This window comes from Moritella sp. JT01 (genome assembly GCF_001574435.1).
GTDB lineage: Bacteria > Pseudomonadota > Gammaproteobacteria > Enterobacterales > Moritellaceae > Moritella.
The window spans coordinates 1-57,671 of sequence record NZ_LOCN01000011.1 but is presented as its reverse complement, the minus strand read 5'-3'; the positions used below and the strand labels follow the sequence as shown (position 1 = coordinate 57,671).

General features: G+C 41.3%; 53 protein-coding genes and 8 tRNA genes (1 of these 61 running past the window's edge). 27 read left to right on the top strand and 34 right to left on the bottom strand.

The genetic code is table 11. The annotated features are described in order from the left end of the window. The 10 genes from AKG98_RS11280 to trpS all read left to right on the top strand — a co-directional run. Positions 1-421 carry the 3' portion of a type 4a pilus biogenesis protein PilO gene (locus AKG98_RS11280; RefSeq protein ID WP_067045749.1) on the top strand. The gene continues 158 nt to the left of window position 1, outside the view, so 421 of the gene's 579 nt are visible here — the last part of the coding sequence; the start codon falls outside the window, past its left edge; it ends in the stop codon at positions 419-421. Continuing rightward, positions 418-945, top strand: a complete 528-nt coding sequence (locus AKG98_RS11275; RefSeq protein WP_067045747.1) for a pilus assembly protein PilP — start codon at positions 418-420, stop codon at positions 943-945. The genes AKG98_RS11280 and AKG98_RS11275 overlap by 4 nt, the downstream gene beginning before the upstream one ends. A 21-nt stretch (positions 946-966) precedes the next feature. Next, positions 967-3,243: a type IV pilus secretin PilQ gene (locus AKG98_RS11270; protein WP_067045745.1), complete on the top strand. Its 2,277-nt coding sequence runs from the start codon at positions 967-969 to the stop codon at positions 3,241-3,243. 210 nt (positions 3,244-3,453) lie between these two features. After that, entirely contained in the window at positions 3,454-3,969 is a 516-nt protein-coding gene (gene aroK / locus AKG98_RS11265) for a shikimate kinase AroK (protein ID WP_045112070.1), read from the top strand. Between the two features lie 10 nt (positions 3,970-3,979). After that, on the top strand, positions 3,980-5,089 hold the full coding sequence (gene aroB / locus AKG98_RS11260) for a 3-dehydroquinate synthase (RefSeq protein ID WP_067045743.1): 1,110 nt from the start codon (positions 3,980-3,982) through the stop codon (positions 5,087-5,089). After that, positions 5,067-6,554, top strand: coding sequence for an AAA family ATPase (locus tag AKG98_RS11255; RefSeq protein ID WP_067045741.1), 1,488 nt, complete (start codon positions 5,067-5,069; stop codon positions 6,552-6,554). Before aroB ends, AKG98_RS11255 begins: the two co-directional genes overlap by 23 nt. Before the next feature lie 69 nt (positions 6,555-6,623). Beyond that, on the top strand, positions 6,624-7,436 hold the full coding sequence (locus AKG98_RS11250; protein ID WP_067045739.1) for a Dam family site-specific DNA-(adenine-N6)-methyltransferase: 813 nt from the start codon (positions 6,624-6,626) through the stop codon (positions 7,434-7,436). Between the two features lie 147 nt (positions 7,437-7,583). After that, a complete protein-coding gene (rpe, locus tag AKG98_RS11245; protein ID WP_067045737.1) occupies positions 7,584-8,258 on the top strand; it encodes a ribulose-phosphate 3-epimerase in 675 nt (224 codons plus the stop codon). Beyond that, positions 8,251-8,922 carry a phosphoglycolate phosphatase gene (locus AKG98_RS11240; RefSeq protein WP_067045735.1) on the top strand — a complete coding sequence of 224 codons (672 nt, stop codon included), beginning with the start codon at positions 8,251-8,253 and terminating at the stop codon, positions 8,920-8,922. The genes rpe and AKG98_RS11240 overlap by 8 nt, the downstream gene beginning before the upstream one ends. Before the next feature lie 82 nt (positions 8,923-9,004). Next, positions 9,005-10,006 (top strand): tryptophan--tRNA ligase, encoded by a 1,002-nt coding sequence (gene trpS, locus AKG98_RS11235; RefSeq protein ID WP_067045733.1) that lies wholly within the window; start codon positions 9,005-9,007, stop codon positions 10,004-10,006. Positions 10,007-10,104: 98 nt separating this feature from the next. On the opposite strand, the gene AKG98_RS11230 is transcribed toward trpS, so the two are convergent. From AKG98_RS11230 to cobA, 6 genes are all read right to left on the bottom strand, one after another. Beyond that, positions 10,105-10,740 (bottom strand): bifunctional 4-hydroxy-2-oxoglutarate aldolase/2-dehydro-3-deoxy-phosphogluconate aldolase, encoded by a 636-nt coding sequence (locus tag AKG98_RS11230; protein ID WP_067045731.1) that lies wholly within the window; start codon positions 10,738-10,740, stop codon positions 10,105-10,107. Positions 10,741-10,807: 67 nt separating this feature from the next. After that, positions 10,808-11,416 (bottom strand): MarC family protein, encoded by a 609-nt coding sequence (locus AKG98_RS11225; protein ID WP_067045729.1) that lies wholly within the window; start codon positions 11,414-11,416, stop codon positions 10,808-10,810. A gap of 272 nt (positions 11,417-11,688) precedes the next feature. Beyond that, a complete protein-coding gene (locus AKG98_RS11220) occupies positions 11,689-13,428 on the bottom strand; it encodes a bifunctional protein-serine/threonine kinase/phosphatase (protein WP_067045728.1) in 1,740 nt (579 codons plus the stop codon). A 25-nt stretch (positions 13,429-13,453) separates the two neighbouring features. Beyond that, a complete protein-coding gene (nirD, locus tag AKG98_RS11215; protein ID WP_067045726.1) occupies positions 13,454-13,780 on the bottom strand; it encodes a nitrite reductase small subunit NirD in 327 nt (108 codons plus the stop codon). A 130-nt stretch (positions 13,781-13,910) separates the two neighbouring features. Further along, positions 13,911-16,445 (bottom strand): nitrite reductase large subunit NirB, encoded by a 2,535-nt coding sequence (nirB, locus tag AKG98_RS11210; RefSeq protein ID WP_067045724.1) that lies wholly within the window; start codon positions 16,443-16,445, stop codon positions 13,911-13,913. 11 nt (positions 16,446-16,456) lie between these two features. Then, positions 16,457-17,275, bottom strand: coding sequence for a uroporphyrinogen-III C-methyltransferase (gene cobA / locus AKG98_RS11205; RefSeq protein WP_067045722.1), 819 nt, complete (start codon positions 17,273-17,275; stop codon positions 16,457-16,459). Between the two features lie 415 nt (positions 17,276-17,690). On the opposite strand from cobA, the gene AKG98_RS11200 reads away from it, so the two are divergent. From AKG98_RS11200 to AKG98_RS11185, 4 genes are all read left to right on the top strand, one after another. Beyond that, positions 17,691-19,880 carry a molybdopterin oxidoreductase family protein gene (locus AKG98_RS11200; RefSeq protein WP_067045720.1) on the top strand — a complete coding sequence of 730 codons (2,190 nt, stop codon included), beginning with the start codon at positions 17,691-17,693 and terminating at the stop codon, positions 19,878-19,880. Positions 19,881-19,948: 68 nt separating this feature from the next. Beyond that, complete coding sequence (locus tag AKG98_RS11195) at positions 19,949-21,850, top strand: DmsC/YnfH family molybdoenzyme membrane anchor subunit (protein ID WP_067045718.1); 1,902 nt, start codon at positions 19,949-19,951, stop codon at positions 21,848-21,850. A gap of 452 nt (positions 21,851-22,302) precedes the next feature. Beyond that, positions 22,303-23,166: an RNA polymerase sigma factor RpoH gene (gene rpoH / locus AKG98_RS11190; protein WP_067045715.1), complete on the top strand. Its 864-nt coding sequence runs from the start codon at positions 22,303-22,305 to the stop codon at positions 23,164-23,166. Between the two features lie 108 nt (positions 23,167-23,274). Then, the gene (locus tag AKG98_RS11185) at positions 23,275-23,613 is read left to right on the top strand and encodes a hypothetical protein (RefSeq protein WP_067045714.1); all 339 of its coding nucleotides are present in this window, start codon (positions 23,275-23,277) and stop codon (positions 23,611-23,613) included. A gap of 88 nt (positions 23,614-23,701) precedes the next feature. Here AKG98_RS11185 and AKG98_RS11180 read toward each other — a convergent pair whose 3' ends face one another. Further along, positions 23,702-24,493, bottom strand: a complete 792-nt coding sequence (locus tag AKG98_RS11180) for a RelA/SpoT domain-containing protein (protein WP_067045712.1) — start codon at positions 24,491-24,493, stop codon at positions 23,702-23,704. A 267-nt stretch (positions 24,494-24,760) separates the two neighbouring features. Between AKG98_RS11180 and AKG98_RS11175 the strand changes: the two genes are divergently transcribed. Further along, positions 24,761-25,405, top strand: a complete 645-nt coding sequence (locus AKG98_RS11175; RefSeq protein ID WP_067045710.1) for an OmpA family protein — start codon at positions 24,761-24,763, stop codon at positions 25,403-25,405. A 224-nt stretch (positions 25,406-25,629) separates the two neighbouring features. Here the strand turns inward: AKG98_RS11175 and AKG98_RS11170 are convergent. The 11 genes from AKG98_RS11170 to mutY form a co-directional block, all read right to left on the bottom strand. Beyond that, positions 25,630-25,705 (bottom strand) — tRNA-Asn (locus tag AKG98_RS11170). Positions 25,706-25,711: 6 nt separating this feature from the next. Then, positions 25,712-25,787 (bottom strand) — tRNA-Phe (locus tag AKG98_RS11165). Between the two features lie 3 nt (positions 25,788-25,790). Further along, a tRNA-Thr gene (locus AKG98_RS11160) sits at positions 25,791-25,866 on the bottom strand. 50 nt (positions 25,867-25,916) lie between these two features. After that, positions 25,917-25,992, bottom strand: a tRNA-Phe gene (locus AKG98_RS11155). A gap of 3 nt (positions 25,993-25,995) precedes the next feature. Then, positions 25,996-26,071, bottom strand: a tRNA-Thr gene (locus AKG98_RS11150). 57 nt (positions 26,072-26,128) lie between these two features. Further along, positions 26,129-26,204: transfer RNA gene (locus tag AKG98_RS11145), tRNA-Phe, on the bottom strand. Positions 26,205-26,207: 3 nt separating this feature from the next. Then, positions 26,208-26,283 (bottom strand) — tRNA-Thr (locus AKG98_RS11140). Between the two features lie 78 nt (positions 26,284-26,361). Beyond that, a tRNA-Phe gene (locus tag AKG98_RS11135) sits at positions 26,362-26,437 on the bottom strand. Positions 26,438-26,562: 125 nt separating this feature from the next. Next, on the bottom strand, positions 26,563-27,720 hold the full coding sequence (locus AKG98_RS11130; RefSeq protein ID WP_067045708.1) for a murein transglycosylase domain-containing protein: 1,158 nt from the start codon (positions 27,718-27,720) through the stop codon (positions 26,563-26,565). Between the two features lie 64 nt (positions 27,721-27,784). Then, positions 27,785-28,054, bottom strand: coding sequence for an oxidative damage protection protein (locus AKG98_RS11125; RefSeq protein WP_067045706.1), 270 nt, complete (start codon positions 28,052-28,054; stop codon positions 27,785-27,787). Between the two features lies 1 nt (position 28,055). After that, positions 28,056-29,129, bottom strand: a complete 1,074-nt coding sequence (mutY, locus tag AKG98_RS11120; RefSeq protein WP_067045704.1) for an A/G-specific adenine glycosylase — start codon at positions 29,127-29,129, stop codon at positions 28,056-28,058. Between the two features lie 151 nt (positions 29,130-29,280). On the opposite strand from mutY, the gene trmB reads away from it, so the two are divergent. The 3 genes from trmB (at position 29,281) to glsB (ending at position 31,438) form a co-directional block, all read left to right on the top strand. Next, positions 29,281-30,006: a tRNA (guanosine(46)-N7)-methyltransferase TrmB gene (trmB, locus tag AKG98_RS11115; RefSeq protein WP_067045702.1), complete on the top strand. Its 726-nt coding sequence runs from the start codon at positions 29,281-29,283 to the stop codon at positions 30,004-30,006. 12 nt (positions 30,007-30,018) lie between these two features. Continuing rightward, a complete protein-coding gene (locus tag AKG98_RS11110; protein ID WP_067045700.1) occupies positions 30,019-30,357 on the top strand; it encodes a YggL family protein in 339 nt (112 codons plus the stop codon). Positions 30,358-30,520: 163 nt separating this feature from the next. Then, positions 30,521-31,438 carry a glutaminase B gene (gene glsB / locus AKG98_RS11105; RefSeq protein WP_067045698.1) on the top strand — a complete coding sequence of 306 codons (918 nt, stop codon included), beginning with the start codon at positions 30,521-30,523 and terminating at the stop codon, positions 31,436-31,438. A gap of 177 nt (positions 31,439-31,615) precedes the next feature. Here glsB and hemW read toward each other — a convergent pair whose 3' ends face one another. The 6 genes from hemW to AKG98_RS11075 all read right to left on the bottom strand — a co-directional run bounded on the left by hemW (position 31,616) and on the right by AKG98_RS11075 (position 36,260). Then, a complete protein-coding gene (hemW, locus tag AKG98_RS11100) occupies positions 31,616-32,752 on the bottom strand; it encodes a radical SAM family heme chaperone HemW (protein ID WP_067045984.1) in 1,137 nt (378 codons plus the stop codon). Positions 32,753-32,802: 50 nt separating this feature from the next. Next, positions 32,803-33,417, bottom strand: coding sequence for an XTP/dITP diphosphatase (locus AKG98_RS11095; protein WP_067045696.1), 615 nt, complete (start codon positions 33,415-33,417; stop codon positions 32,803-32,805). Between the two features lie 119 nt (positions 33,418-33,536). Next, a complete protein-coding gene (locus AKG98_RS11090; RefSeq protein ID WP_067045694.1) occupies positions 33,537-33,965 on the bottom strand; it encodes a DUF4426 domain-containing protein in 429 nt (142 codons plus the stop codon). Positions 33,966-34,082: 117 nt separating this feature from the next. After that, on the bottom strand, positions 34,083-34,628 hold the full coding sequence (locus AKG98_RS11085) for a YggT family protein (protein ID WP_067045692.1): 546 nt from the start codon (positions 34,626-34,628) through the stop codon (positions 34,083-34,085). 52 nt (positions 34,629-34,680) lie between these two features. Beyond that, positions 34,681-35,508, bottom strand: a complete 828-nt coding sequence (gene proC, locus AKG98_RS11080; RefSeq protein ID WP_067045690.1) for a pyrroline-5-carboxylate reductase — start codon at positions 35,506-35,508, stop codon at positions 34,681-34,683. A 56-nt stretch (positions 35,509-35,564) separates the two neighbouring features. Then, positions 35,565-36,260, bottom strand: a complete 696-nt coding sequence (locus AKG98_RS11075; RefSeq protein WP_067045688.1) for a YggS family pyridoxal phosphate-dependent enzyme — start codon at positions 36,258-36,260, stop codon at positions 35,565-35,567. Between the two features lie 30 nt (positions 36,261-36,290). On the opposite strand from AKG98_RS11075, the gene AKG98_RS11070 reads away from it, so the two are divergent. The 3 genes from AKG98_RS11070 (at position 36,291) to yaaA (ending at position 39,295) form a co-directional block, all read left to right on the top strand. After that, positions 36,291-37,325, top strand: a complete 1,035-nt coding sequence (locus tag AKG98_RS11070; RefSeq protein WP_067045686.1) for a type IV pilus twitching motility protein PilT — start codon at positions 36,291-36,293, stop codon at positions 37,323-37,325. A gap of 11 nt (positions 37,326-37,336) precedes the next feature. Beyond that, a complete protein-coding gene (locus AKG98_RS11065) occupies positions 37,337-38,452 on the top strand; it encodes a PilT/PilU family type 4a pilus ATPase (RefSeq protein WP_067045684.1) in 1,116 nt (371 codons plus the stop codon). Between the two features lie 63 nt (positions 38,453-38,515). Then, positions 38,516-39,295, top strand: coding sequence for a peroxide stress protein YaaA (yaaA, locus tag AKG98_RS11060; protein WP_067045682.1), 780 nt, complete (start codon positions 38,516-38,518; stop codon positions 39,293-39,295). 155 nt (positions 39,296-39,450) lie between these two features. On the opposite strand, the gene AKG98_RS11055 is transcribed toward yaaA, so the two are convergent. From AKG98_RS11055 to AKG98_RS11045, 3 genes are all read right to left on the bottom strand, one after another. Beyond that, on the bottom strand, positions 39,451-40,098 hold the full coding sequence (locus AKG98_RS11055; protein WP_067045680.1) for a TIGR04211 family SH3 domain-containing protein: 648 nt from the start codon (positions 40,096-40,098) through the stop codon (positions 39,451-39,453). Positions 40,099-40,257: 159 nt separating this feature from the next. Continuing rightward, positions 40,258-41,532: an inorganic phosphate transporter gene (locus AKG98_RS11050; protein WP_067045678.1), complete on the bottom strand. Its 1,275-nt coding sequence runs from the start codon at positions 41,530-41,532 to the stop codon at positions 40,258-40,260. Between the two features lie 22 nt (positions 41,533-41,554). Next, positions 41,555-42,235: a TIGR00153 family protein gene (locus tag AKG98_RS11045; RefSeq protein WP_067045677.1), complete on the bottom strand. Its 681-nt coding sequence runs from the start codon at positions 42,233-42,235 to the stop codon at positions 41,555-41,557. A gap of 276 nt (positions 42,236-42,511) precedes the next feature. On the opposite strand from AKG98_RS11045, the gene AKG98_RS11040 reads away from it, so the two are divergent. Beyond that, complete coding sequence (locus AKG98_RS11040; protein WP_067045675.1) at positions 42,512-44,005, top strand: inorganic triphosphatase; 1,494 nt, start codon at positions 42,512-42,514, stop codon at positions 44,003-44,005. A gap of 67 nt (positions 44,006-44,072) precedes the next feature. On the opposite strand, the gene AKG98_RS11035 is transcribed toward AKG98_RS11040, so the two are convergent. The 5 genes from AKG98_RS11035 to AKG98_RS11015 all read right to left on the bottom strand — a co-directional run bounded on the left by AKG98_RS11035 (position 44,073) and on the right by AKG98_RS11015 (position 47,410). Further along, on the bottom strand, positions 44,073-44,393 hold the full coding sequence (locus AKG98_RS11035) for a hypothetical protein (protein WP_067045674.1): 321 nt from the start codon (positions 44,391-44,393) through the stop codon (positions 44,073-44,075). Between the two features lie 23 nt (positions 44,394-44,416). Further along, complete coding sequence (locus AKG98_RS11030; RefSeq protein WP_228140279.1) at positions 44,417-45,061, bottom strand: hypothetical protein; 645 nt, start codon at positions 45,059-45,061, stop codon at positions 44,417-44,419. A 99-nt stretch (positions 45,062-45,160) separates the two neighbouring features. Then, positions 45,161-45,853 carry a PspA/IM30 family protein gene (locus AKG98_RS11025; RefSeq protein WP_067045670.1) on the bottom strand — a complete coding sequence of 231 codons (693 nt, stop codon included), beginning with the start codon at positions 45,851-45,853 and terminating at the stop codon, positions 45,161-45,163. A 23-nt stretch (positions 45,854-45,876) separates the two neighbouring features. Then, the gene (locus AKG98_RS11020; RefSeq protein WP_067045668.1) at positions 45,877-46,290 is read right to left on the bottom strand and encodes a YjfI family protein; all 414 of its coding nucleotides are present in this window, start codon (positions 46,288-46,290) and stop codon (positions 45,877-45,879) included. A gap of 223 nt (positions 46,291-46,513) precedes the next feature. After that, positions 46,514-47,410 (bottom strand): DUF350 domain-containing protein, encoded by an 897-nt coding sequence (locus AKG98_RS11015; RefSeq protein ID WP_067045666.1) that lies wholly within the window; start codon positions 47,408-47,410, stop codon positions 46,514-46,516. A gap of 179 nt (positions 47,411-47,589) precedes the next feature. Here AKG98_RS11015 and glnE point away from each other — a divergent pair, with 179 nt between their 5' ends. Further along, positions 47,590-50,454, top strand: a complete 2,865-nt coding sequence (gene glnE, locus AKG98_RS11010; RefSeq protein WP_067045664.1) for a bifunctional [glutamate--ammonia ligase]-adenylyl-L-tyrosine phosphorylase/[glutamate--ammonia-ligase] adenylyltransferase — start codon at positions 47,590-47,592, stop codon at positions 50,452-50,454. 114 nt (positions 50,455-50,568) lie between these two features. Here the strand turns inward: glnE and lpxL are convergent, their stop codons facing one another. Together lpxL and AKG98_RS11000 are read right to left on the bottom strand one after the other, a co-directional pair. After that, positions 50,569-51,525, bottom strand: coding sequence for an LpxL/LpxP family Kdo(2)-lipid IV(A) lauroyl/palmitoleoyl acyltransferase (gene lpxL, locus AKG98_RS11005; protein WP_083543942.1), 957 nt, complete (start codon positions 51,523-51,525; stop codon positions 50,569-50,571). A gap of 154 nt (positions 51,526-51,679) precedes the next feature. Then, entirely contained in the window at positions 51,680-53,020 is a 1,341-nt protein-coding gene (locus AKG98_RS11000; RefSeq protein WP_067045661.1) for a TolC family outer membrane protein, read from the bottom strand. 281 nt (positions 53,021-53,301) lie between these two features. On the opposite strand from AKG98_RS11000, the gene nudF reads away from it, so the two are divergent. From nudF to parE, 4 genes are all read left to right on the top strand, one after another. Then, a complete protein-coding gene (gene nudF, locus AKG98_RS10995) occupies positions 53,302-53,937 on the top strand; it encodes an ADP-ribose diphosphatase (RefSeq protein ID WP_067045659.1) in 636 nt (211 codons plus the stop codon). Positions 53,938-54,185: 248 nt separating this feature from the next. Beyond that, complete coding sequence (gene cpdA / locus AKG98_RS10990) at positions 54,186-55,010, top strand: 3',5'-cyclic-AMP phosphodiesterase (RefSeq protein WP_067045657.1); 825 nt, start codon at positions 54,186-54,188, stop codon at positions 55,008-55,010. 26 nt (positions 55,011-55,036) lie between these two features. Beyond that, complete coding sequence (yqiA, locus tag AKG98_RS10985; RefSeq protein ID WP_067045655.1) at positions 55,037-55,624, top strand: esterase YqiA; 588 nt, start codon at positions 55,037-55,039, stop codon at positions 55,622-55,624. Positions 55,625-55,645: 21 nt separating this feature from the next. Beyond that, complete coding sequence (gene parE, locus AKG98_RS10980) at positions 55,646-57,535, top strand: DNA topoisomerase IV subunit B (protein ID WP_067045653.1); 1,890 nt, start codon at positions 55,646-55,648, stop codon at positions 57,533-57,535. Positions 57,536-57,671 lie beyond the last annotated feature (136 nt).

Here is a 57,671-nt window from a genome sequence, read left to right as displayed (position 1 = left end):
AAAGAAAGAGGCGAGTTTAAGGTTACAGTTTGAAGCAAAAGCAAGTCTTGCTGGTAACTTAGGTTTATATACCGATCAGATGTCGGAAATGGAAAATTTATTTAACAGTATGCTTAGGCAGTTACCATCCAAAAGTGAGACTGCTGGATTGCTTGATGATTTGAGCTATATTGGTCAGCATAATGGTTTGCAATTACGTAAATTCAAATGGTTACAGGAAGTAAAACGAGACTTTTCTTATGAAGTACCCGTTAACCTTGAGGTGATAGGCACCTTTCATCAACTTGGTCAGTTCACCAGTGATATAGCTGCATTACCACGGATTGTAACGCTAGAAGATTTTACTATTACTAAGTTGCAAGGGGAATTACTTAAAGTGAATATGATTGCCCGTACTTATCGTTATAAGGGGGATAAATGAAGCGTATTACTAGTCTAGTTTTTCTATCCCTGACGTTAGGTGGTTGTACCGCGGATAATCAGGATCTTGTTGATTATATTAATGAAGTTAAAGCGCGCAAAACGGCTCAAATTGAAAGTGTACCGGATATGGAGGTTTTTGTAGCCTTAGATTATTCTGAAACGGGTGCGCGTAACCCCTTTTCAAATCCCCGGCCGGAATCGGTGAAAGCAGAAACACCGTTTCCACAAGATTGTCCGCAGCCTAATTTTGCACGTATTAAAGGACCGTTAGAAACTTATTCATTAGATAATTTGAGCATGCATGGCACCCTTGGAAGTGATAAACACCTTTGGGGATTGATTAGAGCAAGCTCGGGGGAAATATTTCGAGTCTCACCAGGTGATTATATTGGACTTAATCACGGTGAAATACTTGATATTACTAAAAATTATATTGAACTTTCTGAGTTGATATTAACAGGGAAGGGATGCTGGCAAGTACGTACGACCCAAATTCCACTCAGTAACCAAGACCACAGTTAAGCCATTTTCAGGGATGATAAAATGACTAAATCACATGTAAGATGTACCAAAATAGCAAAAATTTTGGTTTTATGGACGACCATTTTATGTTCTGCGTTCAGTTTTGCGGAGCCGCAACTAAAACAAATTCATTTAAATGCTTTGGCAGAAGGGCAGTTAGAACTCGAACTGGAGTTTAGTGAAAATGTTGTTGAATATGCAGACAAATTACAATACTCACCGCATCAATTAATTATTTTAGTACCGGATGCGAGCTCAACCTTGCTACTTAACCCGGTGGTTATCGAACAAGGTCATGTATTAAACGTAGCTGCAGAACGTGTTGATTTAGGCCTTAAAATTACCATTGCCTTAGATGAACTCGTACCGTATCAAATCATTCAAACTAATAACAGCTTAATCGCGACGTTTGGTTTACTTGCCAGTGATGTGACGGTACCTGAAATCGCAGATAATACCGTTGATATGGATACTTTGGTGCTTGCTGTTGAGCCGACAGTTGCCACTACCGGCAATAGTGCAGTACTACCGGCGGCCTCTGTTATTGATAGTAATATTGTTAGTCTTGATGTACCTTCTGCGACAGTAAGTCCTTCATTGTTAGTCACTAAAGATGGTCGTCAAGTGACAGTACAGTCGCCTAGATTTGAAGAGATTATACCGATTGAAGAGGATGACGAAGAAGATTTTAGCGGTTTTGTAAACCAAGTACGTGGGATTGATTTTCGTACTGGTAATGATGGTAGTGGTAAGTTAATTTTAACCATGAAAAACAGCTCTATGGCCGTTGATATTCAACGTAAAGGCAATAAATTAATAGCAGAGTTTCACAGTACGGCTATTTTGAAAAAATTGCTCTATATTTTAGATGTAGCTGATTTTGGTACACCTGTAACCGCGATTGAAACTTTTCATGATGAAGGTGTGACTGCGTTTGAATTAGACGTGAGTGATGATTTTACTTACCGTTATGATCAAGCTGATAATATTTTTGTAATTGAAATTACGAAGAAAGATCCAGATGAAAAAACCAGTAAATATCAAGGACAAGCGATCTCACTTAACTTCCAAGATATTCCTGTGCGTACAGTATTACAGTTAATCGCTGATTTTAATGAGTTTAACTTAGTTACCACGGATTCTGTGAATGGTAATATCACCCTGCGTTTAGATAGTGTACCATGGGAGCAAGCACTTGATATTGTCATGAAAGTGAAGGGTTTAAGTAAGCAGCTTGAAGGTAATGTGCTGATGGTTGCCCCTTCGGATGAATTAGCGGCATTAGAGCGCCGTGATCTTGTCAGTAAAAAAGAAGTGGAAGATTTAGCTGAGTTACAATCAGAATTTATTCAGATTAGTTTTGCAAAAGCCGCTGATATCACAAAGCTTTTAGCACAAAAAGATTCTAGTCTGTTATCATCGCGGGGTTCGGTTAGTTTTGATGCACGTACGAATACGGTATTAATTAAAGATACAGCGACAGCAATCGCTAGTGTGAGGCGGATTGTTGACGTATTGGACATTCCGGTTCGCCAGGTGGTTATTGAAGCGAGAATGGTGTCTATAGTTGATAATCTGGATGATGAACTTGGGATCCGTTGGGGTCTAAGCGGTAGTACTGACATTGGCAGTGGCTTTGGTTTATCATCGGGTTCGATTGAAGGTAACGATGTTTTTGCTGGTGGTCATGTACCCGCTATTGGTGACAGACTCAATGTTAATTTACCCGTGGCATCACCTGCAGGTTCTATCGCTTTTCAGATTGCTGAATTAGCGAATGGTCAGATACTCGATTTAGAACTTTCTGCATTAGAAGCAGAACAAAAAGCTGAAGTGATTGCGAGTCCAAGAATTACCACTACCGACCAAAAGTCTGCGTATATTGAACAAGGTACGGAAATCCCGTATGTTGAATCAAGTTCAAGTGGTGCAACCACTATCGCCTTTAAAAAAGCGGTATTGGGTTTACAAGTTACACCACACATTACTCCGGATAATAAAATAATCTTAGATTTGAAAATTAATCAGGATACTCGTGGTGATGATGTGAAAACCGTTGGTGGTGAAGCTGTCTCCATTGATACCCAGGTTATTAGTACGCAAGTGTTGGTTGAGAATGGCGAAACTATCGTGTTAGGCGGTATATTTAAGCATGAAATTAAAAAGATTGTAACGAAAGTTCCGGTTCTCGGTGATATCCCTTGGTTAGGTGTATTGTTCCGTAGTACTAAGACTATTAACCAAAAACGAGAGCTGTTAATCTTCGTTACACCAAAAGTGGTAGTGGATACGTTGTAACCTACCTTTGACAAAAGGCCGTAAAAACTATATAAATAGCGGTCTTTTTCTGCCTGAAATGTCATCACCTGGTTTTTTACTGGGTGTTGCTGATTTTGGCTGTTGCCAAATGTCTCATCACTGGTTGCTGCAATCAGAGGACATTTATAGGTAGGTCTGGTGCCCCTAAGAAAAAGGGTGTTATTACTTTAGATTTATTGAAGAGTTAAAATGGCTGAAAAACGTAATATATTCCTAATAGGCCCAATGGGCGCAGGTAAAAGTACAATTGGTCGCCAACTAGCGAGCCAGTTGCATTTAGACTTTATCGATTCGGATCATGAAATTGAACGCCGTACTGGTGCTGATATCTCATGGGTATTCGATGTTGAAGGTGAAGCTGGTTTCCGTGTTCGTGAGGCGGAAGTAATTGACGATCTAACACAAGAACAGGGAATTGTGTTAGCAACGGGTGGAGGCTCTATTTTAAGTAAAGAGAGTCGTAATTACCTTTCTGCTCGTGGTGTAGTTGTTTATTTAGAAACAACTATTGATAAGCAGTTAGTAAGAACATCACGCGATAAGCGTCGCCCTTTACTACAAACAGAAGAACCACGTGAAGTTCTGGAAACATTAGCTGATGCTCGTAATCCTTTATACGAAGAGATTGCTGACTTTACAGTTAAAACAGACGAACAAAGTGCGAAAGTTGTGGCGAATCAAATTATAAAGTTATTGGATTTTTAATTGGAGTAACATGGAAAGTTTAACTGTCGAACTGGGTGAGCGGAGCTACCCTATTTATATTGGTGAAGGCGTATTAACGCAAGCAGCGCAATTTACGGCTGCAATAACAACCAATAAAGTTGTCGTGATCTCAAACGATACGGTTGCACCGTTGTATTTACAACGTGTTCAAGCATTGTTACACGACTATAAATTTGACAGTATTATTCTTTCTGATGGTGAACAATTTAAAACCTTAGATACTTTAAATGAGATCTTTACCGCGCTACTGCGTGAGAATTGTGGACGTGATACCACGTTGATCGCTCTCGGTGGTGGTGTTATTGGTGACATGGTTGGCTTTGCGGCTGCCTGTTACCAACGCGGTATCCCCTTTATTCAAATCCCGACGACTGTGTTGAGTCAAGTTGATTCCTCGGTTGGCGGTAAAACGGCTGTTAATCATCCGTTGGGTAAAAATATGATTGGCGCTTTTTATCAGCCCAATGCTGTTTTTATCGATACGGATTGTTTAGCGACCTTGCCTCGACGCGAACTGGCGGCTGGTATGGCTGAAGTGATTAAGTACGGGATCATTTATGATGCGGACTTTTTTGTTTGGCTAGAAGAAAACATTGCAGCGCTAATGGCGCTCGATACGGCAGCGTTGGAATACGCAATTTATCGTTGCTGTGAAATCAAAGCTGAAATTGTTGCTATTGATGAAAAAGAGCAGGGCTTACGCGCGTTGCTCAACCTTGGTCATACCTATGGTCATGCTATTGAAGCGGAAATGGGTTATGGTGTTTGGTTACACGGTGAAGCGGTTGCTGCTGGAATGATAATGGCAGCACAAACATCGGCATTAATGGGGCTATTAACAGCAGCTCAAGTAACACGTATCGCTGCATTAATCGCGGCTGCTGAGCTGCCTTTACTGGCGCCAGCGGAAATGAGCTTTGACGCATTTATGCAGCACATGAAACGTGATAAGAAAGTACTTAATGGCCAACTTCGTTTTATTTTACCAACATCAATTGGCAGTGCCGAAGTATTATCGACAGTAACTGAAAGTACGTTACGCGATGTGGTTAATTTCCATAATCAGGCGGATTCTAGTGCACTATTCAGTTCAAACTGAAATTTATACTCAAACGCAGCTGTGTGAACGGCTGCGCCATCTCACACAATTCTCTTCACATTTATTATTCGTAAGCGGTGAACCTGGCTCAGGTAAATCAACGGTATTACGTAATTATGTAGAATCAGATTTTAATCAAAAAACCATTACAATTGATGCGCAGCAGTGCCATGATGATACGGCAGTGAGAACGCAAGTATTACAGCAGATAAGCTATGATGGTCGTTTCAATGCGCATATAATGTTAGCCGAGAGCTTACCATTACTTGCTCAGCAGCTTGAACATGAATTCACGCTATGTATTGATAATGCCATGACGTTATCGCCAGCAAGTATTGCTGAGTTTGCACAATTAGTGGAATTAAGTCTTAATCATAAAATTAATATTAAAATAAATATCATTTTATTTGCAGAAAGTAAGTGGGTTGATATAACCATACTGCCATTTGCAAAATCAGCAACCAATGTATTGGAGTTGGAAATGACCGTATTAGATCCGCAAGCCGCTGTGCAATTTGTTGAGCAGCAATTTAGTCAAGCTGATTATAAACCCACGTTTGTTAATCAGGATGCAATTAATCGTCAAATTGAAGCGTGTCATGGTAATCCAGCTGAATTAGCAAAATGTGCGCAAGCGATCATGCAGGGGCAGGTTTATCGCGCTGAATCATCAACGCCGAGTACGACGGATAAATCTGTGATAACGTCAAATAAGTCATTTTATTTAGCGGCGATGATTGCTGGCGTGTTGCTGTTAGGTAGTGCAGGCTCATTTTTATATAACACTTATCAAACTGAGCAACAACAAGCTGCTGATACCGTGCTGAAAGAGCCTCTATTGCTCTCTCCTGTGATGACACAAGACGATGCTGTGACAACGGATGTAAATACAGATGCAGGGGCTATTGTCGATGCGAGCGAACCTCAAATGTTAGCCAGTGATTGGGATGATGAGTTACCAACCGAAATAGGTCAAACTATCACGTTAACAGATCCTGTTGTCTCCGTACCAAGACCGCAAGTAGGTAAACAGCGAATTGTGATTGATGATGCTGCTGTGAATAAGATGATTGCCAAGCAAAAAACATCAGATACTGCAAAAGTAATTGATAGTAAAATGGTTGTGGAAGTCGCTGACAAAGTGGTGCTAAAAGACGCTGTAAATACAGCTAAAACATTAACCAATCAAGCTTGGTTGATGGCTCAACCGGCGAAAAATTATACGTTTCAAATTGCTGGATTAAGTCGTAAATCACAGCTGAAGCAGTATTTAAACGAGAACGAATTACCTGAAAATGTCTGGACATATCAAACACTACGTAACAACAAGCCTTGGTATGTGGTTCTTTATGGTAGCTTTACCAGTGTTGAGCAGGCTAATGCCGCGAAACTAAAATTACCAGCGTCGGTACAAAAAGATAAACCTTGGTTGAAACGATTCGTTCAGGTCCAAAGAGATTTATAAATAAACAGCGCAATTTAGCTGTAATGCATGTACAATCGGCCCCCTTTTATTTAGCGATATAAGTCACAAATGCAGAAAACGCGAGCCTTCTTAAAATGGGCCGGAGGTAAGTATTCTCTGGTTGATCGTCTACGTGAAAAACTACCGGCTGGTAAGCGTTTAGTTGAACCGTTTGTTGGCGCTTGTTCAGTATTTTTAAATACTGATTATGACGAATACCTGTTGAATGATATTAATCCTGATTTGATTAATATGTATAAGATCCTACAAAACAAACCAGAACAATTTATTGCCGATGCCCAGCGTTTCTTTACGCCTGAATTTAATGATAAAGAGCGTTATTACAAAATACGTGAAAAGTTTAACAAAACTCGTGATCCTTATCAGCGTTCGTTAATGTTTCTTTACATGAATCGTCATGGCTTTAATGGTTTATGCCGTTATAACAAATCGGGTGGTTTTAATGTGCCATTTGGTTCTTATAAGAAACCGTACTTTCCGTTAAAAGAATTACGTTTTTTTGCTGAGAAATCGAAAAAAGCCACGTTTATTTGTGAATCTTATTCTGAAGTTTATAAACGTTTACGCAGTGATGATGTGGTTTATTGTGATCCGCCGTATGCGCCATTAAGTACAACGGCAAGCTTTACTTCGTATGCGACTAATGGCTTTAGTCTAGATGATCAGGCGCTGCTGGCTAAAGTTTCTCGTGAAACAGCACAAGAGCGACAGATCCCGATATTGATTTCGAATCATGACATTCCGTTAATGCGTGAACTTTATCATGGCTCTATATTTGAGGTTGTTCAGGTTAAACGTACCATCAGCCGTAATGCTGGTAAGCGTAATAAAGTCGACGAACTGTTGGCGTTATACAGCTAAATGTAATGTATTAACACTATTCGCTTTAATTTATCGGCCAATACTGAGTTGTCAGTGTTATTCTGGTTTTATTATTTTACCCTAGGGGCTAACTTAGGGTAAGATTTGCACAGAGTAATGGAATAACAACAACTGAGAGCACGCCAAATGAAAAACTTTCTGATTGCCCCTTCAATTCTGTCTGCTAATTTTGCTAACCTTGGCCAAGAAGTCGATGCTGTACTGGCAGCGGGTGCTGACGTTATTCATTTTGATGTTATGGATAACCACTACGTACCCAATTTAACTATTGGTCCAATGATCTGTAAAGCATTACGTGATCATGGTGTGACCGCACCGATTGACGTGCATTTAATGGTGCGCCCGGTTGATCATATGATTAATGAATTTGCCAAAGCGGGTGCATCAATGATCACTTTTCATGCTGAAGCGTCTGATCATGTAGACCGTTCTTTACAACTAATTAAAGAGCATGGTTTAAAAGCCGGCTTAGTATTAAACCCTGCGACGCCTTTGCATTACTTAGATTATGTGATGGACAAGTTGGACATGATCTTGTTGATGTCGGTAAACCCAGGTTTTGGCGGTCAAAGTTTTATTCCCTCCACTTTACAAAAATTACGTGATGTACGTAAATTGATTGATGCCAGTGGTCATGACATCATTCTTGAAATTGATGGTGGTGTTAAAGTTGATAATATCCGTGAAATTGCAGAAGCAGGTGCTGATATGTTTGTTGCTGGTTCTGCTATTTACGGCCAAGAAGACTATAAAAAAGTCATTGATGAAATGCGTTCGGAGTTAGAAAAAGCCAATGTTTAAACTTATTTGTTTTGATTTAGACGGTACCCTTGTTGATAGTGTACCTGATCTTGCAGCTGCCGTTAATTGCATGCTGAGTGATTTTGAACGTGCTCATTTCTCGGAAGATGAAGTACGCGGTTGGGTTGGTAATGGTGCACAAGTACTCGTGCAGCGTGCGTTATCAGGCAGTGTTAATATATCTGATGATATTGATCCGGCATTATTTAATGATGCACTGGCGTCATTCTTAAAGCACTATTCTGCAAATGTATATACACACAGCGTGTTATACCCAAATGTAAAAGAAACGCTAACCGCACTGAGAGAGGCAGGGTTTAAACTTGCGATAGTGACCAACAAACCTATGGTTCAAACCACACCGGTACTTGAATTAGCGGGTATCAGTGAGTTCTTTGAGGTGGTACTTGGTGGCGATTCGCTGGCTGAGAAAAAACCTAATCCGTTACCGTTATTACATTGTTTAGATCACTATCAGTTTAAAGCTGAAGATGCGCTAATGGTGGGTGACTCTAAGAACGATATTATTGCAGCACAAGCGGCAAACTTCACTAGCTTTGGTTTAACGTATGGTTATAACTACGGAATTCCAATTAGTGACAGTAACCCTGACTTTGTGGCTGATGATATCAGTGAGCTATTAACAGCAGTGAAATTAAAGTAATCGCGATAGCAGTATAAACATGATTGGGTAAGTAAGCTTGCTTGCCCACAATTGAATAAATTAAGAGATTGGGAATATATCTATGACAAAACCTGTTGTATTAAGTGGTATTCAGCCTTCAGGCAGTATGACGATTGGTAACTATATTGGTGCAATCAATCAATGGCTGGACATGCAGGAACACAGCGACTGTCATTTCATGCTTGCGGACTTACATACCATCACGGTACGTCAAGACCCGAAAGAGTTTAAATCACAGGTGCTTGAAGGCCTAGCAATGTATGTTGCATGTGGTTTAGATCCTGAAAAGTCGACTATCTTCTTACAATCTCAAGTACCAGAACATGCGCAATTGAGTTGGTTACTTAACTGTTATACGCAGATGGGTGAATTAAACCGCATGACGCAGTTTAAAGATAAATCGAATAACTCTAGCAGCAGTAATTCAGGTTTATATACTTACCCTGTGTTAATGGCTGCAGACATTTTACTTTATCAAGCAGATGAAGTACCAGTCGGCGATGATCAAAAGCAGCACCTAGAATTAGCGCGTACTATCGCGACTCGTTTTAATAATATCTACGGTGACGTATTTAAAGTGCCAGAACCGATGATCCCAACGTTGGGCGCACGTATTATGAGCCTGCAAGATCCGTTGAAGAAAATGTCTAAGTCAGATGACAACCCAAAAGCTTTTATCAAGTTATTAGATGATCCGAAAAAGATTGTCAAGAAACTGAAAAGTGCAGTAACAGACAGTGATGAGCAAGCGCGCATTTACTTTGATAACAAAGAAAAGCCGGGTGTATCTAACTTACTAACATTACTTTCTGTAGCAACTAAACGTCCAGTTGCTGATCTTGTGCCTGAATACGAAGATAAAATGTATGGTCACTTGAAGAAAGATACCGCTGATGCTGTCGTGGCTATGATTGAGCCGATTCAAGCGCGTTACCACGAGTTACGCGCTGATGAGACTGAACTGCAGCGCATTATGCGTATCGGTGCTGAAAAAGCGTCTGAGCGTGCAGCTCCTACGTTAGCGAAAGCATATGAAGCTGTTGGTTTCATTGCTAACAAATAAACTGTGATTAGGTGATAGGCTTATTACCGAATAACAGTATTATTGAATAATCTAATCGTTAAAACCCTATATCTGATGGTATAGGGTTTTTTTATGATTTACTGTTCCGCTGCATGTGCAACTGCTTCACGCACCAGACGGCCAATTTCTTCCCAGTTTCCTGCCGTAATCAGCTTCGGTGCGACCATCCAAGTGCCACCGCAACAGACTACACGCTCTAAACCGAGGTAATCAGAAATATTGTCTTTGCTGATGCCGCCACTTGGCATTAGAGAAACGTCGACATAAGGTGCTAGCAATGATTTTACCATTGCGATACCACCAGACGCTTCAGCAGGGAAGAACTTCATAAACGTTAAGTTAAGCGCTAAACCTTGCTCGATTTGACTGGGACTATTGACCCCAGGAACGATCGGCATGCCAATCTCTTGGCAGTATTTTACTGTGGTTGGATTTAACCCTGGCGCCACGACGAATTCAGCACCGACTGATTTTGCCTTGTCTACTTGCTCGGCGTTTAATACTGTGCCTGCGCCAATACACATGTCTGGGTAGGCTTCACGCATTAGGCGGATAGCTTCAGCTGCCGCTTTTGTTCTGAATGTGACTTCTGCAACAGGTAAACCATTTTCTACTAAGGCTTTAGCCAGTGGCACGGCTTGTGACGCGTTATCAATTTGAATCACTGGGATGATTTTGAATGGCTTTAATTTAGCAATTAGATCTTTAGACATGGTTATGCTCCTGCGATTTGAAATTGGTCTGTCGCTATTGGGGAATAATAGCCCAGATGTCATGACATTAAAGTAAGAAATAAACCTTAATACCTGATAACACACTGTTGGTCGCAACGGCTGCCAAGATCATGCCCATTACTTTACTGATAATGCTGGCACCACTATTGCCAATGTAGCGATGGATCCAGCTGGCTGCGAGCATAAAGAGAAAAGCGATAAATAATACCGAAAGCATCACGCCCGCGGTTTGCATTTGTTGGAAAATGCTAAAGCTCGAATTCTCAGTGAGCAATACGGCTGCTAACATCGCTCCTGGGCTTGCTAGGGAAGGTACGGCGAGTGGGAAAATAGCTGTCTCACTGCCATCTTTGACCAGCTGCATTTCGGTATCGGGTTTGCTATCACCAAATATCATGGTCAACGCAAATAAAAATAAGATGATGCCGCCAGCGATTTCAAATGCTGGTAACGGTATATCAATCGCCGTTAAAATTAATTCCCCTGCGATAATAAAAAACAGCAATATAAGTGCCGCCGCACAGGCCGCTTGCAATGCAATTTTACGTTTGGATTTTTCATCAAATTGACTGGTTGCCGCAATAAATACTGGCACAGTTCCCACAGGATCAATCACTGCAAAGAAAAATATAAATACCGATATATAATCAATCATAGTGGTTACCTATTAACTGAGACGTGTAGTGATGGCAGAGAAGTGTGTGGAGTAATGTTGGCGTAGTTATTTTTATAATGAGCGTAAACACATTATTCATCGGTAATGGACTCCTGTCATACAGCTGGGTTTTAATGATCTGTGGTTAAATAGGTTCAATTTTTATAGAACAGTATTATACCTTGTATAGTATACGCATTTATTTAATACCCAGTGATATTGAGGTGTTTTACGTATATTTACATACAGAGCCAAATTTAACCTCGAACCCACTAACTAAATAGCGAAATACATAAAGCAAACAGCAGTAATAACGAGATCACTTGCCAGAAGCGCTCCGGATTTTTTTCAACCAAGGTTTGCTTACGATTATTCTTATATTTGGGATTAGGATGTTGTAACTCATATAAGAGTTCGGATACATCTGCATGACGCTTATTCGGATCGAAGCGCAGGCCTTTTTTGATGGTGCCATCTAACCAGAATGGGACTAATGGGTTGTGTTCATAGGCTGGAATATACTTGGTATTAAGATATGCCTTTTGGGTTCGGCAAGTTTCGAGTTTGCCATTAAAAGGTTGTTTGCCTGTGAGCATTTCAAAAATTATAACGGAAATGGCGAAGATATCGGATTGCGCAGTACTATCACCATTGATCACGGTTTCTGGGGCGGAGTAGGCTGCCGTGCCAAGGATCTTATCTCGCTGTAATGGCGTGGCTATTTCAGCGATGCCTTTGACAAAACAAGAACCAAAATCAATAATTTTAACTTGGCTGTTGTTATCGATCATGATATTGCCCGGCTTTAAGTCTTGATGTAGTGTTTCTTTACGATGAAAAGCACGTAAGCCTTTAATAACCTGTTCTACAATATTAAGTACATCTTGGATTGGCGGATTCGGATTCTGACTTATCCATTGCTCTAGCGTAATGCCTTCAATCAGTTCCATTAAATAATAGAGGTGGTTTTTTTTTCTGTTGGTTTCGACAATTTTTAAAATATGCGGGTTATGCAGTCGTGAACCAATCCAGGTCTCCATGGTAAAACGTTCGATATAAGCATGATCATCAATATAGTTGACCGAAGGTGCTTTCATGCAGTATTGCTGTTTGGTTTCTTTATCTTCGACTAAATATAAGTGACTGCTACTACTGGCATGCAACTCTTTAATGACTTTTAGTCCATCAATCGATAACCCAGTGCGTAATGCGGGAGGGAAAGGCATGGAGGCAAGGTGCACATGCACATCTTCGGCACTGAGCTTGGGTAAACTGTCGATACGCAACAATTGACAGCTGATATTATCATTACTGTTATTGGCCAGTGCATGTTGAATTAGCTGCTCGCAGCATGCTTCAAAATCACTCTCTGCAGATGTATGCGTTTGTTGCACCATATCTCGTAATAATTTATCGCTAACAAAATCATGCAAACCATCGGTTGATAATAAAAACACATCACCGACTTGCAATTCTACTTCTTTATAATCCACATCGAGGGTGACATCTAAGCCCATTGCACGCGCTAGATAAGACTGTTTACTATTAACAACAGTGGTGTGGTCTCGGGTTAATTGCTCAAGGTTATTGTTACGTAAACGGTATATTCGTGAATCACCAACATGCAGTAAATGCGCAGCATGCGATTTAAAGACAATGGCGCTTAAGGTGGTGAGGTAGCCTTTTTGAGCATCGGCAAATTGTCGACCTTGACTGTATAACCAACGATTGAGCGCGGTTAATACCTGACCTGTTGACTTACCAACGGACCAGGTTTCAGGTGTAGAGTAATAATCAGATAAGAAATTATGTACGCAGGTTTCACTGGCTTCTTTACCTGCTTCTGACGCGCTGACACCATCAGCGATAATGGCAACCGCACCTTTGGTAGTGAGCAGTAAATCATCTGGAATGCGAATACCAATGGCATCTTCATTATGTGCTTTTATTCCTTCCACTGAGCGCTGACCAATGGTAAAGGTCGCGCCGCCTTGTAAGTGCCATGGCGACATAATAACTCCCTGTAAATATGATCTTTTATGCTGCTACTTCTACCATACCATCAGTGATACGAACCTTATATACGGGTACAGATAAAGTCTCATTTTCAAGACATTCACCTGTTGTTAGGCTGAAATGTTCTTTATAAAGTGGAGATGACACGGTTAACACATCTTTCACCGAAGTAATGAGGCCGCGTGATAATACGTTGGCTTTACTTGCTGGGCAATAGTTATCAATCGCAAATAACTGATCCGTTTTACGGTCCAAGAAAATAGCAACTTGCTTACCGTTCACTAACGCACACACACCGGCATCGGGTGTTAGTTTATTTTTTTCAATAATTGGAGTCCAAGTCGTCATAATAAATCCTTAAATCTGCTGTTAGCGGGTGAACGCACCCGCTAACAGCTGTTATAGATAGTTGTCATCGATAACTGTGATCAATTACTGTCATCGATTGCTGTTAGGTTGAACGTGGTGGTTTAACCTGTTAGTTCACTTCGAGCACAGGGATTTGACCTGCGCGTTCTGCGGGTGTCGCAGGACGGATTTGATCGCGGACCTCAACAAATTGCACCGCACTGTCTTTTTCTTCAGAGTTAATGAAGTGTTTAAAACGGAGTAGTTTTTCAGGGCTTTCAATCGTTGTTTTCCATTCACATTGGTAGTTAGCAATGTTTGCGGCCATTTCAGATTCAAGCTCTGTTGTAAGGCCCAGTTTGTCGTTAATCACCACGTCTTTAAGGTAATCTAAGCCACCTTCAAGGTTTTCTAACCAAACTGATGTACGCTGTAGGCGGTCTGCGGTACGGATATAGAACATCAATACACGATCAATATATTTGTACAGCGTGTCAGTATCTAGGTCGGTCGCGAATAAATCGGCATGACGAGGGCGCATCCCACCGTTACCACAGACATAGAGACTCCAGCCACCCTCTGTAGCAATAATCCCAATGTCTTTGCCCTGAGCTTCAGCACATTCTCGAGTACAACCAGAAACGCCAAACTTAATTTTATGTGGCGAGCGTAAACCTTTGTAGCGGTTCTCAAGATCAATTGCCAGTGACATGCTGTCTTGCACACCATAACGACACCATGTACTACCCACACACGATTTTACTGTACGCAGTGATTTACCGTAAGCGTGACCTGTTTCGAAGCCTTCTTGGATCAGCCATGCCCATATTTCGGGTAGTTGATGTAATTGCGCACCAAATAAATCGATACGTAGTCCACCGGTTATCTTGGTATATAAGCCATACTTTTTAGCCACTTCACCGAGTACAATTAATTTTTCTGGGGTGATCTCACCCGCTGGGATCCGTGGTACAACAGAGTAGGTACCGTCTTTTTGCATGTTGCCTAAATAAACGTCATTGACGTCTTGCAGACCAAGATGATCATCTTCGAGGATGTAGTCATTCCAGAATGACGCAAGAATGTTGGCTACAGTCGGACGACAAATTTCACAACCATGACCAGCGCCAAACTCGGTGATTAATGCTTCGAATGTTTTAATACGTTTAACACGGATTATGTCAGCCAGTTCTGCACGTGAGTAAGCAAAATGCTCACACAGATCGGTGTTCACTTCAACACCCATGCTTTCAAGTTCGGCATTAAGTACTTGCGTTACCAGTGCGCTACAGCCACCACAACCAGTACCAGCTTTGGTGATTGATTTAATGTCACCAATGCTCGTTGCACCATCTTGTACCGCGGCACAGATTTGACCTTTTGTTACGTCAAGACATGAACAAAGAACCGCTGAATCAGGCAGGGCATCCACGCCCATCGTGACCGAGCCACCTTCTGCGGGTGGTACCAACATATTCTCTGGCGCACCGGGAATATCCATGTCGTTTAAGTAAATTTGTAACCAAGTACCGTAATCTTCCGCTTCACCCACCATTACCGCGCCCAGTAGTTTCTTACCACATGCGCTAATAACCAGTTTTTTGTAAATTTGATCAGCTTCGTTAGTGAATACATAATTTTGCGCGCCTTCTGCTGCGCCATGAGCATCACCGATACTGGCTACGTCAACACCAAGCAATTTCAGCTTGGTACTCATGTCAGCACCTGTGAACGCTAAGTTACCCGCACCAACAATTTGGTCTACCGCTACTTTCGCCATTTGGTAACCGGGTGCTACCAGACCGAAAATACGGCCTTGCCATAATGCACACTCGCCAATCGCGAAAATATTTTCGTCAGAGGTTAAACATTGATCATTAATTTGAATACCACCTCGTTCGCCTAGTGCTAGGTCGAATGAACGGGCTAATTCATCTTGCGGGCGAATACCCGCAGAGAAGATGATCATATCGGTTTCAACGTGAGAACCGTCAGCAAAGTTCATACGGTAACGGCACGTCTCACCTTTAACAATTTCTTTGGTATTTTTTTCTGTGTGGACGTTGACACCGAGCGCTGCAATTTTGTCTCGCAGAATTTTGCCACCACCATTGTCAACTTGCACTGCCATTAGGCGAGGTGCGAATTCAACCACGTGGGTTTCTAAACCTAATTGTTTGATTGCATTTGCTGCTTCAAGACCCAATAGACCACCACCGATAACCACACCCACTTTACTTTCTTTTGCCGATGCTGTGATGTCTTCTAAATCGTTAATTGTACGGTAAACAAGACAATGGTCTTGGTCTTTACCTGGAATTGGAGGCACGAACGGATATGAACCTGTCGCCAGTACTAATTTGTCGTAACTCTCGACACGACCTTGTGCTGTCGTTACGGTTTTAGCGGCTTTATCAATACTAACCACTTTATCGTTTACAAAGTACTGGACGCCATTGTCGTCATAGTATTCTGGCGAGGTCATCATTAAGTCATCAGCTGTTTTACCGCTGAAATAAGCACTTAATTGAACACGATCATAAGCAAGGCGGGATTCTTCACTGAATGTGGTGATTTGCACTTCGCCCATCTTTTCTTGTTGAATAAATTGGTCAATGAAATGGTGACCTACCATGCCGTTACCGACAACTATAATTCTTTTCATGACATGCTCCGTTATGCGCTTAATTCTTGATTTTTTGCCGCTTGCTCTAGATCTCTCCAACTCAGTTGCTCTGCAAGAGAGACAACTTTGCCGATCACGATCAGGCTAGGGCTTTGTAATTGGTGTTCAATCGCGAGTGCTGGCAATGTAGCTACTGTGCCAACGAATTCTCTTTGTTGTGGTGTCGAGCCGTTTTCTATCAAGGCTGCAGGTGTATCACTGGCTAAACCATGACTGATAAGTTGTGCTGAAATTTCAGCTAATTTACCGAGTCCCATATAGAACACTAAGGTGTGTTCAAGGTGGGCAAGCTGCGACCAATTTAGGTCTAGCTGGCCATTTTTTAGGTGTCCAGTGATAAAGGTACAGCCTGTTGATAGACCTCTGTGAGTCAACGGGATCCCTGCGTAGGCGGTACAACCTGATGCCGCTGTTACGCCGGGCACGACGATTGTTTTTATATCGTGGGCATGGAGCACAAGTTGTTCTTCACTACCGCGGCCAAACACAAACGGGTCACCGCCTTTTAGGCGACAAATATTCAGACCTTGTTTGGCTTTATCTACCATGAATAAATTCAACTGATCTTGTGGAATACAATGGTCTGCTTTTTTCTTACCCACATAAATAGCTTTGGTATGGGGTGGAAATAACGCTCTAATTTCGTGGCTCACCAAGTTATCAAACAAGATTAGATCGGCATTCTCAATCATTTTTAATGCTTTTAGTGTGAGTAGCTCTGGATCCCCCGGACCTGCTCCTACTAATGCCACTTGACCTAGCGTGTTGTTATTTTTTGATTGCGCTTTGGTAATTAATTCAACTGTCATGACTCACATCCCTGTAGTACTGCTCTGTACTCACTAACGCAAAGACAATGCCAACTCTGTAAATTAAGTGTTAGTTATTGATATTTAAGGGTTTGTTTCTATGCCTTGTTTTATATAAGGTTTTTTAGATGATTAAGTACTGTGATGTTGCACCAGTTTTTTCATTCACGCACAGCCATGGTGCAGTCAAGTGTGAGTTGTTGATAATAGATGTCGTTAAAATGGGTGAGCGTGTGGGTAAATGACAGGAAAATCTCTGTGTTTATGCAGTTAAAGAAGAACATCATCCTTTTTATGGTGAATTAAAGTAAGGTGGCTTGGTTATTGCTCACTTGTTCTTATAGCTAAATTAGTATTTATAAAAACGATATAAAAACAATAAACAATGTGCTGAGCAATTCAATGGAGACGTCTTATGATTTTCGGACGCAAGGATCAAAAGCCTATTCGCATTGCGGATAAACAGGTTAAAGAATGGAAATATACAACGTGTGGGTATTGTTCTACAGGTTGTTCTATCGAGATTGGTATTAATGAGCAAGGGAATGCTGTTGCGAGTCGAGGCGTTGCTGATGCCGATGTCAACAGAGGTAAATTGTGTATTAAAGGTATTTTTGAACATGAACTATTTGAAGCATCGGGCCGTGGTAACAATCCACTAGTTCGCGATCAAATTCATGACGAATATACAGAAACCAGCTGGGATTCTGTACTTGATACCATGGCTGATAAGATTAAAGCAATTCAAGACCAATATGGTAAAGATTCATTTGCCATTGTATCGACTGGACAATTATTAACTGAAGAGTTTTATACTTTAGGTAAGTTAACACGTGGTTGTATTGGTACTAATAACTATGATGGTAATACAACACTCTGCATGGCATCTGCTGTATCTGGTTATAAGCGCTCATTTGGTTCGGATGGCCCTCCTGGCTGTTACGATGATTTTTCGCACACAGATTGCCTTATTGCCTGGGGTTCTAACCTGCCAGAGCAGCACCCTGTTATCTATTGGCGCTTAAAAGAAGCTAAAGAACAACGTAACTTCCCGCTTATCGTGGTTGATCCGCGTGTCACTATGCTTGCGCAGTTCGCTGATATTCATTTACCCATTAGTCCCGGTACTGATATCGTATTACAAAATGCATTAATGCATGTGATCTTAAAAGAAGGTCTCGAAGATAAAGACTATATCGAAAAATACACTAATGGCATTGAAGAGTTAAGAGCGTGTGTAGCAGATTTTGACCCAACATCAGCCGCTAAGATCTGCGGTATCGATGAAGATACCATCCGTCATGTCGCCCGTTTATTTGCTAAAGCAGGTCGTGCCATGAGTATCTGGACGATGGGCCTGAATCAAAGTACCCATGGCAGTGACGCAATCACGGGTTGTAATTCATTATCTCTGATCACGGGTAATATTGGTGTGCCGGGTGGCACGAGCTTATCGATTACTGGTCAATGTAATGCGATGGGCACACGTGAGTGGTCTTCTTGTTCTGGCTTACCAGGTTATCGAGCATTAGAGAAAGAAAAGGATCGTAACGATATTGCTGAATTTTGGGGTATCGACCCAGAGTTCTTTCCAAAAAAACGTGGTTTAGCACAAACCGATATTTTCCCTGCGATAGAAACGGGTCAAATTAAAGGTTTATGGCTGGTGGCGACAAACCCAATGACATCTATGCCGAATACCTCACGTATCCGTAAAACGTTGGAAAAATTAGATTTCCTCGTGGTGCAAGATGCATATCAAGACGTAGAAACGACCCAATATGCACACATGTTTTTACCTGCCGCAGTTTGGGCCGAGAAGGAAGGGGTATTTACCAATACTGAGCGACGTGTAAACCGAGTCTGTAATGTGCAGCCGCCAAAAGGTAACTCTAAATCTGATTTTTGGATCTTCTCTGAATTATCGAAACGTTTTGAAAATGGTCAAAAAATCACTTTTCCGGTGACGACTGAAGAAGCCTTTGAAGAAATGAAAACGCTGTCAAAAGGCGCTGGTCGTAATCTTGATATTTCAGGCATGACTTACGATAAAATTGAAAAAGCCCGAGGTCTACAGTGGCCATACCGTGAAGGCGCAACGGATAACGACGAAGGTGCGCGCTTGTATACCGATGGTAAGTTTGCCACGCCAACAGGTAAAGCTAATTTGATCCCATTACCTTGGGTTGATAATAACGAACATCCTTGTGAAGAATACCCATTCTGGCTCAATACTGGCCGTGTCGTTGAGCATTTTCATACCCGTACCCGAACCGGTAAAATGGGTAATTTAAACAAATATAGTCCCACTCCGTATATGGAAATGAACCCAGATGCTGCAGCCAAATTGGGCATTAAACATCAAAGTTATGTGCGTATAGCTTCTCGTCGTGGCGATGCGGTGGTGATGGTGCAATTAACTCAGCGCGTCGCGCCAAACTCGGTGTTTATTCCATTCCATTTCCATGATTGTGTCAATCGTTTGTGCCTTGGTCTGCTTGATCCGCATTCTCGTCAACCTGCATTCAAGCAGAGCTCACTACGTATTGAGCATGTCGATCAAAAACTGGCGGCGAAAATGAATCGCGAAAGACGAACATATTAATGTTATTGCACCATGTAATGGTGTTAGTCGCAATTGCATAAACAGTGATGACATAAGAGGGATAAATTATGTTAGACAAATTAGAACAATTTAGAGACCGCCTTGATCAGATAGGTGCGGCAGAAAAACCGGTTGTTGAAGACGGTACGCCAATCTTTGAGCACCGTGTTGGTGAGCAAAATTACGCCAAATTAGCAGATGTAGAAATATTTGATGTTAATACCTACGGCAATAAAATTGATTTAATCGAACGTACCGAAGGTAAGCTGCCTGTTGGTCGTTCAATGAATATTAATGAAAATAAAGCGGTAGGTGATAACCCTAATCGTAATAAACAGCATGCTTTCCACTTTACTGCGGATAACTGCATTGGTTGTCACGCGTGTGAAGCCGCGTGCAGTGAAAAGAATGACAACCCTGCACATATTGCCTTCCGCAGTGTGGGTTATGTCGAGAGTGGCAGTTACCCTGATTACAAACGTATTAATATATCCATGGCGTGTAACCATTGTGATGATCCGGTTTGTCTAAAAGGTTGTCCAACCAAAGCGTATACTAAACATGTTGAATATGGTGCGGTATTACAAGACCCTGATACTTGTTTTGGTTGTGGTTATTGTACGTGGGTTTGCCCATACAATGCGCCGCAACTTGATCCCATTAAAGGTCAGGTAACCAAATGTAATATGTGTGTAGACCGATTGGAAGTGGGATTAAAACCCGCATGTGTGTCTGCATGTTTAGGTAATGCACTTAACTTTGGCGTGGTTGAGAATACCCCTGAAAACCGTATTCAGGCGAAAACATCGATGCCGGGCTTTCCTGATCCGAGTATTACCAAACCAAATATCCGTTTCCAGCAGACCACCAGTACTCAGCGAGAAATGACGCGTACTGATAACATGCCGCTTAAATACCATAAACAAGATGACGGGTCATTCCGTTCGGTTGTTGATGAAAAAGACGGTAAAGAACAATCGTGGAACTTGGGTCGTTTGAGTTCACGTGAAAATCCGCTGGTGATATTTACGCTATTTTCACAAGCGTCGATGGGTGCATTTGCCCTTATCTTCCTTGGTCCATTACTGGGCATTGAAAGCTTAACTGGATTTACAGGATCTGGCGCGGGTTTATCATTGCTGGTTATATTAATGGCGATGCAAGCGATTGGTTTATTAATGTCGACACTTCATCTTGGTAAACCTAAGCGTTTTTATCGTGGCTTTAACAACTTAGCACATTCTCCTGTCAGCCGAGAGGGTTTAGGTGTGGCTTTATTCTTTGGATTCATGGGCGCATTTACTTTCTTCCAAGGCGTAGCATGGTTCTTTGATATGCACTTCTTTACTTATGTCGCGTCACTCTTTGGTGCACTGGCGTTAGTGGGCACCTTGGGTGGCCTGTACTACATGTATCGCAGTTATCGTATCAAAGCACGCCCGTTCTGGGACCATTGGCAAACTGCTTGTTCGTTTGTTGGTTCTGCAATCGCACTTGGTACGTTATTAACGGCATTCGTTGCTGTGATTGGTGGCGCTGAGCTTTACCCATTACTCACAGAGTTAGCGCCTATTGCAATCACGGGATTAGTGATTGAAGCGTTTGGCCTCTATTCACATGCGAAACATCTCAATGTAGAGCAGGGGGAAGGTGCAGCTTCGCATTATGTACAATGCACAACATTTGGTAAAACGTATAAATTACGTAATCTTACTGTTGCCATTAATATCCTTACGGTAACCTTGCTGGCGATATTAGCGCCATCGGGCTTGTTAAGCCTGTTATGGTTATTGCCAATTGCATCAATTGCATTAGCGTCAACAGTAAGCCGAGCGCTGTTTTATGTACTTGTTATTCCGACCACAATGCCTGGTGCATTCTTCTGGAAAAATAAAGGCTTTGAGCAGCATGCGCGTGATGTTGGTTTAGCAGATATGCCACAAGTTGGTGTTATACCTGACTTGCACTAATAGACTATATTTGGCTTGTAGTACATGGTATCTGACTGGCAATAAATTGTAGGAAAGGTGTGATGAGGGCAGCGCTTGCTGCCCTTTTTACTTTTTAAATAATACTAATTTAAAGACGTTTAGCGAAGTATTGAATCTTCTCGATAAGTTAAAGTCATACTAAAGGATTAGCATTAGCCGATTGATTTATTTTGATTTGTCATGTTATTGTAATTTTCTGTAATTAAACTAGAGCTTTAATAATCTAGCGTTAAACTAGATTGTACATAAATAATACAGTTGTCGTTAGATATGGTTATTTTTATCTGTTTATCAACAAGCTGAATTATCTATTTCAAATACTTAATACAATATACTTTATTTGTGCGGTCACGCTGATGGTCGAATTTGTCGATAAGCATCAGTCGTGATAAGATCGCGCAGATTATTGTGTAATAACGGGAGAATTGTTGATGAGCAAAGATATGCAAAGTATGGCATTAGTTCCTCAGGGTAGCATTGAAGCCTATATCCAAGGTGTGAATAGTATTCCAATGTTGACTGCTGAACAAGAAAAGGAACTAGGCGAACGCTTGCAGAATGAAGGTGATGTTGATGCTGCACGTCAGTTGATCATGTCACATCTACGCTTTGTTGTTCACGTTGCTCGTGGTTACGCAGGTTATGGCCTTGCTCAAGCTGACTTGATCCAAGAAGGCAACATCGGCTTAATGAAAGCGGTGAAACGATTTAATCCCGAGGTAGGTGTAAGACTGGTGTCTTTTGCCGTGCATTGGGTGAAAGCGGAAATTCATGAATTTGTACTGCGTAATTGGCGTGTAGTAAAAGTTGCGACGACTAAAGCGCAACGTAAACTATTCTTTAATTTACGTAAATCAAAAAAACGCTTAGGCTGGTTTACCAGTGCTGAAGTGAAAACTGTTGCTGAGACCCTTGGCGTTTCTACTAAAGATGTAGTGGAAATGGAATCAAGAATGTCTTACTCAGATCAAGCATTTGATTTATATGCAGATGATGATAGCGATAAAGACTCTGGTTCAACGAGCTTTTCGCCAGCACAGTATTTGGAAGACAACGCTTCGGATGTAGCGCTACAAGTCGAACGTGAAAACTGGGATAAAAGCGCATCTCTACGTTTAACTAATGCAATTTCTGAATTAGATGAACGTAGCCAAGATATCGTTAAATCTCGTTGGCTAGCGGAAGACAAAGCCACACTGCAATACTTAGCTGATCGTTATGGTGTTTCTGCTGAACGTGTTCGTCAGTTAGAAAAAAATGCCATGAAAAAACTCCGCGAGTTTATTACCGAATAATAAACACATAGAATTGTTAAAAATGAGGTCTCCAATGGAGGCCTCATTTTTTTTTGGCAAGAAAATAAATAAACGTTTAATGGTATTTAATGATAGATGGAAAGAAACATGAATAGAGATCCCTTATTTGGTTTTCAGGGTCGTGAGCTTAAAAGCTACTTAGAGCGTAATAAGTTAACTGAAGATCAAATTATTCTGGTTTATAACGGGTCTGGAATGACACATGAATATAACCTAGCGCAAGTTGTAATACCTGAAGAAGGCAAGCAAAAAAGGATTGTTGTGCGGCTCTTAAATAGTGGTGAAGACGTTACCTTCTTCCGCACAGGTAAAAGTGTCCTGAAGAAAAGTACGCATTATAAAGTGATGCCGATGGTGCCTTGGTTAATGACACGTTTTGGGTTGCAAGATCAAATTCGATTTAACTGGAAGTGGGGTTATGCTTAAATCCTCGCGTTAAGTTTAGAAGAGAGTAGGCCCAATCATGAGTGTTATGATTGGGCCTTTTTGTAACTAAGACATGTTAAATAAGCGATTATGCCATCTGTTTAAAGCTAGTCTTTAGTTCAACCATTAACTGTTGTTGCCAAGCCACTTGGTATAAATTACTCGAATCTTCCTTTAACTGCGCAACTTTAAATAATTCAATTTCAGATATTTCACGTTGTTGCTGTTTGGCGTTATGGTTGATTTTTTGGATCTCGGTGTAATTGTCATGTTCAGGACCATTCTTAATTGCTTCAATACGATCTAAATGCAACTGCACTTCCACTATCATCTGTGTTTTTGGTAATCGTACTAATAAATTTATATCGCGGTAACCATTTTGTTTTGGACTATTAAAACGATTTTTTACTTGGATGATATCGGTTTCTTGTTCAAGTAACTCATAAGCACTGAGTAATTCATGGCTGTTTTTGGCTACAAGCGAGCTACGGGCTAAATCGGTAATTTTCTCTACTGCGCCATCATGTTTGTTGGCAATCTTAGCTTGTGCTCTTTCAATGCTTTTGATTGCTGGAATAACTGCACTAGTCTGTGACATTAATGCGATTTGTTGAGTGAGGGTCGCTAACTCATCTTGTGCTGATTTAGCTAATGAATAAAGCGAGTCAAAATCGCTGTAAGGTTGCATGATATTACTGTTGTTAATATCAGACAATTGATAAAGTCCGGCTAAGTCTTTGCTTATTTGTGTGCGAACTCGGTTAGTTGCACTGCCGTTATTAGAGGCTTGACTAAAGCTAAGCATGGTCGCGGCTTCAAGCGGCGCTTTACCTGCTAGCATTAATACTAAAATTAATGATGTTCTGAGAAAGCTATACATAGGTATCCTTTTTGAGAAAAAGCATTTGCATCATTGTATGCTGATACTGAGTAATAGATGAGTGCGCCCAGTCACAATTCAAGCTGAGGTAGTGTAAAGCTGTGTAAGAAGTGACTCAGCTTGTCGAATAGTGAGAGTTATATCACTTATTCATGTGGAATCCGTTTATTAACTAGTAAATATGCCGGTGCGCTTGTATTTTATTTAAGTTAAAGTGTTCGCGAATACTCATACCCAAATATCGTTTCTATAATTAAGGCTTATTCAATGATGAAAAAAACAATAACTGCAGTAATGATTGTTGCTGCTCTTTCTGGCTGTGCTCGTCAAAATGCGACAACAGGTGAAGACGAAACGAATACCGCAACGAAGTCTGCCATTGGTGGTGCAATTGCAGGTGCATTAATCGGTGCTGCAACGGGCAAGAAAAATGCAGCGATATATGGGGCCGTTGGTGGTGCTGCAATCGGTGGTGGTATTGGTTACTATTTTGATCGTCAAGAAGAAGCATTACGCCAAGAGTTGACGGGTTCCGGTGTACAAGTTAAGCGTGTTGGTGAAAACGAACTGCAGTTGATTATGGCTAAGGGTATTGGTTTTAAAACCGCGGGTTATAACTTAAGCGGTGATATTTACTCAAGCTTAAACAGCGTGGCTAAAATTCTTAATGAATACCCTAAGTCATCATTGCGTATTGTTGGTCACACGGATAGCGTAGGCAGTGCAGAATCGAATTTAACACTATCTGAAGAACGTGCTGAATCTGTGAGTGCATACCTGAATAAACGTGGTATTAAATCGGGTCGTTTATCAACACGTGGTTATGGTGAGCGTCGTCCTATTGCATCAAATATGACAAAAGATGGTCGTGCTGCTAACCGTCGTGTAGAAATTACTATTACTGCTAATTAATTAGTTTCAAAACATACAGAAGCTACCAGCTGACGTCATATTAATTGTTGTTGGTTGTATCATAAGCCGAACCAAGTGTTCGGTTTTTTGTATTGATAGATTAAAGCGCTTAGCTAATGCGGGAGTAGTATTAATATATAGAATTATTAAATTAAAAATACGAGGCAGGACTAAATTTTGGATAAAAAAAGACCCAGTTATATAAATAACTGGGTCTTTTTAATTGGCTCCCCTTGCTAGACTTGAACTAGCGACATATGGATTAACAGTCCACCGTTCTACCAACTGAACTAAAGGGGAATTATTTGGTGCCCGAACCCGGAATTGAACCAGGGACACGAGGATTTTCAATCCTCTGCTCTACCGACTGAGCTATTCGGGCAAATGGTGCCGACTGCCGGAGTCGAACTGGCGACCTACTGATTACAAGTCAGTTGCTCTACCTACTGAGCTAAGTCGGCACTAAATGCTTTTTCATAAAGATAGTGGTATATATCTTTATTTATTAATATGGTGCCCGAACCCGGAATTGAACCAGGGACACGAGGATTTTCAATCCTCTGCTCTACCGACTGAGCTATTCGGGCAAATGGTGCCGACTGCCGGAGTCGAACTGGCGACCTACTGATTACAAGTCAGTTGCTCTACCTACTGAGCTAAGTCGGCACTAAATGCGTTTTAAATAAAGATACCTATTAATGAAATATCTCTACCTTTTATATATGGTGCCCGAACCCGGAATTGAACCAGGGACACGAGGATTTTCAATCCTCTGCTCTACCGACTGAGCTATTCGGGCAAATGGTGCCGACTGCCGGAGTCGAACTGGCGACCTACTGATTACAAGTCAGTTGCTCTACCTACTGAGCTAAGTCGGCACTAAATGCGTGTCGCATAATATCATCTTCATTTTAAAAAACAAGTCAATATTACACTTTTTTATTCTTTCCAAATTTTGGTGCCCGAACCCGGAATTGAACCAGGGACACGAGGATTTTCAATCCTCTGCTCTACCGACTGAGCTATTCGGGCAATGGAGCGCTATTAAATAGAATTTAGGCCGATCCGTCAACTGTTTCACTCTGTTTAGTGAAAATAATATGCGTTAACCCTATGTGCTGTCTGATTAATCACCAATACGTGTGTTTTGTTGACGTTTAACGGTTAAGTTGACGAAAATGACGGTTTACCTCGTACACATAGTTTTTTATTTCAGCGCGAGATTGCGCATTAGTGAAACTTTGGTAAACCTCATAAGAAGATAAGCTATTTATTATACTTAATGCTTCACTTTTGTTCTTTGAGAAGGTTTGCAGCATATTTTTAGGTCCTGCAATATAACTTGCTAGCGTGGCATAGTAGCGAGATTTTGGATTGCTAATATTTTTTAGGTACTGTTTGTCTAACAAATTCAAATAACTAATACCGATATCTAGGTTGTTATTGTTATTAAATAACCAGTTTGGTTGTGGTTTAAAGGGATATTTCTTTTGTTGATGAAATACATCTCGGCCAATCGAGTCTGATATCTGCATTAGACCAATGCGGCCATTGCGACTTAATGCGTAGGGGTTAAACAAGCTATCGACTTGGATCATGGCGGTGACGATATTGCTATCAATACCATAGCGTTGCGCGGATTGGTTAATCTGGGCTTGATAGCGCTGCTGGCGTACCTTGGTATGGTTAGCGGTTAATGTAAACGTCACGGAGTCTACCGAACGGCCCTTAACCGTCATTTGCTTGCGCTTATGCTTAACAAGATAGTTAGCATAACGTGAGGCGCGCCAATGCCATTTTATTGCTTTACCATCATTGTCTTTAACTTGTAGATAAAGAAATGGGTTCCCTTTAACTTCAGAACTGTAACTGGTGTAAAAATCGGTGTATTTAGGGCGTTCAGGAGCAAGTAGTGCGTACTCAATCGCCTGTTTAAGGTATTGCTGACTATTTGGTTGTGCGAGTGTCTCTATACGGACGCTACCTTGTTTAAAATCGATAACTGAGCGGCTGTGGTAATCGTTGGTATATTTGATATAGCGATAATTCGTTGAAAACGAGAGTTCAGTATCACCCCAAAGGTTGATAACTTGCTGACGATAATTGTCTTTTAAGGTTTTAAGTGCGGTATTGTCTTTTTCGTCGGTTCTTTCTGTTTTAGCGCGGTAATCAGGTTGTTGATAAGATAGACGCTCTAACGCTTGTGATGCGTTATTAAGACTAGCGAGTTCGACGGAATGTTGATAGTCACTCATCGAGCAGGCGGTTAAAACACTGCAACTGACAGCGATTAATAAGATACGGAATATAGCCATGTGGATAAACGGTTCTCTGGGTTAAAACTTGCCTAGCGCTAGAGTATCACGCTAGGCAATTGGATTAGGCTTTTGGGGTAAAACCGTCAATGATCACGTCTTCACCTTCAAATAGGTATTTGATCATTTCTTGTTCTAGAAATGCGCGATCATTTTCATCCATCATGTTTAATTTTTTTTCATTCAACAGCATGGTTTGTTTTTGTTGCCATTCAGACCATGCCTCTTGGCAAATATGATCAAAAATACGCTTGCCAACTTCACCCGGGTAAATTTGAAAACGTAAACCTTCCGCTTCTTTTTGTAAGCGTGTGCAGAAAACCATTCTAGCCATGTTATGCCTCTCTCAATGCTTGAGATGTTAATAATTTTTTAGTCGCAGCTGCTAATCCCACAGCTGCTGGTTGCTCTATGTTATACCAAAGAGTCCCTTGAGGTTCCATTATTTGCGTACTTGTTGTGGCATTTATTTCCACTAACAATGGGCTAATATCAAGATGGAAGTGACTAAAAGTGTGTCTAAATCCAGGCAACTCTTGGGTGGTAAACTCACTAATACCAAATTGTGCTAGCTGTTCTTCCAGTGATAAATTGTCATCGCGCTCAGGGAAACACCATAATCCTCCCCAAATACCTGCTGGTGGACGTTGCTGTAAACACAGTGTCGAACCTTGCTTTAGTAATAACATTTGCACGGTTCTTACTGGGATTGTTTTTTTCGGCTTCGGCGTTGGGAATGCCGTTGGTGTGCCCATCGCACGAGCTTTACAATCTTCATTAACCGGGCAAATATCACAATCAGGCCGACTGCGGGTACACACTGTTGCGCCAATATCCATCATGACCTGATTATAATTAGCGACTTGTTGTTGTGGTGTCAGTGCTTCTGATAGCGCCCACAGGGTATTTTCAACCGCCTTCTTACCATACCAACCTTCGATGGCACCCCAACGCGTTAAAACGCGTTTTACGTTGCCGTCTAAAATAGGGTGTGATTGATCTAATGATAATGACAAGATTGCGCCCGCAGTTGAGCGACCTACACCGGGTAACGCTAATACTTGTTCAAACTCGGTTGGGAACTGGCCTTGATATTCATCGCGGATCAATTGCGCTGCTTTATGTAAGTTACGGCCGCGTGCGTAATAACCCAGTCCAGTCCATAAGTGTAAAACCTCATCGATGTGCGCATTCGCCAAATCGGTGACTGTTGGGAATTTTTGCATAAACGTAGTGAAATAAGGGATCACTGTGCTGACTTGGGTTTGTTGTAACATCACTTCACTTAACCATGTAGGATAAGGTTCGTGATATTGTTGCCAAGGTAAATCCTTGCGGCCAAAGTCTTTAAACCAAGCAAGTACCCGTGGGGCAAATGTGTCTTTATTATTTTCTAATAGCGATGTCATCGGGTATTTTTAGCAATTATGGGAAATTTAGGGTGAAATTATGCCACACAAAACTTGCCAAATTCAGCTATCTTTGGATAATGCCCGAATTAACAGATAAATTTATAGAGTTTATGGCGATTAAACTGTCATAACGGCGACTGGATAAAAAATGACTGAACATAAAAGAATAGCAGAACCTGAATTAACAGAAGACGGTAAACGTATCCGTAAAGTGAGAAGTTTTGTTTTACGTGAAGGACGTTTAACCAAAGGCCAGGAAGCCGCTATGAAAGATTTTTGGCCGACTATGGGTCTAGATCATGACATGGGTATGCTCGATTTCGTTGAGGTTTTCGGTAACGATAATCCAGTAACATTAGAAATCGGTTTTGGTATGGGCGCATCTTTAGTAGAGATGGCGGCTATCTCACCAGAGAAAAACTTTATCGGTATCGAAGTGCACTCACCAGGTGTTGGTGCATGCCTAATGGCGGCGGGTGAACGTGGAATCACAAATCTACGTGTATTCTGTCATGATGCTGTGGAAGTATTAGCAGATTGTATCCCAGATACTAGCTTGGGGGGCATGCAGTTATTCTTCCCAGATCCTTGGCATAAGAAACGTCACCACAAACGTCGTATTGTACAAGCAGATTTTGCAGAAAGTATTCGCCAAAAACTTAGCTTAGGTGGTATCTTCCATATGGCGACGGACTGGGAAAACTATGCCGAGCATATGATTGAAATAATGGCTGTTGCCCCTGGTTATGAAAATACCGCAACAGAAGGGCATTTTGTGCCACGTCCAGATTGGCGTCCATTAACTAAATTCGAACAACGTGGTCACCGTTTAGGGCACGGCGTTTGGGATATTATTTATAAACGTACTAAGTAATTCGAGGTAATAATGGCTAAAAATCGTAATCGTCGTCTACGTAAGAAACTACGTGTAGATGAATTCCAAGAGCTAGGTTTTGATCTTTCTTGGGATTTCACTGAAGGTACAACTGAAGAGCAAATAGACGCTATCTTAGATGGTTTCATTGCTGAAGTTATCGATCCAAACAAACTGGCGTTTGCTGCAGACGGTAACTTGCAATGGGATGGTATGATTTGTACTGAGACCCACGGTAAATGTACAGAAGAGCAACGTGAACAAGTGAAAATTTGGTTAGAAGCAAAAGGTGTTAAAAACCTAATTGTTAGTCCATTATTTGATTTATGGTACGGTGAAGAAGGCGAATAAGCCTATTTACTAGTCACTAAAACCGACTGTTTTTCAGATCTATTTCCTTAAACGGTCGGTTATTTGTTGTCTTATTTCTACGCACAGACAATTTCCCTTTTCTTTCATTTTTGTTCCCGCTTATCTACAGCACATCGAACACTGCATTTAAAATAGGTTATCTATGCTCTCTAACGCATCTTTAGAAGAACTACTCGACGAAGTCCGTCCGTTAATTGGTGAAGGCCATGTTGCCGATTATATTCCTGCATTAGCGAACGTAAATCCACATCAGTTAGGTATTGCTGTGTGTATGGCCAACGGTGATGTATTTACGGCGGGTGATGCAGATACACGTTTTTCAATTCAAAGTATTTCGAAAGTATTTGCATTGACGGCGGCGTTAACGCGTTTTTCTGAAGATGAGTTATGGACAAGGGTCGGGCGTGAACCTTCTGGGCAAGCATATAATTCCCTTATTCAATTAGAGTTTGAAAAAGGGAAACCGCGCAATCCGTTTATTAATGCGGGCGCATTAGTGGTGGCTGATATGCTGCAAAGTCGCCTTTCTGCACCGAAACAACGGATGTTGGAATTACTGCGAAAACTGGCTAACTCGACTGATATCTATATTGATCACAGTGTGGCAGATTCAGAATTTGAACACATGGCACGTAATGCCGCGATAGCTTATTTGATGAAATCACACGGCAATTTTAATAATGACGTCGAAACGGTATTACAGAGCTATTTTAGCTATTGTGCGATCAATATGAACTGTGTGGAATTGGCGACTGCATTCTCATTTTTAGCGAAAAAAGGGATACCTTGTCATCGCAACAAGAGTTTGGTTAGTGAGCGTTGTACTCGCCGACTAAATGCGTTGCTGGCGACGTGTGGTTTATACGATGAATCTGGTGATTTTGCTTTCCGTGTCGGTATGCCTGCAAAAAGTGGGGTCGGCGGCGGTATTACTGCTGTGATCCCTGGGGAGTTAACGGTTTGTGTATGGTCGCCAGAACTGAATGAATCGGGTAATTCATTAGCGGGTACGGCATTGTTAGAATTGTTTAGTGAGCGTTTTGGCCATTCTATTTTTTAACGATAACAGGTGCTCATGAGTGGTCGTTATTTATTGAATTCAGTGATTGAATATAAGTAGTTAAATTTAAGTCATTAAAAAGGGGCGCAATAATTAATTATTGCGCCCCTTTTTATTTTTTAGGTACTACATGTTATTTCTATTGCTGCGATGATTACCGTAAAGGCTAATAGCCAATTAGATAAACAGATCGAATAAGCTATTTAGATAACGATGACCAAGTTTGGTCACTTGCCAATGGGTTTCGGTTTCAGTCAGTAAACCTTTCTTCACTGCGGCATTAATCTGCTCACTAACCGTGGATAGTGGTAATCCAGTAAAGTCACAAAAATCTTGTTTTGGTGTCGCTTCGATTAAGCGAAAACGATTCATGAAGAACTCAAAGGGCAGTTCGTCTTGGGCTACGACATGCTCATTGTCTAAAAAGGCTTTGTCAGCGTCCATATAACCGCGTGGATGCTTTACTTTACTGCGGCGGACTATCTGACCTGTTTCTGGTTCAGTAAGCTTACCGTGAGCACCACAGCCAATACCGATATAATCACCAAAACGCCAATAGTTTAAATTGTGCTGGCACTGCTTACCAACTTTCGCATAACCTGATATTTCATATTGCTCATAACCGGCTTCACCCAACAACGCATGACCTTGTTCAAAAATATCCCAGAGGATATCTTCATCCGGCAAAGTGGGCGGTTTAGAGTGGAACTGGGTGTTCTGCTCAATGGTTAATTGATACCAAGACAGATGATGGGGCGCCAATTCGACCGCTTTATTTAAGTCATATAAGGCATCACTCAGATCTTGATGTGGCAGGCCATGCATCAGATCCAAATTGAACGAGTTTAGCGCCGATTCAGTGGCAATATTGGCTGCGCGGATCGCTTCATCAGGATCGTGAATCCGACCCAACAGGTTAAGCTTTTCGGCTTGTAAACTTTGTACCCCAATTGAAATCCGGTTGATACCCGCGGCGACATAACCGTGAAAACGATCGGCTTCGACCGTACCCGGATTGGCTTCCATAGTGATCTCGATATTATCGCTAAACGGGATCATGGTTTCAATCCCATTCAGTATTTTAGCGATGCCTTCAGCGCTGATCAAGCTCGGCGTACCGCCGCCAATAAAGATCGAATGCAAAGAACGCTGAAATACGCGGGGTAGTTCACTGCGCAGATCCGCCAGCAGGTCTTGAATATATTCGTCTTCTGGGATCTTACCTTTCTGTGTATGTGAGTTGAAATCACAATACGGACATTTTTGTACACACCAAGGAATATGCACATATAAACTCAACGGCGGTAGTCGCATTGGCAGTGTTGTTACTGTATCTGTTGTAGTCGTCATCATAGTATCTGTCATTATTTTACAGCTAATCGAGTTTGCTGTTCATGCATTGCCGCTAACAATTTGGTTAACGCTTGGCCGCGATGGCTCAGCTCACTTTTACGTTGTTTAGTCAGTTCTGCTGATGTGCAGCCTTCTGATTCCACAAAGAAAATAGGATCGTAACCAAAACCATCTTCACCACTTGGTTGTTCAGTAATAACGCCATCCCAGCTGCCGTGACAGACTAACGGTGTCGGATCTTCAGCATGGGTCATGTAGACCAATACACAATGAAAGCGTGCAGTACGTTGCGCCGTTGGAACACCTTTAAGAGCATCTAATAGCTTAAGTAAGTTATCGCGGTCACTGGCATCCACACCGGCATAACGTGCAGAGTAAATACCCGGTACGCCTTGCAGCGCATCAACAGCTAAACCTGAATCATCAGCGATAGCAGGTAGGCCAGTTAATGCAGCCGCGTGTTTCGCTTTGATGATGGCATTTTCAATAAAGGTGGTGCCGGTCTCATCAGCTTCGACAATATTGAAATTACTTTGTGGCAGCACTTCCAGACCAAATTCAGCAAGCAGTGCTGACATTTCACGAACTTTACCTGGATTACCAGTAGCGAGAACAACTTTAGACATGGTGCGCCTTATTATTTGTTAAAAGAGAGTGATTTATTAAAAGAGAGTTAAAAGTGAATTTAAAATGGGCATATCACATTGGAGTCAGGTTATACAGGATCGCCGAACACTGATAAAGCCTAATCAACATAAAATTTTTGTTGAAACTTTAGTTCTTGAGTTTGGTTTCCGCTGGTTAACGTCACCTTGATACGGTAAGTTTCTTCGTTACGATGTGGTACTTCCGCAATGTAGTAAATCGCGTCTTGTTCACGTATTTCACGCACCTCTAATTCGCGGATATTACCGAGTAAATTACGTGCAGTCACTGTCATTGTCACCGCTTGCGCTTTTAGGGTATCGCTATCAAGCACTGAAATATTGATAATACCTAAGTATTTACTACGGTCTATATCATAATCTGATGCGATGTCAGGGGTTAAGAATGTGCTTGGAAAAGCAATGTAATGCACATCCCAATTGCCAAGTTTTTGCATTTGTTCTGCATTGGCGGCTGCAGAGACGAGTAAGGTTATAGAGAGTAATAAAGATTTAAATAATGCTGGCATGTTGGCTCCGAAATTAAATTTGAGCAAATAGGATATGTATAGGATATAAATAGTATAGCTAACTTGAATGGGTAAATATCAATGCAAGGCTTTTCCCTGCATTGATATTGGTTTTATTTAGAACGGTAGACCGGTGAGATCACCAATTAAAATTTGTAAAAATTGTAGACCTAAAATCGCCACTAGCATTGATAAGTCAAGACCACCAATTGCAGGAATAAAACGACGGATTGGCGTTAAAATTGGCTCACTTAGCTGTGATAGCACGTTTTCAACAGGGCTGTTGCCTTGGCTAACCCAGCTTAAAATTGCACGTAAGATTAATACGTAGAATACTAAGCTAAAGCATTGCTTAACAACTTTGATAGCCGCTAAGATTAGTACATCTTGGATAGGCGCGACAGCACCCGTTTGTAGACCGAATAAGGTGTAAATCATCGTACAGGCTACTGCATAAGCAAATACTACTGAAGCGAGATCTAAGCCGCCTAAGCTTGGGATCACACGACGTAATGGTCCGACAACAGGTTGCGTGGCTTTAACAATAAATTGGCTCATTGGATTGTAAAAATCAGCACGGGCCATTTGTAACCATACACGTAGTAGTATGATAAGAATGTATGTTTCAAATAAGATACTGACCAAAAAGTTAGCCGCGTTCATAAATTACCCTTCAAGTTAATTGGTTGTGAGTTAATTGTTCGTTAGTTAATCGTTAAAATAGTTTTTGCATTTCTTCAGCGCGAGAAACAGCTGCTTGCATTGCTTTATTGACAGTACCGCGTAGGTTTTGTTCTTCAAAAGTACGAATTGCTTCAGCTGTTGTACCACCTTTAGAGGTGACATTTTGGCGTAATGTGGCTAAATCAATGTGTGGATTTTGGATGACTAATTCGGCTGAACCTGCCGCTGCTTGCTGGACTAACTCTCTTGCTTGCTGCTTGCTGAATCCCATGCCGATAATGCTTTCTTGCATTGCTTCCATGAATAGGAAGAAATAAGCGGGTGAACTGCCTGTTGCAGCAATAATGGTATTTAAATCAGCTTCATTATCTACCCAACAGGTTTTACCTACAGCCATCATTATCTGGTCTATGGTTTTGATATCGTTATCAGATACTTCTGGTGATGGGAATAAACCCGTCATGCCTTTTTGTACTAAGGCTGGTGTATTTGGCATCGACCGTACAATCGGTTGATTGTCAGCTAATAAACTTTGTAAACGCTCGACCGTTACACCGGCTGCCACAGAGACAAATAATTTGCCTCGGTAATTGGCACTTTGTTCTGCAAGGTGAGAGCAAACATCCGCCATCAATTGCGGTTTTACCGCCAGAATAATGATATCTGCCGCGGCCACTGCAGCGTGATTGTCTTGCGTGGTATTAATCGCAAATTTTTCTGCTAATACATCTAATCGAGTTCGTGTCGGACTTGCTGCATAAATTAACTCTGCAGGATAACCATCTGTGATCATACCGCCGATAAGGCTGCTTGCCATATTCCCTGCACCAATAAAGGCGATTTTCTTATTCATGATCATTACAGTTTAATTCCTTATACTTGATCGTTACTGTTTAATTCCATAAAACGGAGTGATCAGCCGCGTGCGCCAAAAATGGCAGTGCCAACACGTACCATGTTACTACCTTGCGCAATCGCAAGTTCCATATCATTGGTCATACCCATTGATAAAGTGTCTATTTGGTTATATTGGTGCTGAAGTGATAAATACAACGATTCAAGCTGGTTAAATTGTGATTTAAGTTTGTCTAGATCATCGGTTTTTTCTGGAATCGCCATGATTCCGCGTAATACCAAGTTTGGTAAATTAGCTACTTGTTCAGCTAACAGTCGTGCTTGTTGCAAGTCAGCGCCAGACTTGCTGTCTTCGGCACTGATATTAATTTGAATACAAACGTTTAATTTTGCCATCTCTGCTGGGCGTTGATCATTGAGTCGTTGCGCCACTTTTAAACGGTCGATACTTTGCACCCAATCAAAATGCTCGGCAATCGGACGCGTCTTATTCGATTGAATTGGACCAATAAAATGCCATTCTATATCGTCATAATTACCGTCGTGCTGTAGATGAGTAATTTTTTCTACGGCCTCTTGCAGGTAGTTTTCACCAAATTTACGTTGTCCGAGTGCGTAAACAGCCATGACTTGTTCGACGGGTTTGGTTTTACTTACTGCAAGCAGGTTAATTTCACACCTTTTTTTGCAAGATGTGCTTGCCGCGTTTTCAATTTGAGTCAGAACCTGTTGTAATCGTGTTGATATATTATTCATGATGTTACTTGCAATGAGGTTAGAAAGAATATGGATGTTACAGAGTTACTTACATTTAGTGTAAAGCATAACGCATCAGATCTACACCTTTCTTCGGGTGTTCCTCCGATGATCCGTGTAGACGGTGATGTACGTAAAATCAATTTACCTGCTTTTGACGCAAAACAAGTGCATGCGCTAATTTATGACATTATGGATGATAAACAGCGTAAAGACTATGAAGAACATTTGGAAGTAGATTTTTCTTTTGAAATTAATAATGTTGCTCGTTTTCGTGTGAATGCATTTAATCAACACCGCGGTCCTGCTGCCACGTTTCGTACCATTCCAAGTGAAATTAAAAGCATGGCAGAATTAAGTGTGCCAGACATTTTCCATGATTTGGTGAAACTGCCACGAGGTTTAGTATTGGTGACTGGGCCAACGGGATCAGGTAAATCGACGACACTAGCGGCGATGGTTGATCATATTAACGAGCATCAGCATAAACATATTCTGACCATCGAAGATCCGATTGAATTTGTACATCAAAATAAGAAAAGCTTAATTAATCAGCGTGAAGTGTTCCGTGATACTAAGAGCTTTAATGCCGCATTACGGTCTGCATTACGTGAAGATCCCGATATCATTTTGGTCGGTGAAATGCGTGATTTAGAAACTATCCGCTTGGCATTAACCGCCGCTGAAACGGGACACTTGGTCTTTGGTACCTTACATACTACCTCGGCAGCAAAAACCATTGATCGTATTGTTGATGTATTCCCAGGGCAAGAGAAGGATATGGTTCGTTCGATGCTGTCTGAATCATTACGTGCGGTAATTTCCCAGACATTATTAAAACGTACTGGTGGTGGTCGAGTGGCTGCACATGAGATCATGCTCGGTACACCGGCTATCCGTAATTTGATCCGTGAAGATAAAGTGGCGCAGATGTATTCCGTGATCCAAACGGGTATGATGCATGGCATGCAAACACTGGATCAGTCGTTACGTGAATTGGTTAATATGGGCATTGTCACCAGCGAAGAAGCGCGTATTCGGGCCGTTGATCAACAAAGTTTTTAAGGATTAATAACATGGGGATGCTACCACAACTCTTTAGTGCGATGAAAAAGATCACTGGTTCTGACATGTATATTTCGGCTGGTATTGCTCCGACAGTGAAAGTACATGGCTCATTACGTGCGCTCTCGGAACATAAATTAACGGCTGAGCAATCATTAGCATTGGTGAAAGAAGCCATGTCTGAGGATGAATATGCTTCTTTCTGTCGTACCAAAGAATCTAATTTCGGTATTTTCATGCCAGATATTGGTCGTTTCCGTGTAAGCGCATTTTGGCAATTAGAAAAAGCCGGTATGGTGATCCGCCGTATTGAAACCGAAATTCCGGAAATGGATGAATTACACCTACCACCAATATTAAAACACACGGCATTAGAGAAGCGTGGTTTAGTTTTGGTTGTTGGTGCGACGGGTTCAGGTAAATCAACCACACAAGCAGCCATGGTGGGGTATCGTAACCAAAACTCATCAGGTCATATCTTAACGATTGAAGATCCGATTGAGTTTGTCCATGAACATGGCAGTTGTATTGTTACTCAGCGGGAAGTCGGGATTGATACCGAATCTTTTGAAGATGCGCTAAAGAGTTCATTACGTCAAGCGCCGGATGTGATCCTGATTGGTGAGATCCGCTCGCAAGAAACCATGGAATTTGCCTTGGCGTTTGCGGAAACCGGACATTTATGTATGGCGACGTTACATGCAACCAATGCCAATCAGGCTATCGATCGTATTTTGCACTTGGTACCAAAAGAAAAGCATACCCAGTTGTTGTATGATTTATCGCTAAATTTAAAAGCTATTGTGGCGCAGCAATTAATCCCAGTTCAAGGTGGTACAAGCCGACGAGGTGCATTTGAGATCTTATTGAATACACCATTGGTCAGTGAATTAATCCGCAAAAATGAACTGCATAAAATTAAAGAAGTGATGACAAAATCGGGCGAGCTGGGAATGCAAACCTTCGATCAAGCGTTATTAGCGCTTTATAATACCAATATGATTAGTTATACCGAGGCTTTACATCACGCTGACTCGCCAAATGATTTACGTTTAATGATTAAGTTAAATCAAGGCCAAGCAGGCAGTGATAGTATACTTGACGGGGTGACGATTGAAGCTTTGTAATGACGGGCTATAAAATTCATCGCAATATAATAAACATCAGTTTAAGAAAAGTAAGGAAGAGTTATGTTAATCGTGGTATCACCGGCTAAAACACTCGATTTTGAGACGCCGTCTATAACTGAGCAGTATAGCCAAGCTGACTTAACGGCGCATTCGGCTGAATTAATTGATGTTTGTCGTCAATTAACACCAATGGACTTGTCATCATTAATGAAAATTAGTGATAAGTTAGCAGGGTTAAATACCGCGCGCTTTACCGAGTGGTCTGCAGAGTTTACGCCAGAGAATGCGAAACAAGCTGTTTTTGCCTTTAAGGGCGATGTATATACGGGCTTAGACGCGGAAACTTTTAGTGATGTTGATATGGCGTTTGCGCAGCAACATTTCCGTATTTTATCTGGTTTGTATGGTTTGTTACGACCGCTTGATCTGATTAAAGCATACCGCTTAGAAATGGGCACTAAGCTTGCCAATGGACGTGGTACTAACTTGTATCAGTTCTGGGGCGATATCATCACAGATAAAGTCAATGAAACGCTCGCTGCACAAGGCGATAAAGTGTTAATTAACTTAGCGTCAAATGAGTACTTTAAAGCGGTGCAAAAGAAGCGCTTAAAAGGACAGGTGATTACACCCGTATTTAAAGACTGTAAAGCGGGTAAATTCAAAATCATTAGTTTTTATGCGAAGAAAGCACGTGGTTTAATGGCGCGTTACATCATTGAGAATCAATTGACTGATGTGTCACAGTTAACGACGTTTGATACCGACGGTTATTACTACTGTGAAGCGGAATCAACAGATATTGAGTTGGTGTTTAAGCGTGATGAAATCTTTAAATAACGAGATAGTATTATGTAACCATAGTAAATTTCGGTCATGATGATAAATTAGCGTTAATAAAAAAGGATATTCACATGAATATCCTTTTTTGTATCTGGCGATTAGCGGTGTAGTTAGTGCATCAGATCAAGTACCGCGTCAGGCTACTTTCCGAATTAGTCCCAGCCGTTATTTTTCTTTCGACGGAAGCGGATTGATGGGATGATTAACCCAGCAATTAAACCTGCAGCAAGAATTAATGCACCTAAAATGATGAAACGATGTTGCGCATCTTCTTCTTTGGTATCTAGGCGTGCTGATAATTGTTCATTCTCTTCACGTAAACGTACCGCTTCTGCCGTTAACGCGGTATTTTCAGCGGTTAATGACGCAATATTGTTCGCTTGTGTTGCAATATCAGCTTCTTTACTGACGAGATCATCACGGTTCGCATTTGTTAACTCTGCCATTGCAGCTGAGTTTTTATTGCTTATTTTTGCCAACGCGTCTTTGGTTTTTGCCAGTTCAGCTTGTAGCTTTGGTGTACGTACTTTTAAACTTACTTGGCGAGAAAGTGATTTACCGTCAATCCAAGCTGTTTTGTTTTTGCTGGTGGTGATCTGTGCAAAATCAGCATTTGTATTGGTTTGCAAATAGGTTACAGCTTCACCGGCTTTTATCGTACCGATAATACGATACTGAGTGCCCGGTCCTGAGTGCATAAATATAGACACGTCATCGCTAATATAACGTGTTTCTTTTGCCACACTCGATAAGCTAACGAGTGTTAACAATGATGCTAAAATGAGTTTTTTAATCTTCACAAGTTGTCCCGTAGACGAAATATTCTGATAGGCATAATAAATATAAAATCGAATTTCGACAAGCCTCAGATGATGTTTTCCCACTATAAAATAGAAATTTAGTGGATTAAAAAAAAAGCCATCAAAAAATTGATGGCTTTTTTATGATTCTATAATCAATTAGAGGACAAAGATAGCCTCTAAAATCTTGTAGAAGATAATGGAAAGTATTGCACCTGCAGGTAGTGTGACGACCCAAGATATCACGATCGTTCTGACGACGTTGAGATTCAGAGCCGCAATACCACGTGCCATACCTACACCTAAGACAGCGCCTACGAGCGTTTGTGTTGTAGAAATAGGTAAACCTGAACCTGAGGCAATAACGACCGTTGTCGCTGTTGCTAGCTGTGCTGCAAAGCCACGGCTTGGGGTTAGTTCTGTAATGCCGGTACCGATAGTTGACATTACTTTATGACCCATAGTCGCTAGACCAACCACGATGCCGAAACCACCGAGTGGTAAGATCCACCACGCTAGCTCAGCTTTTTCGGCAATTTCGCCACCGTTTTGCACAATTGATACAACAGCTGCTAGTGGACCAATCGCATTGGCTACATCGTTAGAGCCGTGGGCAAATGCCATTGCACAAGCAGTAATGATCATTAAGATACCAAATACTTTCTCTACATTAGAGAAATGCATGTCTTTGTCATTGCTTGGGTTGTAGTTCTGTTTGCTGATATAAATGGCACCAGCAATAGCAACCAGTAGACTGATCAATGCCGAAGCGGCTAAAGCTTCACCTGTGCCTAAATGTAAACCGACATGTTTTAGGCCTTTCTTAATCGTAACCATTGCAATAACAAATGTCGTTAAAGCCATGTAGAAAGGCACGTAACGTTTGGCGTTAGCCAATGGATCTTTGGTATCAAAAATGAGTTTTTGAATACTCATAAAGGTGATATAAGCGATGACACCGGAGAGAACAGGTGTAAGCACCCAACTTCCCACAATACCACCGGCTTTATCCCACTGTACGGCTTCTGGACCGACACTGACAACCGCGAAACCAATGATGGCACCAATAATGGAGTGTGTCGTTGATACTGGCCAGCCAAAAATTGATGCGATCATTAACCAGGTACCCGCTGCGAGTAGCGACGCGATCATACCAAATGCTAATGCATCAGGGCGGCCTTGTTCTTTAAATACGGCAAGGTCAACAATACCTTTACGAACGGTATCGGTTACTTCACCACCGGCTAAATAAGCCCCGGCAAATTCAAAAATGATAGCGATAAAGATCGCTTGTTTTACAGTCAGTGATTTGGTACCTACAGAGGTCCCCATCGCATTTGCTACGTCATTGGCACCAATGCCCCATGCCATATAAAGGCCAAAGACGGCCGCCATAAACAGTAGATAAGGACCGTATGCTTGAATGATTTCCATTATTTATATACCTATAGTGATCTTAATTACGCGCTAGCATTAGTTCGAGACGTGCGCCAACAGTTTCAGCTTGGTCCGCTAATCCGCCAACCCATTCTAAGATTTTGTAAAGGAACATAACATCAATTGGATTGTAGTCATTTTCAATTTTACGCAGTTTTTGACGAAGTACGATTTGCATTGAATCAGTATCATCTTCGATAGAATCGAGTTCGTTGATCATGTTTTCAACAAGATCAACTTCACGACCTTTAAAGCCTGTTTCTAGTAACTCATCGAGTTCATTAATGGCTTTTTTAGCCTGTGCGGTTGCATCAATGCAACGTTTTAGGTACAGCGTGAAATCATCAGCGATTTCTGCCGGCAGTTGTAGATTTCTACCGATGACACGACCGGCAATATCTTTCGCCCGATTGGCGATTTTATCTTGCTGAGTCAGTAGGTCTAACATATCGGTACGATCGACAGGCATAAAGATACCGCGTGGTAGTTTTAAGCGGATTTCACGTTTTAATACATCAGCATCTCGCTCACATTGTGAGATCTGCTGGCGGATAGTTTCCGCTTTATTCCAATCTTGTTGCGTAGTCGCAGCAAAAAATGGCACAAGTAATTCACAAGTCTCATGCACTTTCGTGATGTGTTCTTGTAACGGGGTAATCGGAGACTTCGCAAAAAGTCCTAAAATTGTATTTACTGGCATAGCCATAATCCATGTATGTGACAATAAGCTGACACTTTTGAAGATGTCGGGAATGTTAAACCACTCTCACGAGTTTGCAATATAAAAATTGCCTTATTAGTGATTGAATGAGGCCAAAATCAATATATTTTTGTTTTTATAGGAAATCTTATTCGCAAATTAAAGATTTAACCTTAGACAGGTTTTAAAATAATTGGTAAATTTTATACTTTAAAGTGTTAGATATTCTGTTGTATCTGACATTATTTTTATCGTTTATGAGTCTAGCGAGGCCGGATGAGTACGGAAGTTGAAATAAAATTTGTTGCTAAACCAGAGGTTAAATCGCAATTAGCGGTGTTATTAGCGGACTATGTGATAATCGAGCAGGCTGTTAAGCCTTTATCTAATACTTATTTTGATACCACGACATCCCAATTTCGTCAGTTTGATTTTGGTTTGCGCACACGTAAAAGTTTAAATTTTGCTGAGCAAACCATTAAGACCGCAGGTATTGTTCGTGGTGGATTACATCAGCGTCCAGAATATAATTTACCATTACAAGGCGATTTTCCGACCTTGGGTGATTTTCCGACTGAAATTTGGCCAGAAAATACCGATGTTGCCCAGTTACAAATGGATCTTGTGGATTTATTTACCACTGATTTTGAACGTACTATGTGGCATGTCAAGTTGCCGAATGAGGCAGAAATCGAAGTGGTTTTCGATCAGGGCATGGCGCGCAGTGGCGAACAAAGCTATCCGATTTGTGAAATTGAATTGGAATTAGTACGCGGCGATATTGCCGATTTATTTACCTTAGCGCAGCAGGTCACGCAGTTGGGTAATGTACGTTTGGGTAATGTCAGTAAAGCTAAACGTGGTTATCAACTTGCAGGTTTATATACGCCTAAAATTAAACCGTTGGCGCTAAAAATGCCAGTATTAGAAACTGAAAACTTAGGGGATATATTTTTAACGACATTGACTCAAAGTTATGCACATTGGCAACATCATGAGCAACAGTATTTAGAAACCGGAGATATTAATGCCTTGGTTGAAGTTGTGTCAGCGGTAGAGTTGATCCAACAAACACTACTTAGTTATGTGAATATATTGCCTGAAATCGCGCTAAAGCAAACTGAATTGACTTGGTTGCAACAGCAGTTGTCGGCGGTAGATAGTGCGTCACAATTACAGCAAGTGATGACCAATAATCGCCAGTTTATGCGTAAGTTTCCTGAATATAAACGCATTACCAAGGAATTACAGGCATTACAACAGCGTTATATTGATTTTACGGACATTGAGACGCTATTTAATACATCAAGATACGCCAGCATTATGTTGTCCGTTAGTCAGTTACTGAACCAAGGTTTAAGCAGTGTAAAGCTTGATAGTGCCAATGTACTTGCATTTGCCAATACGCATTTAGACGCCAGTTGGCAGAGCGTACTTGACTCGTCATTGTCTGCGCCTCAACTCGATGCTGATTCGTACTTACTATTACATGCTAAATTAAAGCAAAATTTATTAATCGGGCATTGTTTTAGCCACCATTATTCAACAGAGAAGCGTGATAAATTCCGTTTGCCTTGGCAGGATATATTACAGGGTATTGATGATTTAGCGGTATTGAAGGTACTCATGGGGGTTGCGAAACAACAGCCAGAAGCAATTGCTAAACAAATCGAAAAGGTGTTAGTGCGTAAACAACGTTCGTTATTGGATGCACTAGAGCAAACGCGCCATCAAGCATTAACGATGCGACCGTATTGGTTGGAAAGATAGAAATAAACAATCAGTGGCTGCGGATTTCACTGATTGTTACTCATTTATTCGCTATAAAGCGTAGTCATTAATTTGAAAATCTGACGAGATCTTCAATGACTAATTTCTTAATTTCTAACTGTTGCTCTGGTTGCAACCCATATTTTCCAGCCAGCTCAATATAGTCTTGGTTATTTAAAGACACGGTTAAACGTGGCCTTTTTGGTCGCTTATTAATGGTTAAACCGAGAATATCCCGGATCTGTTCTGACGGGCTTAAATTATTATCTAATGCTGCTTTTCGAATCTTGTATTGGATCTTTTCATCCATATCAAATGCGACTTGCACTGCTTTCATCGCTTTTTGTGACGATTGCCATTTTTCCGGTAATTCACGTGATTTAACCATCTTCAATCTGCCTTGTACTGTGTTTATGCTATTGGCCAGTATCCTGTAATACTGTCATTACCAAGCTGTACGGTCAAGTACACGTCAGTATTGCCGTTATTAAGTACCATTATATCGATTAACTTACTTTCTTTGGCATCATGTAAATGATAAAACTCAAACTGTTGACCTGGGTTTTCATCGGCATATTGTGAAGGTGCAGCTGTTCTGAAGTCTGTTCTATGGTGATAACCAACGGTGGCGATATCTTGCTGGTAATAACGGTCAGCATGCCAGTCACCTAGCGATACTGGTTGTTCAGTACTTAACTCGGTAAAACCTTCTTCGAATATGTCACTAAATAATTCTAAGTCAAATAATTGTGAGACTTCTTCGCGAGTGAGCTCAAGGCTTAACTGGAAATTGTTTTGGTCGTGTCCAGGTAATGATAACCAAACATAGGTTTGCTGCTCGCCTTGTAGTTTAAAGCGCGGGTAATGTTGGTGCTCAAATTCAAGTGTCTCAATTGCGATCACTTCAAATTTGTGCTGACGCACTTCACTCGGTAAGGTAAAACTGTCACTAAATTCGATGATATCACCAATAATTAATTTACTGACGTGGTTTAGCTCGCGGGTTGGGGTTTCTGGTGCAGACTTTTTAAATAAATTTTTGAAGAAACTCATCATGGCTCCTAGGTATAGCAGAATGACAAATAGGAACAGCACGTGTTGCCACGATGACTGCTCCTATTGGGGATTAACTCACTAATTGATTAGTCGTTAAACTTAGCTATTTTGCTTGGCTTTCAAACGCTCTAATACCGAGTTCGCGTTACTTTGCTGTTGGCCAATACCCGCTTCCGCAAGTTTTGCTTTTAATGACTGGTCGCTGCCTTCAGCTTGTAGTTCATCAGCGGCAAGCATACGATCATCAAAGTCTTGTTGTTTTTGCTTAATGCGTTCTAACGAATCCTTCGCACTGAGCAGTTTTGAATTGCTCGCGCTAAAGTTGTCAGTGATAGCCGATGTTGCTTTTTGTACGCTATCAGTGGTTTTCACCATCGTTAATTGACGTTGGTGCTCTGATAATTGACGTTCACTTTTCTTGACTAAATCTTTTAGTTTTGAAGCGCTGCTAGTGAAGCTATCTAAATTTTGCTGTTGCTCGATAACTTGTTGCTCTAGTTGGGCAATTTTTTCAGCTACTTCTAATGCAAGGGCTTCGTTACCGGCATTTAATGCTTGTACAGCATAACCTTCGTGTTCAGTTAGATTGGCTCTTACACGCTCCACTTCACGGCCAGATTGCATCTGTTTTGCCATTACATCCGTTAAATTACGTTTAGCGTTGGTTAAATGGGTTTGGGCGTCGCGAATTTCTTGTTCGAAGATACGCATTGAGTTTGCATCAACAATACCTTCACCTACTTCACGGGCGCCACCACGGATTGCGGTCATAATTTTCTTAAAAATGCTCATAAACTTCTCCTTAGAAGTAGGGGTTAAACTAAATAATCGGATAATTCAGTAATAACTTCGAGACTGTTATCACTTAATACAACTAATTCATGTTCTATATCAGCAATAGTTGATTGCACTGATAATGCGCCGTATACCACATACATGTTATCAATTTTAGCGAATGATGACAGTGGCATTGGAATGTTAAGTTCTAACATCGCTTCTAGCATTTCGACACGTTTTTCTGTTTTAACTTCGTTTTCGCCCCAAAGATAAGCAATACAAAGAATTTGCTCATCAGTGACAGAAACAAAAATTGGAATTTCTTCACGGCCTTCAACGTCGACACGTAGTACATCAACATCACCGGAAATTGGTGTACAGTCAAATTTATAGCCTGTGTCAGACTTGTCGCCAAGATCATTCAGATAATTTGCAATTTTATGTATGTTCATCTTGTTCCTTTTTGACATATTATGTCTAAGTGAGATTAACTGTAAGCCTCAAGACATAATATGTCAAGTGGGCGTGGAACTTATTTTTTGTATTTGATCTTATTTTGTCCGATAAATGACCGTAAAGTTCATTATCGATAATGACTTAGTTACGTTATAGGACTGAGTGTATTAAGTATCATAAATAACCTAAAAATACACAGTATTTACAGCCAGCTCTAGATTAAATTAATAACGCTGTGAGGATGAAGGCAATAGAGAGGTTGATTGCCATGTCCATTGTCGCGACACCTATGTTGTTTTGTAGGTCTACTTCTTTATTAATATCCACGCCATTAAGAATTAATTTTTTAGCGATGATAGCGAGAATAGTAAAAGCCGTTAGCATGACCAAGCTAAACACTATCCAAGAACCTAAGGTGGTCATGAGATTGGTGGTATCGTAATAAATATAGTTACTGGATATCGTCACTGCTATCGCGACACCAATCAGGTAACCCCCGTGGCGCACGGCAACGGCAATATTATTGTCGGTAAAGGCTTGTTGCATGGAGGTGCCAAGATTGCCACGTGAATAACGGTGTTCACGGTAGCGGGTCATGAGTAATATGAGTGTTTGGGAGATCAAGAAGCCACTAAATATAGCGATAAAGGTGATAACTTCTAACCCTTCCGCCCAGACTAATGTTGAACGAATAATGATAGCTGTTGCAATTGAAGCGCAGGCATCTACAATCGCCACCGCAACATTACGCTGCGCTATTTCAGTATTTTTATCGAGTTGATTGAGCGATACACGATCATGGATCCAACGACCCAGTTTAATTAACACCAGTCCTGCTAAGCCATACAGGCTCATCTCTAAGATTTCGATTGACAGTGTTGCGGCTTTTTCACCTGTGATGGCCCCTGAAAGTACGATACCTAAGCCAAGGATGGCTCCCGCTAAACTAATACCAAAAGCAAAATTGTCCCGCTTGGCTAATTCATCGGTGGTATCTATGTTATCGACGGCCCCGGTGAAAAATCGCATTGCAGAGAGTAGGGCGAGGGCGATGATGAGGTCGGCGATTAAAAATAGTAACAGATCCGACGATAAAAGCGTTTCAAAAACAGACATTAAAGGTTACCTTCTTTTGCAATTTTAGCTGCCATAAATTTCCTACTAATGGTAAGTTTACTGGGGTAATTAATATGGGTAAGTAATAGCATGTAAGGCAGGGTGTGTCTATATGTGCATCCTTGATATAAATTGTTGAATTAATTGGATCACAAGCCTTAATTATATGGATGTCGTTTATGAGTACAAAAGATCAAACTGTTGATGTATTAGCGGATGTTGGTGATATTTATTGGCAACGTTGGTGCGAGCGTAACGAGGGCGATTTAGCCTTGCTCTCCGCAGCGCAGATAGCGCAAAGCCAGCGGGTCTTTTCGTTAAGTGATTTTATTGCGGAAAGTTGCATTAATAATACCGGTCTATTACGTGATATTTGGCAGTCAGGTTTACTCGCTCAAGCATCTCGTACTACGCTGGTGGAATCGCAGTTAGCGAATCAACTTGCTGCTTGTGATTCAGAACCTGCATTGCTGCGTACTATTCGTCAATTTCGCCGTTTTCATATGTGTATTATCGCGTGGCGAGAGTTATTACAAGATGCAACGTTGAGTGAAAGTTTAACCCATACTTCTCACCTTGCTGACTGTTTAATTGAAGGTGCTCTAGAGTGGTTATATCAACTGCAATGTAAAGAACAAGGTACACCCGTTAATCACGAGGGCGTTAAGCAGCAGTTGGTTATACTAGCGATGGGTAAATTAGGCGGCGGTGAACTCAATTTCTCGTCCGATATTGATCTTATTTTTACGTATCCAGACACCGGTGAGACTGTTGGTGTGGGACGTACTGTTGCGAATCAGAAATTCTTCCAACGTTTAGGTCAACGGTTAATTGCGGCTTTACATCAAGTCACCGCCGATGGTTTTGCTTACCGCGTGGATATGCGTTTACGTCCGTTTGGTGATTCAGGCCCTTTAGTCATGAGCTTTAACGCGTTTGAAGAATATTACCAAAACCAAGGTCGGGACTGGGAACGTTATGCCATGGTGAAAGCACGTGCTTTGGGTGGTAATACAGAAACTCGAATTGAGCTGGAAAAAATGTTACGCCCGTTTATCTATCGTCGTTATGTTGATTTTAGTGCGATTGATGCGCTGCGAAATATGAAAGCCATGATTAAAGCCGAAGTGCGTCGTAAAGGATTGAAAGACAATATTAAGCTGGGTAGTGGTGGTATTCGTGAAGTGGAGTTTGTCGCGCAAACTTTCCAACTTATTCGCGGAGGGCGTGAGCCAGTATTACAAATTAAGTCGTTGTTAGCGACGCTTGAAGTCTTGCAATCGTTGGGTGAAATATCAGCGAAAAGTTATACGGTGCTTACCGAAAGTTACTGTTTTTTACGCCAAGTGGAAAATATCCTGCAACAAATTAATGATGCGCAAACCCAAACGTTACCGCAATCAGAATTGGATAAACGCCGTTTAATTAGCGTGTTAGGTTATGCCGACTGGGATAGCTTTTATGTTTATATCAATCAAGTGATGGCGAATATTCATAGTGAGTTCAGTCAGGTGATTGGTGGTGATGACGATGATAATGAAGAATCACAACCTGCGTTAGATTTATGGCATTTAGAGCTCTCAACAGATGAAGCAATAACGTTGCTTGCAGAATATGGTTTAGCGGAACAAGATGCGCAAGCCTTTGTTCGAGATTTAAATCATTTTAAAACTGACTACGAACGTAAAACAGTAGGACCTAGGGGTCGACAAACTATTGAAAAACTATTACCTAAATTGCTATTTTCAGTATTGAAAGCAGATGATCCCGTGGCGTTATTACCACGTATTATTGCTTTGCTACAAAAAATCTTAAATCGTACCGCTTATTTAGAATTACTGGTTGAGAATGACTTGGCATTAACGCAGTTATTACGTTTGTGTAGTGCCAGTTCGATGGTGGCGAAACAATTATCGAGTCACCCGATCCTATTAGATGAACTGTTGGTGCCATCGCACCTGTATCACCCAACGCCATTGCATGAATATCGTAGTGAGTTACGTCAATTCATGTTGCGTATTCCGGAAGAAGATCACGAACAGCAATTAGAGGCGCTGCGTCAATATAAACAAACTCAATTGTTACGTATTGCGGCAGCGGATATTGGCGGTGAATTAGCGCTAATGAAAGTCAGTGATCACCTGACTTGGCTCGCTGAAGCGGTGATTGATAACGTGGTCAATCTAGCTTGGCAACAATTAGAAGAGAAACATGGTGTTCCTCATAATGTGGTTGAAACGGGTGAAAAAGGGTTCGCTGTTGTCGCCTATGGCAAGCTTGGTGGTATCGAATTAGGTTATGGCTCGGACTTAGATCTGGTATTTATCCATAATTGTGAAACTGCAGGCATGACTAATGGTGCAAAAGTGATCGATAGCCGTCAATTTTATTTACGCTTAGCACAACGTATTATTCATATTTTTAGTACCCGTACTAGCACTGGTATTTTGTATGAAGTAGATATGCGTTTACGCCCATCGGGTAGCTCAGGGGTACTTGCTTGTCCGGTATCTCGATTCTTGGATTATCAATGTAAAGAAGCATGGACCTGGGAGCACCAATCATTAGTGCGCACCCGCATCGTCTATGGCGATAAGTTGATTCATAGTCGTTTCACCGAGGTTAAACGCAGTATAATTGCTAAACCGCGGGATACAACAGAACTGAAAAAACAAGTGGTCGAAATGCGTTTTAAAATGCGTGAGCATTTGTTAAAAGCCAATGCTGATCAGTTTGATATAAAGCAGTCAGAAGGTGGCATTACCGATATCGAATTTATGATGCAGTATATTGTATTGAATTATGCTGCGCAGATGCCGAAGATCCAACTCTGGCCTGACAATGTCCGTATTATTAGTCGTTGTGTGGCAGAAGGGTTAATGACTGAGGAGTTAGGCGCGAGCTTAACCGCAAGTTATTGCCAAATGCGTGATGAAATCCATCGACTTAATTTATTAGGTAAGAAGGGCGTTGTTGCGAATACCGTGTTTGTAGCACAGCGGAAAGTCGTGACTGACTATTGGGAACAGCTGTTTTCGGTCTAATAAACGAAGGCTATAATTAAAAAGCGATTGATATGGGTAGTATATGACCCGCATCAATCGCTTTTTAGTTTCACTACAGAGCTACTTGCTTCGTTAGCTGCTTACTCTACCGGCTTATTTATACAAGCTCGGCTCACCTTCTGGACGCGTTTTAAAACGACGGTGTAACCACATGTATTGGGGCACTTGCTCTAAAATAGATTTTTCACATTCTTGATTACAGATAGTGGCATCTTTAACTTCGTCGCCCGTTGGGAAGTTTTCTAATGGTGCGCGAATGGTTAACTTATAACGACCATCTGGCAAGCGCCAAGAAGACGCTGGGTAGGTTTTCGTATTTTTACCAGAGGCGAAAAGTGTGGTGCCAGTAATGGTACAGGCTTTTTCAACCGCAAAAAATGGTACAAACACGCTTCGGCGACGACCATAATCATGATCCGGTGCATACCATAATGGCTCACCTTCATCGAGTACGCGTAACATGCTTTTGATATCTCGGCGGTCAAGCAAACCTTTATTTGAGAGTGTGCGACCACGGCATTGTAAGTATTCCATCAATGGGTTTTTATTAGGGCGATAGATAGCATGTGTAGGCCGTAGTAGACCAAAGATACGCGCCGACATTTCTAGGGTTAAAAAGTGGCCGCCAAGTATTAACATGCCGTTGCCATCGGCTTTGGCGTTGTCGATGTGCTCCCGACCTTCGATAACCATATTTTTTTTAATGCGCCAATCTGGCCAGAACCAAGCATTAGCAGTATCAACAACCGCTAAACCGGTATATTCAAAATTTTCTTTTACGAGTGCTTTAATTTCGTTGTCAGATTTTTCTGGGAAGCTTAAAGCAAGATTTTGTTGTGCTGTTTTTAGACGACCGGGTAATATTTTAGAAACCAAACGGCCTAAAGTACGACCAAATATGTTTTGCGCCGTATTCGGTAACAAAGAGATAAGCCATAAAAAAGTGGCTGCGAACAATAATGGCCAGTGTTTTGGATGTAAAAAACTGAGTTTAAATTTCGTGTTTTCTTTGGTGACCATCGGCTTGGCGGTTTTAATTTTATCTGTCATGAAAAATTCTCATTAATACGAGTTAACTCTATTTTAATTTATAAGTGATTGATAATCACATGTAAATAGATGCATGTTGAGTTGGTATATGCGATTTTAGATATAAAAAAGACGACTCTGGTGGTCGCCTTATTATTCTGTATTACGTTTTAACTTAGTATTTTGCTTTTAACCCAGCATTAACTAAATTCACATCTTCAGCGCTCAAGGTACCAGCGGCTTGTTTTAACTGTAACATATTAATGATGTAGTTATAACGTGAACCGGATAATGATTGCTTCGATTGATATAAACTTTTCGTTGCATTTAACACGTCAATAATTGTACGTGTCCCGACCCCAAAGCCTGCTTGAGTTGCTTCTAATGCACTTTCAGATGATTTAACCGTTTGCTCATAGGCCTTGATAGAACTTAACCCAGCCGTCACGTTGTTATAATAAGTACGAATTTTGGTTTGTACTTCACGGCTTGCTTTGGTTAATTGTTCTTGGCTGGCGGTTACTTGATAAACGGCTTGTTTTTCTGCTGAAGTTACTGCACCACCTGTGTATAGTGGCATGCTAAATTTGATGCCCACATTACCTGACGACACTATATTTTCAGCGCCTGCACCACTGTTATTATTATTGCCATAATCCGTATATTTAGTACCAGCATTTGCGACTAAGTTCAATGTCATGTTATCAGTAGAGTTCGCGAGATCGACGTTACCTTCTGCAATTTGTTTAGCAATACGTTGGATCTGGATTGATAAATTTTGGTTGTTAGCTGTATTTAACCAATTATCACGCTGACCATTCGGTGCTGTTGGGCTAAAACGAGCAGTATTTAGTGGTGAAATATTAGTATGCGTTAAACCGGTAATTTCGGTTAATGACTCGTAGCTGTTGGCGAGGGTATTCTCAGCGTTAATTACTTCTGCTACTGATAAATCGAAGCTTGATTGTGCCTCTAATACGTCAGTTTTGTCGGTTAGACCCACATTGTAACGTTGGGTTGTTTGTTCTAGCTGACGTTCTACCGCATCTTTATTACGGTTAGAAAATTCTAAGGTATCGTTGGCTCTTAATACATTAAAGTAAGCATTCGATACGCGTAAGATAAGACTTTGCAGCTCAGCTTGAACGGCAAGTTCACTTTGCTCTGCTTTTTTAGCTGCTTGGCTAACATTAATGAAATTACTTTCTTCATATAATGACTGCGTTAAACCAATACCAACCGTACCAGTGAAGGCATTGTTATTTTGAGTTCCGGCCATTGTTTGTGTATCGCTAGTGATACCGTAACCTAGGTCAGCATTTAAACCAATTTGTGGTAAGTTTGCTGCTTCTTGTTCAGTAATTCTTTCTAGTGCTGCATCGCGATTTGCTTGCGCTTCTAAATATAGTGGATCTTTGGTCAGGGCTTGTTCAAATATTTGTTGTAAATTATCTGCACTTGCTGAGTTTGCAAAAAATGCCAGACCGCAGGCTAGAAGAATCTTATTAAACTTCATTGGTGGTTACCTTAGTGTAAATAGTTGCCGTTATGAACTCGCATAACAATAAGTAATGATAACTGCTTAGTCAAACTAATAATTATCCAAATAGAAATAGTCAGATTAATCGGATGTTTTTAATTTTATACTAGGTGTCATCTAGAAGCTCGAGTTTTAAACGTTGAATCAATGCCGATATGGTATTATTAGTATATTTACTAGGTATCGTGCCTAAACCCTAGCTGCCAACATGGTATTCACTGTAACTTGTTATTATCAGTATATTTTAGGATATGTAAATGAAAAGTAGAAAGTTGGAAATAGAATCTGAGTATGATATTACGGATATTGAGATCATAAATAAGCAGCAGGTTTTTAACGGTTTTTTTAAAATAAACACCTATACCTTTAAACATAGGTTGTTCTCGGGTGATTGGAGTGGTGAAATCATTCGGGAAGTTTTTGAACGTGGTAACGCTGCTGCAGTCATACCTTATGATGCTGTGCGTGATGAGGTGGTATTGATCGAGCAGATTCGCATCCCCGCGATTGAATCCAGTACGCAACCTTGGTTATTGGAATTAGTGGCAGGTATGATAGATAAACAAGGTGAAGACTCCGCGGAGGTGGTTAAACGCGAAGCCGAAGAAGAAGCGGGCTTAACCGTTGGACGTTGTGATTTTATTATGCAGTTCTTCGCCAGTCCTGGTGGCACCAGTGAGGCGATTGATCTGTATGTTGGCGAGGTCGATAGCAGCACTGCTGAAGGCGTTCATGGTTTAGCGTGCGAAGGTGAAGATATTCGTGTGCACGTGGTGAGCCGAGAAACTGCTTATAATATGGTGCAAACAGGGCGAATAAATAACGCGACGACTATTATTGGGATCCAGTGGTTACAATTGAATTTTGAAACGTTGCAAAAGTCTTGGCTCTAGGGCTACAATGCTTTATGTACTTTAGGCTAAGTTGTTTGAATCTCTCATGATGTTACCGGTTTCTTATCCGAAATCGTGGAAGTGTGTGCTGGACAACAGATTTATTAAGTCCTATTAGGTATCCTTTAATAGTCTTAAGGATCTTTCAATCAGACTCGCTGATAGGTGGTTACAAGTCAGTATAGTTATTATTCGACATTATTCGACATTACTAGGCAACAGATAAAGGATAAGGGTTAAAGATTATTGTGGGCGCGGACATTTCTAAATTAACAGCAAAGCACAACGTCATTAATTTATTACAAGTGACGGATACTCATTTGTTTGCAACGGCTGAGAAGGATCTTCTTGGCGTTAAAACACAGCAGAGCTTTAGCCATGTTATCGATGCTATTCTGCAGAATCAACAACCGTTTGATGCTGTACTTGCCACGGGCGATATTTCCCAAGATAACAGTATCGCTTCTTATCAATACTTTGCTCAGCATATTAAACGTTTAGATAAACCTTGTTATTGGTTGCCTGGTAATCATGACAATATTCCACTCATGGCCGGTGCATTAAAATCTGAAGGTGTCCTGTCGGATAAATATAAAGTTGTTGGTGACTGGCAGATTATTTTATTAGATTCGCAATTAACGGGTTCTCCGTCTGGCTATTTATCACCGGAACAACTTGTATTACTTGACGATCGACTGAGTTTACATCCTGATAAATATGCATTGGTGGTATTACATCACAATACTTATCCAGTGGGTTGTAAATGGTTAGATAAGCATATTTTGCGTAATCCAGAGGCGTTTTTAGCGGTGTTAGCGAAACACCCTAAAGCACGGCATGTGTTATTTGGCCATGTGCACCAGCAGTTAGACCAGACTTATGATGGCATTCACTTTATGGCGTCTCCGTCTACTTGCTTCCAATTTAAACCCCATTGTGATGAATTTACTCTTGATGGGCGAGCGCCTGGGTGGCGTTATTTACAACTGCACAGTGATGGTACTATTAATAGTCAGGTTTGGCGTTTGTCTAATCATGATTTTAATCCCGATCTCGAATCTAAAGGTTACTAACAATACTGCTAGAGGTAAATGAACAAATGGCTTCCACGCTACTACTCTATTTGCACGGTTTTAATAGTTCACCAAAATCGGTTAAAGCACAGCAAATGGCAGACTATCTTGCATTACACCACCCTGATATTACTATCGAAATACCGAATCTTTCACCTTACCCTCAAGACGCGTGGCTACAGATAGAACAACTTATTGCACGTTATCCAACGCATCAGCTTGGGGTCGTAGGCAGTTCACTCGGCGGGTATTATGCGACCAAAGTGAATCAACAATTTAATTGTCCCGCAGTGATTATTAATCCCGCCGTAAAGCCTTATGAATTGCTGGTGGATTATTTAGGGGAAAATACGAACCCTTATACCCAAGTTAAATTTAATTTAGCTGAGCAACACATTGATGAGCTACGCGCATTGGATTGCCTGGCATTAGTTCACCCAGAAACTATCTGGGCACTATTACAGACCGATGATGAAGTGTTAGACTATAACCAAGCAACAACAAAATACGAAATGGCGAGATTGACGGTGGAGCAGGGTGGCGATCATGCTTTTATTGGATTTGAACGCTATCTTAGCGATATTTTAACCTTTCTTGCATTCAAACCGATGTAACGAACAGCACAAAAGAAACTCATGACACAAGAATATAATGCGGGCTCGATTGAAGTCCTAAATGGTCTCGAACCAGTACGTCGCAGACCCGGAATGTATACTGATACTGTACGTCCTAATCACCTTGGCCAAGAAGTTATCGATAATAGTGTCGATGAAGCGTTAGCGGGTCATGCTCAGAACATTACAGTTACCTTACATGCTGACCAGTCGCTAGAAGTGAGTGATGACGGTCGTGGTATGCCGGTGGATATTCACCCTGTCGAAGGGGTGAGTGGTGTTGAGCTTATTTTATCTAAGCTACATGCAGGTGGTAAATTTTCGAACGATAGCTATCAATTTTCTGGTGGTTTACACGGCGTAGGTATTTCGGTTGTAAATGCCTTGTCTAAACGTGTTGAAATTACCATTAGACGTGGTGGTCAGATTTATCAAATCGCGTTTGAACATGGCGAAAAGGTGTCTGAACTCGAAGTGATTGGCACTATTGGTATCCGTAATACCGGTACTAAGGTACATTTCTGGCCAGATACGAGCTATTTTGACTCGGGCAACTTCTCGGCTAAACGCTTGGTGCATAACTTACGTGCGAAAGCGGTACTGTGTCCTGGGTTAAATATTAAATTTGACGACAAAGTTAATAAAGAAAAACATGCTTGGTGCTTCGAAAAGGGTCTAGAAGACTACTTAATGGAATCGTTACAGGGATGGGCAACATTACCCGAAACGCCGTTTGTCGGCAGTTTTTCTGCCAATAATGAAGCGGCTGACTGGGCAGTGATCTGGTTGCCTGAAGGCGGTGAGTCGGTGACCGAAAGCTATGTTAACTTGATCCCGACAGTGCTCGGTGGTACTCATGTTAATGGTTTACGTCAAGGCCTGCTCGATGCAATGCGTGAGTTCTGTGAATTCCGTAGCTTATTGCCACGTGGCGTGAAGTTAACGCCGGATGATATTTGGGATCGTTGCTCTTATATCTTGTCGGTTAAAATGCAAGACCCACAATTTGCCGGACAAACCAAAGAGCGTTTGTCATCACGTCAGTGTGCTGCATTTGTTTCTGGTGTGGTTAAAGATTCGTTTTCATTATGGTTAAACTCGAATACCGATTTGGCTGAATTATTGGCTGATTTGTGTATTAATAACGCCCAGAAACGTTTAAAAGCCAGTAAGAAAGTGGCGCGTAAGCGCGTGACCAGTGGACCTGCATTACCGGGTAAATTAACCGATTGCTCAGGTCAAGACCCAATGCGTTCAGAATTGTTCTTAGTGGAAGGTGACTCTGCTGGTGGCTCCGCAAAACAAGCGCGTGATCGTGAGTTTCAAGCGGTCATGCCACTGCGTGGTAAGATCTTAAATACCTGGGAAGTTGATTCTGCGCAAGTACTTGCTTCAGAAGAAGTTCATAATATTTCGGTGGCGCTGGGTATTGACCCTGACTCGGATGACATTTCTGGTTTACGCTATGGCAAAATCTGCATCTTAGCTGATGCCGATTCCGATGGTCTACACATTGCGACTTTGCTATGCGCTTTGTTCTATAAACATTTTAGAGCCATGGTTGAAGCCGGGCATGCGTTTGTCGCGATGCCGCCGCTATACCGTATTGATATTGGTAAAGAAGTTTTTTATGCATTAGATGAATCCGAAAAAAACGGTATTATCGACCGTATAGAAGCTGAGAAAAAACGCGGTAAAGTCAACGTGCAACGCTTCAAAGGACTGGGTGAAATGAATCCGTTACAATTGCGGGAAACCACCATGGATCCTAATACTCGTCGTTTAGTTCGCTTAACGATTGATAATGCAGACGAGACATTTGCAATGATGGATATGTTGCTCGCCAAAAAACGCTCTGCGGATCGCCGCGCTTGGTTAGAAGATAAAGGTGACATGCTCAGCGATAGCTAGATAATAGCCTCGTCAGCGTTAAGTCATCAATAACTCGACACGCGTTTTTCAAAAGTGGCTACATTGATTGTAGCCACTTTTTTATCACCTTTGACGAAAAACACTGTCCTTTAGGGCGGTGATGTAAGTCATTATT

Excerpts from the sequence above, each read along its gene's own strand:
- AKG98_RS11275 (WP_067045747.1), top strand. The coding sequence starts at position 418 with ATGAAGCGTATTACTAGTCTAGTTTTTCTATCCCTGACGTTAGGTGGT.
- AKG98_RS11270 (WP_067045745.1), top strand. The coding sequence starts at position 967 with ATGACTAAATCACATGTAAGATGTACCAAAATAGCAAAAATTTTGGTT.
- aroK (WP_045112070.1), top strand. The coding sequence starts at position 3,454 with ATGGCTGAAAAACGTAATATATTCCTAATAGGCCCAATGGGCGCAGGT.
- aroB (WP_067045743.1), top strand. The coding sequence starts at position 3,980 with ATGGAAAGTTTAACTGTCGAACTGGGTGAGCGGAGCTACCCTATTTAT.
- AKG98_RS11250 (WP_067045739.1), top strand. The coding sequence starts at position 6,624 with ATGCAGAAAACGCGAGCCTTCTTAAAATGGGCCGGAGGTAAGTATTCT.
- rpe (WP_067045737.1), top strand. The coding sequence starts at position 7,584 with ATGAAAAACTTTCTGATTGCCCCTTCAATTCTGTCTGCTAATTTTGCT.
- AKG98_RS11240 (WP_067045735.1), top strand. The coding sequence starts at position 8,251 with ATGTTTAAACTTATTTGTTTTGATTTAGACGGTACCCTTGTTGATAGT.
- trpS (WP_067045733.1), top strand. The coding sequence starts at position 9,005 with ATGACAAAACCTGTTGTATTAAGTGGTATTCAGCCTTCAGGCAGTATG.
- AKG98_RS11230 (WP_067045731.1), bottom strand. The coding sequence starts at position 10,740 with ATGTCTAAAGATCTAATTGCTAAATTAAAGCCATTCAAAATCATCCCA.
- AKG98_RS11225 (WP_067045729.1), bottom strand. The coding sequence starts at position 11,416 with ATGATTGATTATATATCGGTATTTATATTTTTCTTTGCAGTGATTGAT.
- AKG98_RS11220 (WP_067045728.1), bottom strand. The coding sequence starts at position 13,428 with ATGTCGCCATGGCACTTACAAGGCGGCGCGACCTTTACCATTGGTCAG.
- nirD (WP_067045726.1), bottom strand. The coding sequence starts at position 13,780 with ATGACGACTTGGACTCCAATTATTGAAAAAAATAAACTAACACCCGAT.
- nirB (WP_067045724.1), bottom strand. The coding sequence starts at position 16,445 with ATGAAAAGAATTATAGTTGTCGGTAACGGCATGGTAGGTCACCATTTC.
- cobA (WP_067045722.1), bottom strand. The coding sequence starts at position 17,275 with ATGACAGTTGAATTAATTACCAAAGCGCAATCAAAAAATAACAACACG.
- AKG98_RS11200 (WP_067045720.1), top strand. The coding sequence starts at position 17,691 with ATGATTTTCGGACGCAAGGATCAAAAGCCTATTCGCATTGCGGATAAA.
- AKG98_RS11195 (WP_067045718.1), top strand. The coding sequence starts at position 19,949 with ATGTTAGACAAATTAGAACAATTTAGAGACCGCCTTGATCAGATAGGT.
- rpoH (WP_067045715.1), top strand. The coding sequence starts at position 22,303 with ATGAGCAAAGATATGCAAAGTATGGCATTAGTTCCTCAGGGTAGCATT.
- AKG98_RS11185 (WP_067045714.1), top strand. The coding sequence starts at position 23,275 with ATGAATAGAGATCCCTTATTTGGTTTTCAGGGTCGTGAGCTTAAAAGC.
- AKG98_RS11180 (WP_067045712.1), bottom strand. The coding sequence starts at position 24,493 with ATGTATAGCTTTCTCAGAACATCATTAATTTTAGTATTAATGCTAGCA.
- AKG98_RS11175 (WP_067045710.1), top strand. The coding sequence starts at position 24,761 with ATGATGAAAAAAACAATAACTGCAGTAATGATTGTTGCTGCTCTTTCT.
- AKG98_RS11130 (WP_067045708.1), bottom strand. The coding sequence starts at position 27,720 with ATGGCTATATTCCGTATCTTATTAATCGCTGTCAGTTGCAGTGTTTTA.
- AKG98_RS11125 (WP_067045706.1), bottom strand. The coding sequence starts at position 28,054 with ATGGCTAGAATGGTTTTCTGCACACGCTTACAAAAAGAAGCGGAAGGT.
- mutY (WP_067045704.1), bottom strand. The coding sequence starts at position 29,129 with ATGACATCGCTATTAGAAAATAATAAAGACACATTTGCCCCACGGGTA.
- trmB (WP_067045702.1), top strand. The coding sequence starts at position 29,281 with ATGACTGAACATAAAAGAATAGCAGAACCTGAATTAACAGAAGACGGT.
- AKG98_RS11110 (WP_067045700.1), top strand. The coding sequence starts at position 30,019 with ATGGCTAAAAATCGTAATCGTCGTCTACGTAAGAAACTACGTGTAGAT.
- glsB (WP_067045698.1), top strand. The coding sequence starts at position 30,521 with ATGCTCTCTAACGCATCTTTAGAAGAACTACTCGACGAAGTCCGTCCG.
- hemW (WP_067045984.1), bottom strand. The coding sequence starts at position 32,752 with ATGCGACTACCGCCGTTGAGTTTATATGTGCATATTCCTTGGTGTGTA.
- AKG98_RS11095 (WP_067045696.1), bottom strand. The coding sequence starts at position 33,417 with ATGTCTAAAGTTGTTCTCGCTACTGGTAATCCAGGTAAAGTTCGTGAA.
- AKG98_RS11090 (WP_067045694.1), bottom strand. The coding sequence starts at position 33,965 with ATGCCAGCATTATTTAAATCTTTATTACTCTCTATAACCTTACTCGTC.
- AKG98_RS11085 (WP_067045692.1), bottom strand. The coding sequence starts at position 34,628 with ATGAACGCGGCTAACTTTTTGGTCAGTATCTTATTTGAAACATACATT.
- proC (WP_067045690.1), bottom strand. The coding sequence starts at position 35,508 with ATGATCATGAATAAGAAAATCGCCTTTATTGGTGCAGGGAATATGGCA.
- AKG98_RS11075 (WP_067045688.1), bottom strand. The coding sequence starts at position 36,260 with ATGAATAATATATCAACACGATTACAACAGGTTCTGACTCAAATTGAA.
- AKG98_RS11070 (WP_067045686.1), top strand. The coding sequence starts at position 36,291 with ATGGATGTTACAGAGTTACTTACATTTAGTGTAAAGCATAACGCATCA.
- AKG98_RS11065 (WP_067045684.1), top strand. The coding sequence starts at position 37,337 with ATGGGGATGCTACCACAACTCTTTAGTGCGATGAAAAAGATCACTGGT.
- yaaA (WP_067045682.1), top strand. The coding sequence starts at position 38,516 with ATGTTAATCGTGGTATCACCGGCTAAAACACTCGATTTTGAGACGCCG.
- AKG98_RS11050 (WP_067045678.1), bottom strand. The coding sequence starts at position 41,532 with ATGGAAATCATTCAAGCATACGGTCCTTATCTACTGTTTATGGCGGCC.
- AKG98_RS11045 (WP_067045677.1), bottom strand. The coding sequence starts at position 42,235 with ATGCCAGTAAATACAATTTTAGGACTTTTTGCGAAGTCTCCGATTACC.
- AKG98_RS11040 (WP_067045675.1), top strand. The coding sequence starts at position 42,512 with ATGAGTACGGAAGTTGAAATAAAATTTGTTGCTAAACCAGAGGTTAAA.
- AKG98_RS11035 (WP_067045674.1), bottom strand. The coding sequence starts at position 44,393 with ATGGTTAAATCACGTGAATTACCGGAAAAATGGCAATCGTCACAAAAA.
- AKG98_RS11030 (WP_228140279.1), bottom strand. The coding sequence starts at position 45,061 with ATGATGAGTTTCTTCAAAAATTTATTTAAAAAGTCTGCACCAGAAACC.
- AKG98_RS11025 (WP_067045670.1), bottom strand. The coding sequence starts at position 45,853 with ATGAGCATTTTTAAGAAAATTATGACCGCAATCCGTGGTGGCGCCCGT.
- AKG98_RS11020 (WP_067045668.1), bottom strand. The coding sequence starts at position 46,290 with ATGAACATACATAAAATTGCAAATTATCTGAATGATCTTGGCGACAAG.
- AKG98_RS11015 (WP_067045666.1), bottom strand. The coding sequence starts at position 47,410 with ATGTCTGTTTTTGAAACGCTTTTATCGTCGGATCTGTTACTATTTTTA.
- glnE (WP_067045664.1), top strand. The coding sequence starts at position 47,590 with ATGAGTACAAAAGATCAAACTGTTGATGTATTAGCGGATGTTGGTGAT.
- lpxL (WP_083543942.1), bottom strand. The coding sequence starts at position 51,525 with ATGACAGATAAAATTAAAACCGCCAAGCCGATGGTCACCAAAGAAAAC.
- AKG98_RS11000 (WP_067045661.1), bottom strand. The coding sequence starts at position 53,020 with ATGAAGTTTAATAAGATTCTTCTAGCCTGCGGTCTGGCATTTTTTGCA.
- nudF (WP_067045659.1), top strand. The coding sequence starts at position 53,302 with ATGAAAAGTAGAAAGTTGGAAATAGAATCTGAGTATGATATTACGGAT.
- yqiA (WP_067045655.1), top strand. The coding sequence starts at position 55,037 with ATGGCTTCCACGCTACTACTCTATTTGCACGGTTTTAATAGTTCACCA.
- parE (WP_067045653.1), top strand. The coding sequence starts at position 55,646 with ATGACACAAGAATATAATGCGGGCTCGATTGAAGTCCTAAATGGTCTC.